General features: G+C 72.5%; 55 protein-coding genes, 2 tRNA genes and 1 riboswitch (2 of these 58 only partly in view). Of the genes, 29 read left to right on the plus strand and 28 right to left on the minus strand.

Going from position 1 to position 55462, the window contains the following annotated elements; translation table 11 throughout:
- Positions 1-703: the 3' portion of a YlbL family protein gene (locus ACFV3E_RS28585; RefSeq protein ID WP_500537258.1), read on the plus strand. 365 nt of this gene lie to the left of the window's left edge; 703 of the gene's 1068 nt are visible here — the last part of the coding sequence; its start codon lies off the left edge, out of view; the stop codon is at positions 701-703.
- A 62-nt stretch (positions 704-765) separates the two neighbouring features.
- Here ACFV3E_RS28585 and ACFV3E_RS28590 read toward each other — a convergent pair whose 3' ends face one another.
- Entirely contained in the window at positions 766-1320 is a 555-nt protein-coding gene (locus tag ACFV3E_RS28590; RefSeq protein WP_500366497.1) for a PPA1309 family protein, read from the minus strand.
- Between the two features lie 146 nt (positions 1321-1466).
- On the opposite strand from ACFV3E_RS28590, the gene ACFV3E_RS28595 reads away from it, so the two are divergent.
- The 5 genes from ACFV3E_RS28595 (at position 1467) to ACFV3E_RS28615 (ending at position 8095) form a co-directional block, all read left to right on the plus strand.
- A complete protein-coding gene (locus ACFV3E_RS28595) occupies positions 1467-4328 on the plus strand; it encodes a UPF0182 family membrane protein (protein WP_500537300.1) in 2862 nt (953 codons plus the stop codon).
- A gap of 39 nt (positions 4329-4367) precedes the next feature.
- Positions 4368-4441: transfer RNA gene (locus ACFV3E_RS28600), tRNA-Met, on the plus strand.
- 200 nt (positions 4442-4641) lie between these two features.
- Positions 4642-6504 (plus strand): tetratricopeptide repeat protein, encoded by a 1863-nt coding sequence (locus ACFV3E_RS28605; RefSeq protein ID WP_500537259.1) that lies wholly within the window; start codon positions 4642-4644, stop codon positions 6502-6504.
- Positions 6505-6555: 51 nt separating this feature from the next.
- A tRNA-Met gene (locus ACFV3E_RS28610) sits at positions 6556-6629 on the plus strand.
- Between the two features lie 206 nt (positions 6630-6835).
- Complete coding sequence (locus ACFV3E_RS28615; protein ID WP_500537260.1) at positions 6836-8095, plus strand: hypothetical protein; 1260 nt, start codon at positions 6836-6838, stop codon at positions 8093-8095.
- On the opposite strand, the gene ACFV3E_RS28620 is transcribed toward ACFV3E_RS28615, so the two are convergent.
- Entirely contained in the window at positions 8065-8475 is a 411-nt protein-coding gene (locus ACFV3E_RS28620) for a Fur family transcriptional regulator (RefSeq protein ID WP_499513853.1), read from the minus strand. The two genes, ACFV3E_RS28615 and ACFV3E_RS28620, sit on opposite strands and share 31 nt — an antisense overlap.
- 156 nt (positions 8476-8631) lie before the next feature.
- Between ACFV3E_RS28620 and ACFV3E_RS28625 the strand changes: the two genes are divergently transcribed.
- On the plus strand, positions 8632-10092 hold the full coding sequence (locus tag ACFV3E_RS28625) for a catalase (protein ID WP_500537262.1): 1461 nt from the start codon (positions 8632-8634) through the stop codon (positions 10090-10092).
- Positions 10093-10169: 77 nt separating this feature from the next.
- Here the strand turns inward: ACFV3E_RS28625 and ACFV3E_RS28630 are convergent, their stop codons facing one another.
- Together ACFV3E_RS28630 and hisN are read right to left on the minus strand one after the other, a co-directional pair.
- A complete protein-coding gene (locus tag ACFV3E_RS28630) occupies positions 10170-10559 on the minus strand; it encodes a CBS domain-containing protein (protein WP_500537263.1) in 390 nt (129 codons plus the stop codon).
- A 142-nt stretch (positions 10560-10701) separates the two neighbouring features.
- Positions 10702-11499, minus strand: coding sequence for an FIG domain-containing protein (gene hisN / locus ACFV3E_RS28635; RefSeq protein ID WP_499513856.1), 798 nt, complete (start codon positions 11497-11499; stop codon positions 10702-10704).
- 161 nt (positions 11500-11660) lie between these two features.
- Between hisN and ACFV3E_RS28640 the strand changes: the two genes are divergently transcribed.
- The gene (locus tag ACFV3E_RS28640) at positions 11661-12287 is read left to right on the plus strand and encodes a TetR/AcrR family transcriptional regulator (protein ID WP_500537264.1); all 627 of its coding nucleotides are present in this window, start codon (positions 11661-11663) and stop codon (positions 12285-12287) included.
- A gap of 40 nt (positions 12288-12327) precedes the next feature.
- Here ACFV3E_RS28640 and ACFV3E_RS28645 read toward each other — a convergent pair whose 3' ends face one another.
- The 4 genes from ACFV3E_RS28645 to ACFV3E_RS28660 all read right to left on the minus strand — a co-directional run bounded on the left by ACFV3E_RS28645 (position 12328) and on the right by ACFV3E_RS28660 (position 15850).
- Entirely contained in the window at positions 12328-12651 is a 324-nt protein-coding gene (locus ACFV3E_RS28645; RefSeq protein ID WP_361798116.1) for a DMT family transporter, read from the minus strand.
- Positions 12652-12716: 65 nt separating this feature from the next.
- Complete coding sequence (rsgA, locus tag ACFV3E_RS28650) at positions 12717-13718, minus strand: ribosome small subunit-dependent GTPase A (RefSeq protein ID WP_500537265.1); 1002 nt, start codon at positions 13716-13718, stop codon at positions 12717-12719.
- 3 nt (positions 13719-13721) lie between these two features.
- Complete coding sequence (aroA, locus tag ACFV3E_RS28655) at positions 13722-15068, minus strand: 3-phosphoshikimate 1-carboxyvinyltransferase (protein WP_500537266.1); 1347 nt, start codon at positions 15066-15068, stop codon at positions 13722-13724.
- Positions 15069-15154: 86 nt separating this feature from the next.
- Positions 15155-15850 (minus strand): M50 family metallopeptidase, encoded by a 696-nt coding sequence (locus tag ACFV3E_RS28660; RefSeq protein ID WP_500327908.1) that lies wholly within the window; start codon positions 15848-15850, stop codon positions 15155-15157.
- Positions 15851-15904: 54 nt separating this feature from the next.
- Here ACFV3E_RS28660 and ACFV3E_RS28665 point away from each other — a divergent pair, with 54 nt between their 5' ends.
- The 10 genes from ACFV3E_RS28665 (at position 15905) to ACFV3E_RS28710 (ending at position 23862) form a co-directional block, all read left to right on the plus strand.
- Positions 15905-16720: an SOS response-associated peptidase gene (locus ACFV3E_RS28665; RefSeq protein WP_500537267.1), complete on the plus strand. Its 816-nt coding sequence runs from the start codon at positions 15905-15907 to the stop codon at positions 16718-16720.
- 38 nt (positions 16721-16758) lie between these two features.
- Entirely contained in the window at positions 16759-17391 is a 633-nt protein-coding gene (locus ACFV3E_RS28670) for an alpha/beta hydrolase family protein (RefSeq protein WP_500537301.1), read from the plus strand.
- Positions 17392-17623: 232 nt separating this feature from the next.
- On the plus strand, positions 17624-18283 hold the full coding sequence (locus ACFV3E_RS28675) for a sigma-70 family RNA polymerase sigma factor (RefSeq protein WP_026251453.1): 660 nt from the start codon (positions 17624-17626) through the stop codon (positions 18281-18283).
- A complete protein-coding gene (gene rsrA, locus ACFV3E_RS28680) occupies positions 18280-18600 on the plus strand; it encodes a mycothiol system anti-sigma-R factor (protein ID WP_500366480.1) in 321 nt (106 codons plus the stop codon). The genes ACFV3E_RS28675 and rsrA overlap by 4 nt, the downstream gene beginning before the upstream one ends.
- Positions 18601-18720: 120 nt before the next feature.
- Positions 18721-20022 carry an HD-GYP domain-containing protein gene (locus ACFV3E_RS28685; protein ID WP_500537302.1) on the plus strand — a complete coding sequence of 434 codons (1302 nt, stop codon included), beginning with the start codon at positions 18721-18723 and terminating at the stop codon, positions 20020-20022.
- Entirely contained in the window at positions 20019-21230 is a 1212-nt protein-coding gene (locus tag ACFV3E_RS28690) for an HD-GYP domain-containing protein (RefSeq protein ID WP_500537268.1), read from the plus strand. The genes ACFV3E_RS28685 and ACFV3E_RS28690 overlap by 4 nt, the downstream gene beginning before the upstream one ends.
- A 232-nt stretch (positions 21231-21462) precedes the next feature.
- Positions 21463-22434 (plus strand): tetratricopeptide repeat protein, encoded by a 972-nt coding sequence (locus ACFV3E_RS28695; protein WP_500366476.1) that lies wholly within the window; start codon positions 21463-21465, stop codon positions 22432-22434.
- 73 nt (positions 22435-22507) lie between these two features.
- Positions 22508-23128 carry a peptide deformylase gene (gene def, locus ACFV3E_RS28700; protein WP_500537269.1) on the plus strand — a complete coding sequence of 207 codons (621 nt, stop codon included), beginning with the start codon at positions 22508-22510 and terminating at the stop codon, positions 23126-23128.
- 120 nt (positions 23129-23248) lie between these two features.
- Complete coding sequence (locus tag ACFV3E_RS28705; protein ID WP_500537270.1) at positions 23249-23605, plus strand: DUF6247 family protein; 357 nt, start codon at positions 23249-23251, stop codon at positions 23603-23605.
- A gap of 62 nt (positions 23606-23667) precedes the next feature.
- Positions 23668-23862 carry a hypothetical protein gene (locus tag ACFV3E_RS28710; protein WP_500537271.1) on the plus strand — a complete coding sequence of 65 codons (195 nt, stop codon included), beginning with the start codon at positions 23668-23670 and terminating at the stop codon, positions 23860-23862.
- Positions 23863-23927: 65 nt separating this feature from the next.
- On the opposite strand, the gene ACFV3E_RS28715 is transcribed toward ACFV3E_RS28710, so the two are convergent.
- Together ACFV3E_RS28715 and ACFV3E_RS28720 are read right to left on the minus strand one after the other, a co-directional pair.
- Positions 23928-24938, minus strand: coding sequence for a ribonucleotide-diphosphate reductase subunit beta (locus tag ACFV3E_RS28715; RefSeq protein WP_500537272.1), 1011 nt, complete (start codon positions 24936-24938; stop codon positions 23928-23930).
- Positions 24938-27322 (minus strand): ribonucleoside-diphosphate reductase subunit alpha, encoded by a 2385-nt coding sequence (locus ACFV3E_RS28720; RefSeq protein ID WP_500537273.1) that lies wholly within the window; start codon positions 27320-27322, stop codon positions 24938-24940. The genes ACFV3E_RS28715 and ACFV3E_RS28720 overlap by 1 nt, the downstream gene beginning before the upstream one ends.
- Positions 27323-27452: 130 nt before the next feature.
- Positions 27453-27612, minus strand: a riboswitch (cobalamin riboswitch).
- Between the two features lie 247 nt (positions 27613-27859).
- Between ACFV3E_RS28720 and ACFV3E_RS28725 the strand changes: the two genes are divergently transcribed.
- Positions 27860-28831, plus strand: a complete 972-nt coding sequence (locus ACFV3E_RS28725; RefSeq protein ID WP_500537274.1) for a GlxA family transcriptional regulator — start codon at positions 27860-27862, stop codon at positions 28829-28831.
- 57 nt (positions 28832-28888) lie between these two features.
- Here ACFV3E_RS28725 and mctP read toward each other — a convergent pair whose 3' ends face one another.
- From mctP to ACFV3E_RS28740, 3 genes are all read right to left on the minus strand, one after another.
- A complete protein-coding gene (gene mctP, locus ACFV3E_RS28730; protein WP_500537275.1) occupies positions 28889-30520 on the minus strand; it encodes a monocarboxylate uptake permease MctP in 1632 nt (543 codons plus the stop codon).
- Positions 30517-30774 carry a DUF3311 domain-containing protein gene (locus ACFV3E_RS28735; protein WP_500537276.1) on the minus strand — a complete coding sequence of 86 codons (258 nt, stop codon included), beginning with the start codon at positions 30772-30774 and terminating at the stop codon, positions 30517-30519. The genes mctP and ACFV3E_RS28735 overlap by 4 nt, the downstream gene beginning before the upstream one ends.
- Positions 30775-30907: 133 nt before the next feature.
- Positions 30908-31687: a GntR family transcriptional regulator gene (locus ACFV3E_RS28740; protein WP_500537303.1), complete on the minus strand. Its 780-nt coding sequence runs from the start codon at positions 31685-31687 to the stop codon at positions 30908-30910.
- A gap of 225 nt (positions 31688-31912) precedes the next feature.
- Here ACFV3E_RS28740 and ACFV3E_RS28745 point away from each other — a divergent pair, with 225 nt between their 5' ends.
- From ACFV3E_RS28745 to ACFV3E_RS28770, 6 genes are all read left to right on the plus strand, one after another.
- Positions 31913-33190, plus strand: a complete 1278-nt coding sequence (locus tag ACFV3E_RS28745) for an extracellular solute-binding protein (RefSeq protein WP_500331103.1) — start codon at positions 31913-31915, stop codon at positions 33188-33190.
- A 98-nt stretch (positions 33191-33288) separates the two neighbouring features.
- Complete coding sequence (locus ACFV3E_RS28750) at positions 33289-34254, plus strand: carbohydrate ABC transporter permease (RefSeq protein WP_499513873.1); 966 nt, start codon at positions 33289-33291, stop codon at positions 34252-34254.
- 5 nt (positions 34255-34259) lie between these two features.
- Positions 34260-35147: a carbohydrate ABC transporter permease gene (locus tag ACFV3E_RS28755; RefSeq protein WP_500537277.1), complete on the plus strand. Its 888-nt coding sequence runs from the start codon at positions 34260-34262 to the stop codon at positions 35145-35147.
- Positions 35144-36667 (plus strand): glycoside hydrolase family 3 protein, encoded by a 1524-nt coding sequence (locus ACFV3E_RS28760; RefSeq protein WP_500537278.1) that lies wholly within the window; start codon positions 35144-35146, stop codon positions 36665-36667. Before ACFV3E_RS28755 ends, ACFV3E_RS28760 begins: the two co-directional genes overlap by 4 nt.
- Positions 36668-36714: 47 nt before the next feature.
- Complete coding sequence (locus ACFV3E_RS28765; RefSeq protein WP_500537279.1) at positions 36715-37785, plus strand: SIS domain-containing protein; 1071 nt, start codon at positions 36715-36717, stop codon at positions 37783-37785.
- A 365-nt stretch (positions 37786-38150) separates the two neighbouring features.
- Entirely contained in the window at positions 38151-39599 is a 1449-nt protein-coding gene (locus tag ACFV3E_RS28770) for a sensor histidine kinase (RefSeq protein ID WP_500331109.1), read from the plus strand.
- Positions 39600-39773: 174 nt separating this feature from the next.
- On the opposite strand, the gene ACFV3E_RS28775 is transcribed toward ACFV3E_RS28770, so the two are convergent.
- Together ACFV3E_RS28775 and ACFV3E_RS28780 are read right to left on the minus strand one after the other, a co-directional pair.
- Positions 39774-40031, minus strand: a complete 258-nt coding sequence (locus ACFV3E_RS28775; protein WP_018563321.1) for a WhiB family transcriptional regulator — start codon at positions 40029-40031, stop codon at positions 39774-39776.
- Positions 40032-40348: 317 nt separating this feature from the next.
- Entirely contained in the window at positions 40349-41317 is a 969-nt protein-coding gene (locus ACFV3E_RS28780) for a diacylglycerol/lipid kinase family protein (RefSeq protein WP_500331110.1), read from the minus strand.
- Between the two features lie 74 nt (positions 41318-41391).
- Between ACFV3E_RS28780 and ACFV3E_RS28785 the strand changes: the two genes are divergently transcribed.
- Entirely contained in the window at positions 41392-41814 is a 423-nt protein-coding gene (locus ACFV3E_RS28785; protein ID WP_500537280.1) for a hypothetical protein, read from the plus strand.
- A gap of 45 nt (positions 41815-41859) precedes the next feature.
- On the opposite strand, the gene ACFV3E_RS28790 is transcribed toward ACFV3E_RS28785, so the two are convergent.
- The 10 genes from ACFV3E_RS28790 to ACFV3E_RS28835 all read right to left on the minus strand — a co-directional run bounded on the left by ACFV3E_RS28790 (position 41860) and on the right by ACFV3E_RS28835 (position 50377).
- Complete coding sequence (locus ACFV3E_RS28790) at positions 41860-42816, minus strand: RNA polymerase sigma factor SigF (RefSeq protein WP_500372658.1); 957 nt, start codon at positions 42814-42816, stop codon at positions 41860-41862.
- 43 nt (positions 42817-42859) lie between these two features.
- Positions 42860-43273: an ATP-binding protein gene (locus ACFV3E_RS28795; RefSeq protein ID WP_319138557.1), complete on the minus strand. Its 414-nt coding sequence runs from the start codon at positions 43271-43273 to the stop codon at positions 42860-42862.
- Positions 43274-43479: 206 nt separating this feature from the next.
- Positions 43480-43989, minus strand: coding sequence for a GNAT family N-acetyltransferase (locus tag ACFV3E_RS28800; protein WP_500537281.1), 510 nt, complete (start codon positions 43987-43989; stop codon positions 43480-43482).
- Between the two features lie 10 nt (positions 43990-43999).
- Complete coding sequence (locus ACFV3E_RS28805) at positions 44000-44890, minus strand: 1-aminocyclopropane-1-carboxylate deaminase/D-cysteine desulfhydrase (protein ID WP_500537282.1); 891 nt, start codon at positions 44888-44890, stop codon at positions 44000-44002.
- A 16-nt stretch (positions 44891-44906) separates the two neighbouring features.
- Complete coding sequence (locus tag ACFV3E_RS28810) at positions 44907-46424, minus strand: ArnT family glycosyltransferase (RefSeq protein ID WP_500537283.1); 1518 nt, start codon at positions 46422-46424, stop codon at positions 44907-44909.
- 33 nt (positions 46425-46457) lie between these two features.
- Positions 46458-46718, minus strand: coding sequence for a hypothetical protein (locus tag ACFV3E_RS28815; RefSeq protein WP_500537284.1), 261 nt, complete (start codon positions 46716-46718; stop codon positions 46458-46460).
- Positions 46719-46993: 275 nt separating this feature from the next.
- Entirely contained in the window at positions 46994-48055 is a 1062-nt protein-coding gene (locus tag ACFV3E_RS28820; protein WP_500537285.1) for an NAD(P)H-dependent flavin oxidoreductase, read from the minus strand.
- On the minus strand, positions 48055-48786 hold the full coding sequence (locus ACFV3E_RS28825) for a CoA-transferase subunit beta (RefSeq protein ID WP_500537286.1): 732 nt from the start codon (positions 48784-48786) through the stop codon (positions 48055-48057). The genes ACFV3E_RS28820 and ACFV3E_RS28825 overlap by 1 nt, the downstream gene beginning before the upstream one ends.
- Complete coding sequence (locus ACFV3E_RS28830; protein ID WP_500537287.1) at positions 48783-49613, minus strand: CoA transferase subunit A; 831 nt, start codon at positions 49611-49613, stop codon at positions 48783-48785. Before ACFV3E_RS28830 ends, ACFV3E_RS28825 begins: the two co-directional genes overlap by 4 nt.
- Entirely contained in the window at positions 49610-50377 is a 768-nt protein-coding gene (locus tag ACFV3E_RS28835; RefSeq protein WP_500537288.1) for an enoyl-CoA hydratase family protein, read from the minus strand. The genes ACFV3E_RS28830 and ACFV3E_RS28835 overlap by 4 nt, the downstream gene beginning before the upstream one ends.
- 54 nt (positions 50378-50431) lie before the next feature.
- On the opposite strand from ACFV3E_RS28835, the gene ACFV3E_RS28840 reads away from it, so the two are divergent.
- Together ACFV3E_RS28840 and ACFV3E_RS28845 are read left to right on the plus strand one after the other, a co-directional pair.
- The gene (locus tag ACFV3E_RS28840) at positions 50432-51217 is read left to right on the plus strand and encodes an SDR family oxidoreductase (protein WP_500537289.1); all 786 of its coding nucleotides are present in this window, start codon (positions 50432-50434) and stop codon (positions 51215-51217) included.
- Positions 51214-52158, plus strand: a complete 945-nt coding sequence (locus ACFV3E_RS28845; RefSeq protein WP_500537304.1) for an SDR family oxidoreductase — start codon at positions 51214-51216, stop codon at positions 52156-52158. Before ACFV3E_RS28840 ends, ACFV3E_RS28845 begins: the two co-directional genes overlap by 4 nt.
- An 84-nt stretch (positions 52159-52242) precedes the next feature.
- Here ACFV3E_RS28845 and ACFV3E_RS28850 read toward each other — a convergent pair whose 3' ends face one another.
- From ACFV3E_RS28850 to ACFV3E_RS28860, 3 genes are read right to left on the minus strand one after another with little or no spacing between them, the layout of a single operon-like run.
- Complete coding sequence (locus tag ACFV3E_RS28850) at positions 52243-53400, minus strand: acetyl-CoA C-acetyltransferase (RefSeq protein ID WP_500537290.1); 1158 nt, start codon at positions 53398-53400, stop codon at positions 52243-52245.
- A 46-nt stretch (positions 53401-53446) separates the two neighbouring features.
- On the minus strand, positions 53447-54115 hold the full coding sequence (locus ACFV3E_RS28855) for a TetR/AcrR family transcriptional regulator (RefSeq protein ID WP_500537291.1): 669 nt from the start codon (positions 54113-54115) through the stop codon (positions 53447-53449).
- 7 nt (positions 54116-54122) lie between these two features.
- Complete coding sequence (locus ACFV3E_RS28860; RefSeq protein ID WP_500537292.1) at positions 54123-54908, minus strand: SDR family oxidoreductase; 786 nt, start codon at positions 54906-54908, stop codon at positions 54123-54125.
- A gap of 47 nt (positions 54909-54955) precedes the next feature.
- Here ACFV3E_RS28860 and ACFV3E_RS28865 point away from each other — a divergent pair, with 47 nt between their 5' ends.
- Positions 54956-55462: the start of an acyl-CoA dehydrogenase family protein gene (locus ACFV3E_RS28865; protein WP_500537293.1), read on the plus strand. It continues 645 nt past the right edge of the window; 507 of the gene's 1152 nt are visible here — the first part of the coding sequence; it begins with the start codon at positions 54956-54958; its stop codon lies off the right edge, out of view.

A 55462-nucleotide genomic window follows, 5' to 3' on the forward strand; every position in this document is an offset into this window, starting at 1 on the left:
GGACAGCGCGAAGGTCGCCGCGCTCGACGAGCTCGGCATACCCGTCGGTTCCCGGGTGATCGTCTCCGCCGTGGTCAAGGGCGCCCCGGCCGAGGGCGAGCTGCACGCCGGAGACGTGATCAAGGCCGTGGACGGCGATCCGGTCAAGGCGGCGGGCGACGTCGCATCGCTCGTCACCAAGCACCAGCCGGGGCAGAAGGTGGTCTTCACCGTCGTGCCCAAGGGCGCCAAGGGCGACGCCACCCAGGACGTGACCATCACCACGGCGAAGTCGGACGACGACGGCGAGGCCCGGGCGGTCGTGGGCATCCAGGCCGGTGTCGAGCACACCTTCCCGTTCAAGATCGACATCAAGCTGGCGGACGTCGGCGGCCCGAGCGCCGGCCTGATGTTCGCGCTGGGCATCGTCGACAAGCTCACCCCGGAGGACCTCACCGGCGGCAAGTTCGTCGCGGGCACCGGCACGATCGACGACGAGGGCAAGGTCGGTCCCATCGGCGGCATAGACATGAAGACCATCGGCGCCCGGCAGAAGGGCGCCGAGTACTTCCTGACCCCCGCCGACAACTGCGCGGAGGCGGCGACCGACACCCCGAGCGGCCTCACCCTGGTCAAGGTGAAGACCATCGACGACGCCCTGGACGCGCTCAAGGACATCCGCGACGGCAAGACGTCGGCCCTGCCCTCCTGCACGACGGGCTGAGCCCGGACGCATCCGCATCCGTACGGCCCGACGGCCCCGGGGAGCCCCCGGGGCCGTCGGCGTCAGTCCTCGAAGGTCGCCGCCAGGGCGTCGGCCAGCCCCGGCACCAGCGCGGAACCGGTCAGCACCTCGGTGGGGGAGTCCTTCTCGCGCAGCCGCACCGCCGACTCCCGGGAGCCGTCCCGCAGCACGCCCACCGTCATGCGGACCTCCTGGCGGTCGGGGTGCCCGGCGACCCAGCGGGCCAGCGCGGCGTCGTCCAGCCCCTTCGGGATGGACTCCTCCGCGGACGGCGGCAGCATCAGCCGCTCCACGGTGAGCGCGCAGCCGCTGACGACGCCGGGCCAGGCGATGGTGGCCAGGAACTCGTCCAGCGCGGCGCCCGGCGGCAGCTCGTCCTGCTCGATCGGGGTCAGCCCCGCGGCTGTCCCGTCGCCGAGGCCGAGTTCCTCGGCCAGTTTGGGCTCCTGTACGCGCAGCGCCGCGGTGTCGACGAGGGCGAAGAGCCGGGCGGGCTGGTCCCAGCCCAGACCGGACGCGTAGTCGTCGATTTCCAGGACGGCACGGGTGAGTGGGTTCGCGGTGAGCGGCGCACCCTCGGACGTGTTGTTGGACATGCTCAATATCCTGCCTGTTCTGTGACCCGCATCCCCAATCGGGAGCCTTGGGGAACTGAGTAAACGCTGAGTAAGTTGCATCAGTGGGCGCCGGTAGGGCGTCCGACGGAGACCGACACTTCGAGGTGCGCACCTTGGTATTCCAGATGCCGGACCGCGGCGGGGGTCCGCACGGGCCGCGGATCAGAGTGGGCCGCCCGTCGCGGCGAGCCCGGACACTGCTCATGACCCTGGGCGTCCTGGCCGTGCTGGCCATGGCCTTCGTCATGTTCTCGGGTTTCTGGACCGACTGGCTCTGGTACCGCTCCGTCCACTATTCCTCGGTCTTCACCACCACCCTGTGGACCAAGATCGGCCTGTTCTTCGTCTTCGGTCTGCTGATGGCCGCCGCCGTCGGCGTCAACGTGTACCTCGCGCACCGGCTCCGGCCGCCGCTCAGCGCGATGTCGATGGAGCAGCAGAGCCTCGACCGCTACCGGATGGGCATCGCCCCCTACAAGAAGTGGGTGCTGCTCACCGTCTGCGCGCTCGTGGGGCTGATCGCCGGAGCCTCGGCCTCCAGCCAGTGGCGCACATGGCTGCTGTGGACGAACTCCACGTCGTTCGGCACCAAGGACCCGCAGTTCCATGTGGACATCTCCTTCTACGCCTTCGACCTGCCCTGGTACCGCTTCCTGCTGAGCTTCGGCTTCGCGGCGGTCGTGCTGTCGCTGCTGGCGGCGGCGCTGGTGCACTACCTGTACGGGGGCCTGCGGCTCACCTCCCCGGGCGGCCGGGCGACGGCGGCGGCGACCGGGCACCTGTCGGTGCTGCTGGGCCTGTTCGTCACCCTGAAGGCGGTCGCGTACTGGCTGGACCGCTACTCGCTGGCGGTGAAGTCCGGCAACCTCAGGTCGGGCGACTGGACGGGCCTGCGCTACGTGGACGCCAACGCCTACCTGCCGGCCAAGACGATCCTGTTCGCCATCGCCATCATCTGCGCGCTCCTGTTCTTCGCCACCTTGTGGCGGCGCACCTGGTCGCTGCCGCTGATCGGCTTCGGCCTGATGGTGCTGTCGGCGATCCTGATCGGCGGCCTGTACCCGGCGATCGTGCAGAAGTTCCAGGTGCAGCCGAACGAGGCCGCCAAGGAGCAGCCGTACATCCAGAAGAACATCGACGCCACGCGTGAGGCGTACGGCATCGACCACGCCGACGTGACGGACTACTCGGGCACGAGCGGCGACGGCAAGGAGAAGCTGCGCAGCGACGCCGACACGGCGGCGTCCATCCGCCTGCTGGACCCGAACGTGGTCTCGCCGACCTACCAGCAGCTGCAGAAGGTGCGCGGCTACTACGCGTTCCCGTCCACGCTCGACGTCGACCGCTACACGATCGACGGCAAGGAGCAGGACACCGTGGTGGGCCTGCGGGAGCTGAACCTCGAGGGCATCCCGCAGCACAGCTGGATCAACGACCACTTCAAGTACACGCACGGCTACGGCATGGTGGCGGCCAAGGGCACCACCACGACCGCCAGCGGCGAGCCGGACTTCACCGAGTACAACCTGCCGACCAAGGGCGACCTCGGGACGTACCAGCAGCGGATCTACTACGGCGAGCAGACCAAGCAGTGGTCGATCGTCGGCGACAAGTCCACGCCGGAGATCGACTACACCGACGACAGCGGCGAGAAGCCGTACACGTACACCGCCAAGAGCGGCGTCGGCCTGAAGAACCCGGTGACCAGGCTCGCCTACGCGGTGTCCTTCGGCGAGCCGCAGATCTTCTACTCCGGCGCCGTCGGCGACGACTCGCAGATCCTGTACAACCGCATGCCCAAGGAGCGGGTCGAGGCGGTCGCGCCCTGGCTGACGATCGACGGCGACTCCTACCCGGCGGTCGTCGACGGCCGGATCGTGTGGATCGTCGACGCCTACACGACGAGCAACGGCTACCCGTACTCGTCGCGCACGACGCTGGGCGACACCACCGCGGACTCGCTGACCGACGGGCAGCGCGCCGTGCTGGCGCAGCAGAACCAGGTCAACTACATCCGCAACTCGGTGAAGGCGACCGTCGACGCGTACAGCGGCAAGGTCACGCTCTACCAGTGGGACACCGAGGACCCGGTGCTGAAGACCTGGATGAAGGCCTTCCCGGACACGGTCAAGCCCAAGACGGCGATCGACGACGCGCTGATGGCGCATCTGCGCTACCCGCAGGACCTGTTCAAGGTGCAGCGCGAGCTGCTGACGCGCTACCACGTCACCAAGGCGTCGACCTTCTACAGCGGCAGTGAGGTGTGGGCGGTGCCCAACGACCCGGCCGCCAGGACCGGCAAGTCGGTGCCGCCGTACTACCTGAGCCTGAAGATGCCCGGCCAGAACGACCAGGCGTTCTCGCTCACCACGACCTTCACGCCGAACAAGCGCGAGAACCTCAGCGCCTTCATGGCGGTCGACGCGGACGCGAAGAGTCCGGAGTACGGCGCGATCAGGGTGCTGAAGCTGCCGTCGAACACCACGGTGTCCGGACCGCAGCAGGTGCAGAGCCAGTTCAACTCCGACCCCGACGTGGCGGAGAAGATCAGGCTGCTCAAGGGCGGTGACTCGGAGGTCGAGTACGGCAACCTGCTGACCGTGCCCCTCGACGGCGGGCTGCTGTACGTCGAGCCGGTCTACGTCCGCGGCGCGGGCACCAACTACCCGCTGCTGAAGAAGGTGCTGGTGAGCTACGGCGGCCAGACCGAGTTCGAGGACACGCTCGCGCAGGCGCTCGACGCGGTCTTCGGCTCGGACGGCGGCACGCCCGAGACGCCACCGGAGACGGGCGGGGGCACCCAGCCGCCGGCCTCCGGCAATCCGACGGTCGCCCAGGCCCTGGAGGACGCCCAGCAGGCGTACGACGCGGGTCAGAAGGCGCTCAAGGAGGGCGACTGGGGCGCGTACGGCCAGGCGCAGAAGGATCTCGCCGACGCGCTGAAGCGGGCCCAGGAGGCCGAGCAGCAGGCGGGCCCGCAGGGCTGACGGGGCCCACCCCGCGTCGTGGTACTGTTGTTCCACCGACGCGGGGTGGAGCAGCTCGGTAGCTCGCTGGGCTCATAACCCAGAGGTCGCAGGTTCAAATCCTGTCCCCGCTACTGTTGGAGAGGGCCCGGAGTCAATAGACTCCGGGCCCTTTCACTTGTAGGGGGGAACTCGTACCGCAGAGGTTTCGGTTGGCATCATGTCGGGAAGTCGACAAAACGCTGTAGTGACCTACGAAGTGACCAACTGGGATCGGCTGAACTCTGCAGGTTTGCCGCATACCAGGTGTACTGCGGGTACGGGTGATGCGACGATGGACCTCATGGGGGATGGTGCAAGGCTGCTGAAGGCTCGTCAGATCCGGGATCCCGGGTCCGCGGGGCGGACGACCGTGCCCGCGGCCGGGGCCGCGCTGGTGCCGGCCGTCGCCGACCTGCTGCCCGGTCCGCGGGTGGGCGGTCTCGACGAGGAGCGCCTCATCGAGTCCGACCTCCCGGACGAGGAGACCCTTGAGGCGCGCGAGGAGGCCGAGCTCGAGGCGCGCCACCGGCGGGCCGCCGAGCACGGCGACATCGGGGCCATGAGCGTCCTGGGCACCCTGCTGCTGCGCCGCGGCGACCTCGAGGGCGCCGAGCCCCATCTGCGAGGCGCCGCCGCCGGAGGGGACCGCCCCGCCGCCAACAACCTGGGCCTGCTGCTGCACCAGCGCGGCTACGCCGACGAGGCCGCCGCCTGGTGGCGCATCGCGGCGGTCGCCGGTTCCGCCGCGGCCGCGCACGCGCTCGGGCGGCACTTCCGCGAGCGCGGCGACGAGCCCGGCGCGGAGTACTGGCTGCGCCAGGCCGCCGAGTCCGGGCACACCCTGGGCGCGTACGCGCTGGCCGACCTCCTGGACCACCGGCGCGACGTCGGCGCCGAGCGCTGGTTCCACGCCGCCGCCGAGCACGGCCACCGCGAGGCCGCCTACCGGCTCGCCGGCATCTGCGCCGAGCGCGGCGAGGAGCGCGAGGCCGAGCAGTGGTACCGGCAGGCCGCCGCCCGCCGGCACCGCAGGGCCGCCCTGCGCCTCGGCACGCTCCTGGAGGAGCGCGGCGAGTTCGAGGAGGCCAAGCGCTGGTACCTGACCGCCGCCCGCGACGGGGAGCCGCGCGCCGCCTGCGCGCTCGGCTTCCTGCTGCGCGACGCCGGTGACGTCGACGGGGCCGCCACCTGGTGGCGGCGTGCCGCCAACGCCGGCGACGGCAACGCCGCCAACGCCCTGGGCGCGCTGCACGCCCAGGAGGGCGAGACCCAGACCGCCGAGCGGTGGTACCGGGCCGCGCTCGAGGCGGGTGACATCAACGGCGCCTTCAACCTCGGTCTGCTCTGCGCCGGTCAGGGCCGCACCGCCCAGGCCGAGCAGTGGTACCGCAAGGCCGCCTACACCGGGCACCGCGAGGCGGCCAACGCGCTCGCGGTGCTCCTGCTGCAGCGCGGTGACGCGGCGGGCGCCGAACCCTGGTTCTCCAAGGCAGCGGAGGCGGGCAGCGTGGACGCCGCCTTCAACCTCGGCATCCTGTACGCCGGGCGCGGTGACGACGCCACCGCGCGGCGCTGGTACGAGCGTGCCGCGGCCAGCGGTCACGGCGAGGCCGCGCTCCAGGTGGCCATCGCCCTGCAGAAGGAGGGCGACGCGCACGGCGCCGAGCGCCACCTGCGCTGCGCGGCGGGCGGCGGCAGCCCGGAGGGCGCCTTCCGGCTCGGCGCGCTGCTGGACGCGCAGGGCACGCAGGAGGCCGAGACCGAGGCCGAGGAGTGGTATGCCCGCGCCGCCGGCCAGGGGCACCGCCGTGCCCAGGTGCGGCTCGGCATGTGCGCCGCCAAGCGCGGGGACGTCGTGGACGCCGCCCACTGGTACCGGGAGGCCGCCGAGGGCGGCAGCCGCAACGGGGCCTTCAACCTCGGGCTGCTCCTCGCCCGCGAGGGCGCGGAGCCGGAGGCCGCCCTGTGGTGGACGCGTGCCGCCGACGCGGGCCACGGACGCGCCGCGCTGCGGCTGGCGCTGCTGGCCGCGCGGCACGGACAGCTCGCGGACGCCCAGGCGTGGTGCGCCCGCGCGGTGGAGTGCGGCCCCGCCGAGGTGGCCGAGCGGGCGGCCCGGCTGACCGACGCCCTGGAGCACGAGCTGTCCGCGTGAGAAGCGATTTGCGCTGCTCAGCGCCGGGAGGGTAGTCTAAAGACACAACGACGCGGGGTGGAGCAGCTCGGTAGCTCGCTGGGCTCATAACCCAGAGGTCGCAGGTTCAAATCCTGTCCCCGCTACTGAAGAGAAGGGCCCGGAAGCCATGGCTTCCGGGCCCTTCTCGTATGCGTTGGGTACAGGCCAGGCATGGTTCGGGCAAAAGGGTGCGGACGATCCTGGGCCCGCCGGCGCCGGCGCGCGATCCTGAGGACAGGCCCTCAGGCGGCGCGAGGAGGCGGGGTTGCTGCGCAGGCGGCGTAAGCGGCGGCCGACGGAACTCAGGGATGTGACGCGGTGGGGTCGCCTGTGCGCGGCCGCCGAGGCGGAGGGCCTGCTGCGCGAGCTGCGGAGCGCCGCCGACGACGAGGAGGCCGCCTACGACCGCGCGGCGGCGCTCAAGGCGCTGGCCGCGGCGCCGCCCCGGCTGTGGCTGCTGCTCGACCGTGCCGCCCGGGTGCAGGGGGGCACGCCACCGGCGCCCGGCGAGAGCGAACCGCTGCGCCTGCTGCTGGCCGCGATGGACCGGGACGGCCGCGTCCGGCAGGCCGCCGTGGAGGAGCTGGCGGTGCACGGCGGGCCGCTGGTGGCCTCCGCCCTGGCGCTGCGGACGGCGGACTGGGTGGACCAGGTCCGCGACCGGGCCCTGGAGGCGCTGCTGCGCCGTACCGCCCCGGACGAGGCCGCCGCGGCCGTACGGCTGCTGCTGAGGCTGCGCGGACGGAGCCGGGCGACGCACACCCCCGAGGCGTACCGCGGGGTGCTGGCGGCGCCCGAGGCCCGGCGGGCGGTGCGTGCGCTGGCCGCCGACACGGACCCGCTGACCCGGCGCTTCGGGGTCGAGCTGGCCCTGGAACTCGGCGAGTTCGTCCGCGGGGACCTGGTGCGCACGGCGCTGCGCGACCCGGACCAGATGTGCCGCAGGATGTGCGCCGAGCGGCTGCTGCAGATGGACCCGGACCAGGCGGGGCGGCTGCTGTGGGCGCGCTCGGCGGCCGTGCGGGAACTGGCGGTCGCGGCGCTGCCGGACGACGTGCCGGCGGCCCGGCTGACCGCGCCGCTGGCCGACCCGGCGCGGATCGTCCGCGCCCAGGCCCGCTGGCGGCTGTACAGCAGGGGAGAGCCCCCGGCGCTGGCGTACCGCAGGCAGCTGCTGCGCTGCGGCCCGCAGAGCCCGCCGCGGCTGGTGGCCGGGCTGGTGACGGGGCTGGGGGAGTGCGGGGACGCCTCGGACGCGCCGCTGCTGCTGCGGCTGGCCCGTGAGGTGCGCACCCCGTGGCCGCCCGTGGTGCGCCGTGCCGCGGTGCGCGCGGCGGGACGGCTCGTCCCGCGGGAGGGGCTGCTGCGGCAGCTGGCGCCGCTGGCCGTGGACCCGGACGCCGGGGTGGCCAGGGAGGCCTTCGAGGCGCTCTCCAAGGTCGCCGGCCAGGTGCCGGTGGAGACGGTGTGGGTGGGCCGCACCCGGCCGGAGCCCGGGGTGCGGAAGGCCGCGGAACGCGTGCGGCGGGCCGCGCAGCGTCAGGCGCAGGCGGGGCACAGGCCCCGGTAGGTGACCTCGACCTGGGAGACGGTGAACCCGAAACGCTCCGCGTCGGGCAGGTCCGCCAGCGGGTTGCCGTGCGGGTGGACGTCGCGGACGGTGCCGCAGCTGGAGCACACCAGGTGCTGGTGCGGGCGGTGGGCGTTGGGGTCGTAGCGCTTGGCGCGGCCGTCGGTGGCGACCTCTATGACCTCGCCGAGCGACACCAGTTCGCCCAGGGTGTTGTAGACGGTCGCGCGGGAGATCTCGGGCAGCCGGGCCGCCGCGCGGGCGTGCACCTCGTCGGCGGTCAGGTGGACGTGGTCGCCGTCCAGGACCTCGGCCACGACGCGCCGCTGCGCGGTCATGCGCCATCCGCGGCCGCGCAGTCGTTCCAGCAGGTCACTCATTCCATTTCACCTATCAGTGGGATGGCAACAGCTTAACAGTGACAGTCCGTATTCCGACCAGGTACGAGTTTGGGGCTCTTCTTGACTTGGACTCTGTCTATCGTAGGATCGCATCCGGCGTAAGCCACGGCACAGCACCAACCCAGGGAGAAGCACGTGACGGTTCAGGAGACCGGCCCGCTGACCACGGAGGCGGGCGCCCCGGTCGCGGACAACCAGAACAGCGAGACCGCGGGCCCCGGGGGACCGGTCCTGGTCCAGGACCAGCAGCTGCTGGAGAAGCTCGCGCACTTCAACCGGGAGCGGATCCCGGAGCGCGTGGTGCACGCCCGCGGGGCGGGCGCCTACGGCACGTTCACGGTGACCGCGGACGTGACGAGGTACACGCGGGCGGCGTTCCTGTCCGAGGTCGGCAAGCAGACCGGGACCTTCCTGCGGTTCTCCACCGTGGCCGGCAACCTGGGTGCGGCGGACGCGGTGCGTGACCCGCGCGGCTGGGCGCTGAAGTTCTACACCGAGGAGGGCAATTACGACCTCGTCGGCAACAACACCCCGGTGTTCTTCATCAAGGACGCCATCAAGTTCCCCGACTTCATCCACACCCAGAAGCGCGACCCGTACACCGGCTCCCAGGAGGCGGACAACGTCTGGGACTTCTGGGGGCTGTCGCCGGAGTCGACGCACCAGGTGACGTGGCTGTTCGGTGACCGCGGCATCCCGGCGAGCTACCGCCACATGAACGGCTACGGCTCGCACACCTACCAGTGGAACAACGAGGCCGGCGAGGTCTTCTGGGTCAAGTACCACTTCAAGACCGACCAGGGCATCCAGAACCTCACCCAGCAGGAGGCCAACCGGCTCGCCGGTGAGGACCCGGACTCCCACCAGCGCGACCTGCGCGAGGCGATCGAGCGCGGCGAGTTCCCGAGCTGGACCGTGCAGGTGCAGATCATGCCCGCGGCCGAGGCGGCGGCCTACCGCTTCAACCCGTTCGACCTCACCAAGGTGTGGCCGCACGAGGACTACCCGCCGATCGAGATCGGCAGGCTGGAGCTCAACCGCAACCCGCAGAACATCTTCGCCGAGGTCGAGCAGTCGATCTTCTCCCCGGCGCACTTCGTGCCCGGCATCGGCCCGTCCCCGGACAAGATGCTGCAGGGCCGGTTGTTCGCCTACGGCGACGCCCACCGCTACCGCGTCGGCATCAACGCCGACCACCTGCCGGTGAACCGCCCGCACGCGACCCAGGCGCGCACCCACGGCCGCGACGGGGCGCTCTACGACGGCCGCCACGGCGGGGCCAGGAACTACGAGCCGAACAGCTTCGGCGGCCCGGCGCAGACCGGCCGTCCCCTGTGGTCGGCCACCGCGGCCGCCGGGTCCACCGGCAACCACCAGGCGCCCTCGCACGCCGAGGACGACGACTTCGTGCAGGCCGGCAACCTCTACCGGCTGATGTCGCAGGAGGAGCAGGAGCGCCTGGTCGCCAACCTCTCCGGATTCATCGCCAAGGTCTCGCGCGACGACATCGCCGAGCGCGCGATCGGCAACTTCCGCCGTGCCGACGAGGACTTCGGCAAGCGGCTGGAGGCCGCCGTCCAGGCCCTGCGCGGCTGACCGGCGTCCGCCCCATAGGCCCGGAGGGGGCCGGGTGCGTCCAGGCACCCGGCCCCCTCCGATCCATCTCCCGGCCGTCAGCCGGCCAGGGCGCGTGCGGGCTGCCAGCAGCGCACGATGTCGCGTACGGAGACCATGCCGACCGGGTTGCGGTCGTCCAGCACCACCAGGTGCCGGAAGCCGCCGCGTACCATCGCGGCGGCCGCCTCTTCGAGGGTCCACTGGGGCGCGGCGAAGACCACGTCGGTGGTGGTGTGGGCGGCGGCGAGTTCGCGGTCGGGGTCGAGCCCCGCACCGATGGCGTTGAGGATGTCGCGCTCGGTCAGGATGCCGAGACCGCAGGTGTCGGGATCGAGTACCACCGCCGCGCCCACCCGTCGGGCGGACATCAGCCGGGCGGCCTGGCGGAGGGTGTGGGCGGGACCGACCGTGAGAACGACCGTGCTCATGGCGTCGCGTACGAGCATGGGATACCCCTCGGGCTGCGTCGTGGCCGTCTTGAGAATCGTTTCACAAATGCACAAGCTCACGCATTCTCATGTTCACATGCGCCGCGGTCCGCAGCAAGGGGCGCGCGGAGGGTGATCGGTAGTGTGAGGGAGCGGTCGGTTACGGGCGGTTCAGGAAGTCGAGCATGTCCTCGTGCAGCAGCCCGTTGGACGCCGCCGCGTTCCCGCCGTACGGTCCCGCGGTCCCGTCCAGGCTGGTGAAGCGCCCTCCGGCCTCGCGCACGATCACCTCGTTCGCCGCCATGTCCCACAGGCTCAGTTCGGGCTCGGCGCAGATGTCCACGGCGCCCTCGGCGACCATCATGTAGGGCCAGAAGTCACCGTAGGCGCGCGTCCGCCAGCAGGACCGGGTCAGGTCGAGGAAGCCGTCCAGGCGGCCCTGCTCCTCCCAGCCGCTCAGCGAGGAGTACGCGAAGGAGGCGTCCGCCAGCCGGCTCACCTGCGACACCCGCAGCCGCGTGGCCGAGGACAGGCTGCGCCCGGTGTACGCCCCGCCGCCCTTCACCGCCCACCAGCGGCGCCCCAGGGCGGGCGCGGACACCATGCCGACCACGCCCTCGTCGCCCCGCTCCCCGCGCACCATGAGCGCGATCAGGGTGGCCCACACGGGCACCCCGCGGACGTAGTTCTTGGTGCCGTCGATCGGGTCGACGATCCAGCGCCGCGGACCGCTGCCCTCCGTGCCGTACTCCTCGCCGAGCACGGCGTCGCGCGGCCTGGCCCGCCCGAGCTGACTGCGGATCAGTTCCTCGGCGCGCTTGTCCGCCTCGCTGACCGGCGTCATGTCGGGCTTGGTCTCGACCTTGAGGTCCAGGGACTTGAAGCGCTCCATGGTGGCGGCGTCGGCGGCGTCGGCAAGGATGTGCGCGAGGCGCAGATCGTCGTTGAAGTCGGGCATGGAGCGAACAGTATCGATCGCGGCAGGTCGAGGTCACGCAGGGTACGCGGGGAGGGTTGACACGGACCGACGGCCCGTCAATTCTGGCCCACAGCCCCCTGAGGCCGCTCGGTACCGGTGGAGACCGCTCGAGACCCGCTTGAGACCGCTTGGAGGCGATCGTGCCGACAGCGCGTGAATCACTCCTGGACGCGGCGCTGTCCGCACTGGGCGACCGCTCGTGGGCGACGATCAGGATGGTCGACGTCGCGGCCACGGCCGGGGTGTCGCGGCAGACCCTCTACAACGAGTTCGGCACCAAGGAGGGGCTCGCGAGAGCCCTGGCGCGGCGGGAGGCGGAGGCGTTCCTGGCGGGCGTGGAGCGTGCCCTGGACGCCGCCGGGCGGCAGGGCGCCGACGCCGGCGACTGCTTCGCCGCCGCGACCGCCTGGACCCTGCACAGTGCCCGCCGCAGCCCGCTGGTGCGCGCGTTGCTCACCGGCTGCCGAGGGGACCGGGTCCCCGCGGCGGCCGTCGTGCCGGTGCCCGTGCCGCGGCTGCCGGGCCGGCGGCAGCGGGGGGACGACGCCCCGCTCGCCCCGGCCGAACTCCTCGACGGCTTCCGGGCGCGCGCCGCGACCGTGCTGGGGCGGCGCTTCCCCAGACTCGACCGGGCCGAGGCCGACTGGGCCTGCGAGACCGCGGTGCGCGTCACCGTCTCCTACGTCGTCGCGCCCGCGGCCTCCGACGAGGAGGCGTGCCGGCGGGTCGCCCGGCTGGTCCGGGGACTGCTCCAGCGCGGCTGGTGACGGGCGCGGCCCGGCCCCCGGCGCGGACCGGCCGGGGCGGTCAATGGGTGGAGCCGGAGAGCTGGAGCCCGATGACGCCCAGCACGACCAGGCTGATGGAGATCAGCTTCAGGGTCGAGACGACGTCGCCGAGGAAGGCCATGCCGTAGATCGCGGTCCCGGAGGCCCCGATGCCCGTCCACACCGCGTACGCGGCCCCGACGTCCAGCTTCTTCAGGGCGAGCGTGAGCAGGCCGAAGCTGCCGAGCGCGAAGGCGCAGAAGGCGATGGTCGGCCACAGGCGGGTGAACCCGTGGGAGAGCTTGAGGCAGACCGCGAAGCCGGTTTCGAGGAGTCCAGCGACCACCACGAGGAGCCAGGCCATCGAACGCCCTCCCGTTTCCGTCTGTCGATGAGCGATCATCACACAGCATGCCCGGAAATGGCGTCTCAGTCCCCTTCCTTGCGCTCACGCGTCGCGAGCAGCCGCCGCAGCGAGAACAACCGGGCGGGTTCCGCGTGCCCGTCGGCGACCCAGGCGTCCAGCGCGCAGTCGGGTTCGTCGTGGCTGCAGGCCCGCGGACAGTCCTCCGTGCCCGGCTCCAGATCGGGGAAGGCGTGGATGACCCGGGACGGATCGACGTGGTGGAGGCCGAAGGAGCGCACCCCCGGGGTGTCGATGACCCAGCCCTCCGCGCCGCTGAGCGGCAGCGCGAGCGCCGAGGTGGTGGTGTGCCTGCCCCGTCCGGTGACCGCGTTGACGAGGCCGGTCGCGCGCTGACGCTCCACCAGGGCGTTGACCAGGGTGGTCTTCCCGACGCCGCTGTGGCCGACGAAGGCGGTGATCCGGCCCTTGAGGTGCTCGCGGACGGCCGCCGTCGCGTCGGCGTCGAAGTTCTCGTGGCTGGTGACGACGTAGGGGACGCCCAGGGGCGCGTACGTCTCCAGCAGCGGTTCCGCCGAGGCGAGATCGGACTTGGTGAGCACCAGCAGCGGCTCGAGCCCGGCGTCGTACGCCGCCACCAGGCAGCGGTCGATGAGCCGGGGGCGCGGCTCGGGGTCGGCGAGGGCGGTGACGATGGCGAGCCGGTCGGCGTTGGCGACGACGACCCGCTCGTACGGATCGGTGTCGTCGGCGGTGCGGCGCAGCACCGAGGTGCGCTCCTCGACGCGCACGATGCGCGCGAGTGTGTCCTTGTCGCCGGTCAGGTCGCCGACGATGCCGACCCGGTCGCCGACCGCGATGCCCTTGCGGCCCAGCTCACGGGCCTTCATCGCGGTGATCGTCCGGTCCTCGACGAGGCAGGTGATGCGGCCGCGGTCGATGGTGAGGACGAAGCCCTCCTCGGCGTCCTCGTGCTTGGGCCGGATGCTGGTGCGGGGACGGTTCCCCTTGCGGTTCGGGCGGACCCGGACGTCGTCCTCGTCGGTGTGCTTGCCGTAGCGCCGCATGGTTCAGGCCCGCACCGGGGACGCGGAGGCCGCCGGTGCCGTGCCCAGCATGGCCGTCCACATCTCGGGGAAGTCGGGGAGGGTCTTGCCGGTGGTCGCGACGTTCTCGACCCGGACGCCGTCGACGGCGAGGCCCAGCACGGCGCCCGCGGTGGCCAGCCGGTGGTCCTCGTAGGTGTGGAAGACGCCGCCGCGCAGCGGCCGCGGCCGGATGCGCAGTCCGTCCTCGGTCTCGGTGACGTCGCCGCCGAGCTCGTTGATCTCCTTGCTCAGCGCGGCCAGCCGGTCGGTCTCGTGCAGCCGCAGGTGACCCACGCCGCGCAGCACGGACTCGGAGTCGGCGAGCGCGGCGACCGCCGCGATGCCGGGCGTGAGTTCGCCGACGTCCGACAGGTCGGCGTCGATGCCGTGGATCCGGCCGGAGCCGGTGAAGACCAGGCCCGTGTCCGTCAGCTCGCACGAACCGCCCATCCGGGTGAACAGCTCGCGCAGCGCGTCACCGGGCTGGGTGGTGCGCCGCGGCCAGTCGGGGATGACCACACGGCCGCCGGTGACCAGCGCGGCGGCGAGGAAGGGCTGGGCGTTGGAGAGGTCCGGCTCGACGGTGAGGTCGACGCCGAGCAGCGCGCCGGCGTCGACCCGCCACACGTCGGGCTCGCCGCCGTTCTCCGGGGTGTCGACCTTGGCTCCGGCGCGCCGCAGCATCTCCACGGTCATCTTGATGTGCGGCAGCGACGGCAGCGTCGGGCCGGTGTGCCGCACCTCGACGCCCTGGTTGAAGCGGGGGCCGGACAGCAGCAGGGCGCTGACGAACTGGGAGGACGAGGACGCGTCGACCGACACCGGGCCGCCGTCCAGCGCCCCGCCGCCGTGCACGGTCAGCGGCAGCGCGCCGCGGCCCTCGTCGTCGATGCGGGCGCCCAGCGTGCGCAGCGCGTCGATGACCCCGTTCAGCGGGCGCTCGTGGCTGCGCGGGTCGCCGTCGAAGTGCACCGGTCCGTCGGCGAGCGCGGCGACCGGCGGCAGGAACCGCATCACCGTGCCGGCGTTGCCGACGTCGACGGAGGCCGGCCCGTGCAGCCCCGCCGGGATGACCCGCCAGGCCTCGCCGCCGTAGGGATTGACCACCTCGTCGATCTGGACGCCCATGGTGCGCAGCGCGTCGGCCATCAGCACGGTGTCGCGGCTGCGCAACGGGCGGCGCAGCCAGCCCGGCTCGGAGGCGAGCGCCGCGAGCACCAGGGCGCGGTTGGTGACCGACTTGGATCCGGGCACGGTGACCGTCGCGTGGACGGGGGCGGACGCGAGCGGCGCGGGCCACAGGGCGGTGTGCGCGGGGTTACCGGTCATGGCCCCCAGCGTAGTGGCTCAAGGAGAAGGCGAATCGCTCACAAAGCGGACGAAACCTGAAGGAAACAGATACCCGCTCGCAAGGCCTACAGACCCACCAGCCAGCGGCCGCCGCCGAACAGCGACAGCAGCGCCACCGCGTAGAACAACAGCATCCACAGCGCCGCCGGGGTGTGCGTCAGCCGGGCCAGCTGGTCCGCGTCCGATCCGGGCGCCGCACCACCGCGCCGCTTGCGCTGGAGCTCCAGGACCGGACGTACGCCCCCGAACAGCAGGAACCACACCACCAGGTAGGCGAAGGCCGCCTGGACCCCGGGCTCGGTCAGCCAGGACACCAGCAGGAAGAGGCCGCCGGTCACGAAGACGGTCAGCACCCCGTACGCGTTCCTGATCATCACCAGCATCACCAGCAGCAGGGCCGTCGCCCCCCACAGCAGTGCCGTGATGTGCCCTGCCGCGAGCAGCAGGGCCCCGCCGAGACCCAGCAGGGACGGCGCGGTGTAGCCGGCCGCCGCGGTGAGGATCATGCCGAGGCCGTACGGCTTGCCGCGGGAGACGGTCAGGCCCGAGGTGTCCGAGTGCAGCCGGATGCCCTGCAGACGGCGTCCGGACAGCAGGGCGACCAGGCCGTGACCGCCTTCGTGGGCGATCGTGATCGCGTTGCGGGACAGCCGCCACAGGACGTGCGGCAGCACCGCGGCCAGGGCGACGGCCGCCGTGGCGCCGACCAACCAGGGGGAGGGCGCGGGCTGGGTGCCGAAGATGGAGTCGAAGAGCTGCACGGTTCCGCACCATACGACGCCCGGCTGTGTCCGCGCCGTGGCAATCTGGCACTCATGTGCGGTCGATATGCAGCCAGCCGGAGGCCCGAGGATCTCGTCGGGCTCTTCGACGTGCGGAAATGGGATCCCACCGAGGCGCTGGACCCCAATTGGAACGTCGCGCCGACCGACAGCACCTACGCGGTGCTGGAGCGGCCCGACAAGGAGACCGGCGAGATCGTGCGCCAGCTGCGCACCCTGCGCTGGGGGCTGGTGCCCAGCTGGGCCAAGACGCCCGACGTCGGCGTGAAGATGATCAACGCGCGGGCCGAGACCGTGCACGAGAAGTCCTCCTACCGGCGCCCCTTCGCCTCGCGCCGCTGCCTGCTGCCCGCCGACGGCTACTTCGAGTGGGTCACCGGCAAGGACGAGCGGCAGCTGGAGGAGGAGGGGAGGAAGAAGCGGCCCCGCAAGCAGCCGTACTTCGTCACCCCCGTCGACGGCTCGGTCTTCGCGATGGCCGGGCTGTACGAGTTCTGGCGCGACCGCACCCTGCCCGACGAGCACCCGCGCGCGTGGTGGACCACCTGCACCGTCATCACCACCGAGGCCGAGACCGAGCCCTTCGCCGACGCCCTCGAGCGCCCCGGCGGCCCGCGCTCCCTGGCCGAGATCCACCCGCGCATGCCGCTGTGGATCACCCCCGAGCACTGGGACGACTGGCTCGACCCCGCGCGCACCGACGTCGCTGACCTGCGCGGCCTGCTCGTGCCGCCGCGGCCCGGCCTGCTGCGCGCGTACCCCGTGCGCACCGAGGTGAGCAACGTCCGCAACAACGGGCCGGAGCTGGTCGAGCCGATCGAGGCGCCCGAGGAGGCGACGCTGTTCTGATCGCCCGCGGTGCCAGACTGGCCGCTGTGAGCGAGATCATGGAGACCGTGCCGACGCCCGTGGGGGACGCCCGCGTCACCTGGCACCGGGCCCGCCGGCCGCGCGCCGTCGTGGCGCTGGGCCACGGTGCGGGAGGCGGTGTCGAGGCCCGTGACCTGCAGGCCCTGGCCGCTGCCCTGCCGCCGCGCGGCTGGACGGTCGCGCTGGTGGAGCAGCCCTGGCGGGTGGCCGGCAAGAAGCTGGCGCCCGCGCCGAAGACCCTGGACACCGCGTGGACGGCGCTGTGGCCCGCACTGAGCCGGCCCGGCCTGCCGGTCGTCTCCGGCGGCCGCAGCGCGGGCGCCCGGGTGGCCTGCCGTACGGCGGTGGAGCTCGGCGCGGTCGCGGTGCTGGCGCTGTCCTTCCCGCTGCACCCGCCGGGCAGGCCGGAGAAGTCCCGGGCCGGCGAGCTGACCGGCGCCGGGGTGCCGGTCCTGGCCCTGCAGGGCGGGCGCGACCCCTTCGGCCGCCCCGACGAGTTCCCGGAGGGGTACGAGCCGGTCGAGGTGCCGTACGGCGACCACGGGTTCGCCGTGCCGAAGTCCGCGGACCTCACCCAGGAGGCAGCACTCAGCGTCATCACGGACGCGGTGCTGGGCTGGCTGGAGGAACTGCCCCCGCTTCGGGAATGAGCGGTGCGCGGCCCGTGTTGTGCGAGGCGTCCACGCGAAAGAACGTACGCACAGTGAGGAAGGCAGCCGGATGGTCAGAGCCGAGTGCCGCGCCCGTGCCGAGGCGCCCTACCTGTCGTGGCCGGAGTGGCCGGCGATGGGCGGGGCGGACAGGAACAGCGCGCCGATCCCGCCCGGGATATCCTCCGATGGCGTGGGGTCCGCTTACGGCCCCGTGACCGTCATGGAGGAGGTGGGTCCGGTCAGCGGCAACGACGACAGCCCGTCCGAGGTGCCTGAGGTGCAGGTGACTCCGGAGTCCGACGTCGAGCGCAGTGCGCGCTTCGAGCGGGACGCCCTGGAGTACCTGGACCAGATGTACTCGGCGGCGCTGCGCATGACCCGCAACCCGGCCGATGCCGAGGACCTGGTGCAGGAGACGTACGCGAAGGCGTACGCGTCGTTCCACCAGTTCCGTGAGGGCACCAACCTGAAGGCGTGGCTGTACCGCATCCTCACCAACAGCTTCATCAACTCCTACCGCAAGAAGCAGCGCGAGCCCCAGCGCAGCGGCACGGAGGAGATCGAGGACTGGCAGCTGGCCCGCGCAGAGTCGCACATGTCGACGGGTCTGCGCTCCGCCGAGTCCCAGGCCCTGGACCACCTTCCGGACTCGGATGTGAAGCAGGCGCTGCAGGCGATCCCGGAGGAATTCCGGATCGCGGTCTATCTCGCGGACGTCGAGGGCTTTGCCTACAAGGAGATCGCCGACATCATGGGAACCCCCATCGGTACGGTGATGTCCCGTCTGCACCGGGGGCGGCGGCAGCTGCGTTCGTTGCTGGAGGACTACGCGCGGGAGCGCGGGCTCGTCCCGGCGGGCGCGGGAGATGAGAAGGGCTCGGGCACATGAGCTGCGGCAACCCGCATGAGACGGACTGCTCCGAGGTACTCGAACACCTTTACGAGTACCTGGACAACGAGATGTCCGACGACGCCTGCGCCAAGTTCAAGCAGCACTTCGACGAGTGCCACCCTTGCTTGGAGAAGTACGGCCTCGAGCAGGCCGTCAAGAAGCTGGTCAAGCGCTGCTGCGGGCACGACGACGTGCCCACGGACCTGCGGTCCAAGGTGCTCACGCGGATCGAGCTGATCCGCGCGGGCGAGGTGGCGCCGGTGCCGGAGCCCGCGGACGGCGGCAGCGCGCCGACCGGTTTCCCGGCCGGCTGACGCAGCCCGTACAGGCAAGTCACCCGGGATCACCCGAAGGCGGGAATCGCGGCCGCTCGCGCACCGCGCGACGGCCGCGCCCCTAGCCTCGGTGGGGTGCGTGCGAAGCGGACGGTCCGGATGCTCCCCGCGGCGGCGCGGGTGTACATCCCGCTCGTCGTGGTGTCGGCGTGCGGCGCCCTCGTCACCGGCCCCCACGAGGGCACTCCCTGGGCGACCGCGGCCGTGCTGGCCGTGGTCTACGCGGCAGGGGAACGGACGGGGGCTTCCCTGCCCCCGGTGCTCTTCGCGGCCGCGCTCCTGCTTCCCCCGGGCGCGGCCGCACTCGTCGCCGTCCCCGGTGGCCTCCTCGCGCCGGTCCGGGGCGAGCCGGGCCCGGTGCGCCGGGTGTGGCACGCCGCGCAGCTCGCCCTGGCGACGGCGGCCGCGGCCCAGGTCCGGGACGCCTTCGGGGAAGGCGACTTCGCGCGGTTGCCGGGACTGCTGGTGCCCGCGCTGGCGGCCGTCCTCGCCTTCTGCCTCTACTCCGCCGCCCTCACCGCCGGCGTGCTGATCACCGCCGAGCGCACCGCCCCGTCCGTGGCCCTGCGGGAGGCCCTGCTCGAACCGCTCGCCCCGCACCTCACCTACGGCCTGGTGGGGCTCATGGCCGCGGTGCTCTGGCAGGGCCCGTACGGGGCGGTGGCCGCGGTCCTCGCCCTGCTGCCGACGCACATCGCGCGCTGGGTCGTCGGCCAGGCGCGCCGCGAGCGGGCCGCGCACCAGGCGACGGTGCGGGCGCTGGTGCAGGCCGTGGAGATCAAGGACCGCTACACCCGGGGCCACAGCGAGCGCGTCGGCCGGGCGTCGGCACTGATCGCCCGCGAGATCGGACTGCCGCCCGAGCGGGTGGAGGCCCTGCGGCTGGCCGGCATCCTGCACGACATCGGCAAGCTCGGGGTGCCCACCCGGGTCCTGCGCAAGGACAGCCCGCTCACCCCCGAGGAGCGGCGGATCATCGAGCTGCACCCCGGCTACGGCCACGAGATGGTGCGCGGCATCGCCTTCCTCGACGACGCCCGCACCGCGATCCTCCACCACCACGAACGCCTCGACGGATCGGGCTACCCGTACGGCCTGGCCGGCGAGGCCATCCCGTCCTCGGCGCGGCTGGTGGCCGTGGCGGACGCCTTCGACGCGATGACCTCCACGCGGGCCTACCAGGCCACCCGCGGGGTCGACGATGCCCTGGGGGAGCTGCGCCGCTGCGCCGGCAGCCACTTCGACCCCCTCATGGTGCAGGCCCTGATCCGCGCCGTCCGGCGGGACGGCTGGAACCCGGCGGTCACCGCCGACGAGCCGGAGCCCTTCGCCCCCGCGCAGACCCGGCGCCGTGCCCGCCACGAGGCCCCGCCCGGCCGTACCCCCGAGCCGCGCCCGTGAGCGCCTCCGGACGCCGCGGAGGCGGCGACCACCGGCGCCGTCGCAGACGCACGCCGTTCGTCGTGCTCGCCGTCCACGGGGTCGCGCTCGCCGTGGGCGGCGCCGCCCTGGTCTGGACGGCGTCGCACGGCGTCGCCGATCCCGCGGCGGCCGCCGCGTTCGGGGCGCTGGTGGTCGTCGGCGAGGCCTTCCGGATCCCGGAGCCCGAGGGACGGGAGGCCGCCCCCGTCGCCTTCGCAGGGGCCCTGGCGTACGCGCTGCTCGCGGCCGAGGCGGTGGCGGTGGTGGTGGCCGTCTCCGCCGCCGCGGTGATCGCCGGGCAGTTGAGGGGCGCGCCACGGGACGCGGCGGCACGGCGCGTGCTGACGGTGGCGTTCGCCGCGGCGACCGGGCAGCCGCTCTACGGCGGCAGCGGCGGCCATCCGGGCTACGCCGTCCTCCTGCTGGCCAGCACGATCCTGTGCGACGCCGTGCTGGCCGCCGTGCTGGGCGCCGCCCGCACCGGGCATCCCTTCGCCTCCGTCCTCCGCGACGAACTGGCCGTCCTGCCGGGCGTCGGCTCCGCCGTGTGCGCCGGCGGGGTCGTGCTGGCGCAGGCCGAGCAGGCGGCCGGGCTGTGGGCGCTGCCCGTGTGCGGGGTGCCGCTGCTGCTGACCCAGACGGCCTTCCGGCGGCACGCGGCGATCCGGGCCACCCACCGGGAGACCATCGCCTCGCTGGCCCGGGCCACCGAGGTCGCCGGCTACACCCCGGTGGGGCACGCCCGCCGGGTCAGCGAGCTCAGCCACGCCATGGGGCGGGAACTCGGCCTGGGCGGACGGTCGCTGGCGGCCCTGGAACACGCCGCGCTGATGCACGACATCGGCCAGCTCTCCCTCGTCGACCCCGTGCCCGGCGGTGCCACCTCGTCCCTCGATCAGGTGGAACGCCGCCGCATCGCCCTGCTCGGCGCGGAGGTCGTACGCCGGACGGGTGCCCCGGAGGAGGTCGCGCGGATCGTGGAGGGACAGGCCGATCCGTACCGGGAGCAACCGCTCGCGGGACGCATCGTGCGTACGGCCAACGCCTACGAGGACCTGGCCGCAGGCGGCACCGCCGTGGGCCGGGGGCTGCAGGCGCTGGAGCGGTTACGCCTCGATACCGCGCACGAATACGACCCTCGCGTGGTCGAGGCGCTGACCAGGGTCGTTGCCCGGGCCGGGCAGTGAACCCACCGGTAATGAGCGGGCGCACCAAGGGGCATGGTTGGATGCCCGCAGGGGCGCAGAGCGCTCAAGAGGCGCACCATGGCGGCGATGCTGCCAAACCGACGCGCCCGGCCGTGTGTGACAGGCCCTGCCGATGGCAAGGAGGACTGATGAGCACCGCTGAGCACGGGACGTGGGGGGACGGACGGGGCACCGTGGGGCACCAGCGAAAGCGAACGGCAGGCGGGACACCTTGAGGATCTTCGGCAGGGCACGGCACCGGCCCTCCGCCACGTGGCGGCAGGCGACCGACCGGGCGTTCACGTTGATCAGCGACGGACGGTACGAGGACGCCGGCGCGCTGCTGATCCGTGCGGCCGACCTGGAGCCCTGGCGTTCGGAGTCCTGGTACAACCTCGCGCTGCTGCACAAGTTCCGGCACGACTGGGAGCAGGCCCGCACCACCGGCCTGCGGGCCGTCGCCCTGCTGGACCGCGCGCCCGGCGCCCCCGACTGGTGGAACGTCGGCATCGCCGCCACCGCCCTGCAGGACTGGCCGCTCGCCCGCCGCGCCTGGCAGGCGTACGGGCTGCGGCCCGACGTGTCCGGGACCGGCCCCGTCGAGATGGAGCTGGGCAGCTCGGCGGTGCGGCTCTCCCCGGAGGGCGAGGCCGAGGTGGTCTGGGGCCGCCGGATCGACCCGGCCCGCATCGAGGTGCTGAGCATCCCGCTGCCGTCCTCCGGCCGCCGCTGGGGCGAGGTCGTGCTCCACGACGGCGTCCCGCACGGCGAGCGGCGTACCGCCGGCGGCGCCACGTACCCCGTCTTCGACGAGATCGAGCTGTGGGCGCCCTCGCCGGTGCCGACCTGGCTGGTCCTGCTGGAGGCGGCGACCGAGTCGGACCGCGACGCCCTGGAGCAGCTCGCCGCGGACGCCGGGTACGCCGCCGAGGACTGGTCGTCCTCCGTACGGCTGCTCTGCCGCACCTGCTCCGAGAGCCGCATGCCGACCGACGACGGCTCCGACGCCTCCCGCGACCCGCACGACCAGGGCGAACCCGGCCACCCGGGCCACCTCAGCCACCGCACCCCCGGCGCCCTGTGGGCCCCCGAGCGCGAGTGCGGCATCGCCGCCCCGGTCGGCCTGGTGCGCGGCCTGCTGGACAGCTGGGTCGCCGACAGTCCGGACACCCGGGACTGGCGCGATCTCGAAGAGGTCTGCTGACACCTTCGCGGGCACGTACCCTTGATGGGCTATTGAGCTTTGGCGAAGGCCCCAGGAAGGCGTACGACGGACCATGTCGCAGCAGGAGACCGAGCAGACCGCATTCACCGACGACGTGACGGACGCGGAGGAGCGTGAGGCCGCCCACCGTGAGCGCGGCACCGCCCGCCCCATCACGGTCGTCGGCAACCCGGTGCTGCACCAGCCGTGCAAGACGGTCACGTCCTTCGACGACGAGCTGGCCACGCTGATCGACGACATGTTCGCCAGCCAGCACGCCGCCGAGGGCGTCGGCCTCGCCGCCAACCAGATCGGCGTGCCCCTGCGGGTCTTCGTATACGACTGCCCGGACGACGACGGCGTCCGCCACGTCGGCCACGTGGTCAACCCCGTCGTCGACGACCTCCCCGCCGAGCGCCGCGTCCTCGACGACGGCAACGAGGGCTGCCTGTCCGTGCCGGGCGCATACGCCGAGCTGCCGCGCCCCGACTACGCGGTCTGCCGTGGTCAGGACCTGCACGGCAACGACGTCGTCATCGAGGGCAAGGGCTTCTTCGCCCGCTGCCTGCAGCACGAGACCGACCACCTCAACGGGTACCTCTACATCGACCGGCTCTCCAAGCGGGACCGCAAGGACGCGCTGAAGCAGATGGCGGAGCTGACGCCGAAGTACGAGACCGTCCCGAACGACTGAGCGCCCGCCCGGCACCGCGGACCGGCGTCGCCCGGTCTGCGGTGGGCGGGTGAGAGACGAGCGTCGAGGTACGGCCGGAGTGGCTAGGCTGAGCTGCGGTACCCGGAGGAGGACCGCACCATGACCACTCAGCCCGAGCACCACGGGGTAGAGCTCATCGCACGGCCGGCGAGGACGCCCGACGCACTTCGCGCGGCGCTCGCGCAGGTGGCCCCTCACCGCCTTGCGGAGATGGAGCAGCAGAAGAACGAGGCGATCGCCCTCTCCGTCGACTCGGGCTCGATCGAGCCGCTGCGCGGATTCCTCACCGCGTGGGCCGTCCATGTCGAGATCGCCCGCGATCTCGACACCGCGGGACGTCTGCGCTCGGCGGAGCACACGGCCCAGACCCTCGACAGGGACGATCCCGCGTGGAAGGCGGCGATGGCCGAGATCCGGGCGATCTTCGACCAGGCCCGCGCGGCGGTGGGTGAGTGAGCTGGGCCTGGGAGTAGGGGCCCGGTGAGGAGTACGTGGTCGGAGGAGAGAACCCCGCTCCCGTGACACTGCTCGCGCAAGTGGAGGAGCGGGCCGGGGAACTGGTTCGCGCCGCCGAGGCCCGGTACCTCGACGGGCCCGCTTTCCAAGGCGTTGGGGAGGGGACGAAGACGGCAGCCGTGACGGACGGCCTTTTCCTCTACCTCGTCGTTCCCCGGCACGAGCGGGTCTACATCCTCCAGGTCACCGCGTTCTGATCGCCCGACGAACGGGCGGGGTTGCGGGCGGCGGCGACTGCCCGCAACCCCGCCCCGTCGCCGGATCAGAAGTCGTCGTCGAAGGAGACCGAGCCCTCGACCGCCACCTGGTACGCGGAGGCGCGGCGCTCGAAGAAGTTGGTCAGCTCCTGGACGTTCTGCAGCTCCATGAAGGAGAACGGGTTCTCCGAGCCGTAGCGGGCCGGCAGGCCGAGGCGGACCAGGCGCTGGTCGGCGACGCACTGCAGGTACGCGCGCATGGAGTCGGTGTTCATGCCGGGCAGTCCCTCGCCGCACAGGTCGCGGGCGAACTGGAGCTCCGCCTCGACGGCCTCCTCCAGCATCGCGGTGACCTGCTTGCCCATCTCCTCGTCGAAGAGCTCGGGCTCCTCCGCGCGGACGGTGTCGACCACGTGGAACGCGAAGTCCATGTGCATCGACTCGTCGCGGAACACCCAGTTGGTGCCGGTGGCGAGCCCGTGCAGCAGCCCGCGCGAGCGGAACCAGTAGACGTACGCGAAGGCGCCGTAGAAGAACAGGCCCTCGATGCAGGCCGCGAAGCAGATCAGGTTGAGGAGGAAGCGGCGGCGGTCCTCCTTGGTCTCCAGGCGGTCGATGGACTCCACCGAGTCCATCCAGCGGAAGCAGAACTGCGCCTTCTCGCGGATGGAGGGGATGTTCTCCACGGCCGCGAACGCGGCCGTGCGCTCCTCGGGATCGGGCAGGTAGGTGTCGAGCAGCGTCAGGTAGAACTGGACGTGCACGGCCTCCTCGAAGAGCTGCCGCGACAGGTACAGCCGCGCCTCGGGGGAGTTGATGTGCTTGTACAGGGTCAGCACGAGGTTGTTGGCCACGATCGAGTCGCCGGTGGCGAAGAAGGCCACCAGCCGGCCGATCATGTGCTGCTCGCCGGGGGAGAGCTTGGCGAGGTCGGCGACGTCGGAGTGGAGGTCGACCTCCTCCACGGTCCAGGTGTTCTTGATGGCGTCGCGGTAGCGCTCGTAGAAGTCCGGGTAGCGCATCGGACGCAGGGTCAGCTCGAAGCCCGGGTCGAGCAGTCTCTTGGTGGAGCTCATTACTGGCAGGCCTCGCAGGACTCGGGGTTCTCAAGGGAGCAGGCGATCGCGTCGGCGTCGGGCGTCGTCTGCTGGAGCGGGATGGGGGCGGCCGCGCGGGCGGACTGCGCGATGCGGGTGGCCGGGCGGGAGCGCAGGTAGTACGTCGTCTTCAGGCCCTGCTTCCAGGCGTACGCGTACATCGAGCTGAGCTTGCCGATGGTGGGCGCGGCCATGAAGAGGTTGAGCGACTGGCTCTGGTCGAGGTACGGGGTGCGGGCCGCGGCCATGTCGATCAGGGCGCGCTGCGGGAGCTCCCAGGCGGTGCGGTACAGCTCGCGGACGTCCGCGGGGATCCAGTTGAAGCCCTCGACGGAGCCGTTGGACTCGCGCAGCGCGTCGCGGGTCTGCGCGTCCCAGACGCCGAGCTTCTTCAGGTCGGCGATCAGGTAGGAGTTGACCTGCAGGAACTCACCGCTGAGCGTCTCGCGCTTGAAGAGGTTGGAGACCTGCGGCTCGATGCACTCGTACACGCCCGCGATCGAGGCGATCGTGGCGGTCGGGGCGATGGCCAGCAGCAGCGAGTTGCGCATGCCGGTGGCGGCGACGCGGGCGCGCAGCGCCTCCCAGCGCTCGGGCCAGTTCTCCTCGGTGTCGTAGTGGTCCGGGTGCAGCACACCGCGGGCGGCGCGGGTCTGCGACCAGGCCGGGTGCGGGCCGTGGCGCTCGGCCAGTTCGCAGGAGGCCTCGTACGCGGCGAGCATGATGCGCTCGGCGATCTTCGTGGAGAGCGCCTTGGCCTCGGCGGAGTCGAAGGGCAGCCGCAGCTTGAAGAACACGTCCTGCAGGCCCATCGCGCCCAGGCCCACCGGGCGCCAGCGCTCGTTGGAGGAGGCGGCCTCGCGGGTCGGGTAGAAGTTGATGTCCACCACGCGGTCGAGGAAGGTCACGGCGGTGCGGACGGTGGCGTCCAGCCGCTCCCAGTCGATGACTTCCTCCCCGGCGCCGCCGTCTTTGCCGACGAAGGCGCCGAGGTTGACCGAGCCGAGGTTGCAGACCGCGGTCTCGCCGTCGTCGGTGACCTCCAGGATCTCCGTGCAGAGGTTGGAGGAGTGGATCACGCGGCCGGGCTCGGCGGTCTGGTTGGCGGTGCGGTTGGACGCGTCCTTGAAGGTCATCCAGCCGTTGCCGGTCTGCGCGAGGGTGCGCATCATGCGGCCGTACAGCTCGCGCGCGGGGAGGGTCTTGCGGGCCAGGCCCGCGGCCTCGGCCTTGCGGTAGGCGGCGTCGAACTCCTCGCCCCACAGGTCGACCAGCTCGGGCACGTCGGCGGGGGAGAACAGCGACCAGGTGCCGTCGGTGTCGACGCGGCGCATGAACTCGTCCGGGATCCAGTGCGCCAGGTTGAGGTTGTGGGTGCGGCGCGCCTCCTCACCGGTGTTGTCGCGCAGCTCCAGGAACTCCTCGATGTCCGCGTGCCAGGTCTCCAGGTAGACGCAGGCCGCGCCCTTGCGGCGGCCGCCCTGGTTCACGGCGGCGACGGAGGCGTCGAGGGTGCGCAGGAACGGGACGATGCCGTTGGAGTGGCCGTTGGTGCCGCGGATCAGCGAACCGCGGGAGCGGATACGGGAGTAGGACAGGCCGATGCCGCCGGCGTGCTTCGACAGCCGGGCGACCTGGTGGTAACGGCCGTAGATCGAGTCCAGCTCGTCCAGCGGGGAGTCCAGCAGGTAGCACGAGGACATCTGCGGGTGCCGGGTACCGGAGTTGAAGAGCGTGGGGGAGCTGGGCAGGTAGTCCAGCCGGCTCATCAGGCCGTAGAGCGCGGCGACCTCGTCCACCGAGCGGCCGGTGCGGTCCTCGGCCAGGCCGCAGGCGACGCGGAGCATGAAGTGCTGCGGGGTCTCGATGACCTGGCGGGTGATCGGGTGGCGCAGCAGGTAGCGGCTGTGCAGGGTGCGCAGGCCGAAGTAGCCGAAGCGGTCGTCCGCGCCGTCGGCGAGCGCGCCGTCGACCAGCGCGTCCAGCCGCGCGGCGTGCTCGGCGACGAAGGCGGCGGTGCCGTCGGCGATCAGGCCCTCGCGGTGGCCCACCGCGATGGACGTGGAGAACGACACGGCGCCCTCGCCCGCGGCCTCGTCGGCGACGGCGAGGGTGAGCAGGCGGGCGGCGAGCCGCGAGTACTGCGGGTCCTCCGCGATCAGCCCGGCGGCGGCCTCGGTGGCCAGCGCCCGCAGTTCCGCCTCGTCCGCCGTGGCGCTGCGGCCGCGCAGCGCGGCGGCGGCGACCCGGCCGGGGTCGGTGTCGGGGAGGTCTGCGGTCAGTTCCGTCAGGACGCGCAGCAGATCGGCTCCGGTTGAGGCAGGTTCCGCTGCGGTGGCGGGTGCGGCGGGCGCGATGGTCACGTGTGCTCTCTCCCTCGTACGGCGGCGACGCGGAGGAGCGACGGGGCGCACGCAGGGCAGGCCAGGGCATGCCGCGGCGCGTCCGCCGGCCCAACCCGCGAGGCCCGGACACTTCACCGTCCGGACGGCGCGCCGGACGGTGCCGTCGGCAGGTACTCGGACTCGCGGGCACGCCTTCAGGCGTCCGCACACCGTTGCGGGGCAGTCCCGGATTCCCACCGGCTTCCCCTGCGGCGACAGCGGAGTTGAGCATACATCTAGTGGCGCCTGCCCGTGACACCACCAGATGTTGTGTCGGTGCGGTTACACAGTGACGGACTCACCGGCGCCAGTCGTGGCCGTCGCGGGAGTCGTGGACGTGCCCGGTCAGGGCGGCGAGCGCCAGGGCCAGGAAGAAGACCAGTGCGGTGACGGTGGCGAGGAAGGTTTCCATGCCTTCGACTGTGCTCCTCGCGCGACCCTGCCGGGAGTGGCAGGACCGACGTGCTACCTCGAAATCCTGCCACCCCGGCGCGGCCGCTCTGCCATCCTGGACGCATGCTTCAGAACGTGGCCGTGGTCCTGCTCGACGGTGTCCATCCCTTCGAACTGGGGGTGGTCTGCGAGGTGTTCGGAATCGACAGGTCGGACGACGGCCTGCCGGCCTACGACTTCGCCGTGGCGTCCGCGGAGGGCCCGACGCTGACGTCGCCCGCCGGGTTCACCATCGGCACCCGGCACGGGCTGGAACGGCTGGCGGAGGCCGACCTGGTCGCGGTGCCCGCCGGGGACTCCTACGTGCGCCGGGAGTACCCGCCGGAGCTGCTGGAGGCGCTGAACCGCGCCGTCGGGCGCGGGGCGCGGGTGCTCAGCGTCTGCTCGGGGGTCTTCGTGCTGGCCGCCGCCGGCCTGCTGGACGGGCGCCGCTGCGCCGCCCACTGGCGGCACGCGGAGGAACTGGCGCGGCGTTACCCACGGGTGCGGGTCGAGCCCGACGTGCTGTACGTGGACGAGGACCCGGTGATCACCTCGGCCGGCACCGCCGCCGGGATCGACGCCTGCCTGCACCTGGTCCGCAAGGAGCAGGGCAGCGACGTGGCCAACGCCATCGCCCGGCGCATGGTGGTGCCCCCGCACCGCGAGGGCGGCCAGGCGCAGTACGTCGACCGCCCGCTGCCGCGCACGCGCTGCGACACCGTGGGCGAGGTCCTGGCGTGGATGGAGCGCCACCTGGACCGCGAGGTCACCGTCGACGAACTGGCCGCCCGGGCGCACATGTCGCCGCGCACCTTCGCGCGCCGCTTCCAGCAGGAGACCGGCACGACGCCGTACCGCTGGCTGCTGGGCCAGCGGGTGCTGCTGGCCCGGGAGTTGCTGGAGGGCACCGACGAGACGGTGGACGCCGTCGCCGTGCGCGCCGGCTTCGGCAACGCGGCGACCCTGCGGCATCACTTCGCCCGCTGGGTGGGCACCACCCCGCAGGCGTACCGCCGCACCTTCCGCTGCCCGGAGCCGGCCCGTACGGCATGACGACGGGCCGCCGCCCCGTCCCAGGGCGGCGGCCCGTGATCGTGGCCGGAGCGGCGGTCAGTGACCGGCGCCCACCGGCAGGTCCCGCTGCACGCCCGGCTCGCCGGCGTCGGCGGTGAAATCGCTCTTGCTGGTCTCGTCCACGCCCTCGGGGGCCTTGAGGGCCTTGAGGACGAAGGTGAGGACGACGGTGACCGCCAGGTTGAGCACGAAGGCGGTCAGGCCGATGTAGCCGATCTGCCCGATGACCGGGATGGTGTCGGAGGAGCCGCCGAAGTGCTTCTGGGCGGGGCTGGCGACGCCGTAGGCGACCCAGGTGCCGTAGACCATGCCGACGGCCCAGCCGGCCAGCAGCGCCCAGCGGTGGAACCAGCGGGTGAACAGGCCGCCGACCAGGGCGGGGAAGGTCTGCAGGATCCAGATGCCGCCCAGCAGCTGGAAGTTGATCGCGACCGTCTTGTCCATGGTGAGGACGAAGACCAGGGCGCCGACCTTGACCAGCAGCGAGACGATCTTGGAGACCTGGGTCTCCTGCGCGGGGGTGGCGTCGGGTTTGAGGAAGTCCTTGTAGATGTTGCGGGTGAACAGGTTGGCCGCGGCGATGGACATGATCGCCGCGGGCACCAGCGCGCCGATGCCGATCGCGGCGAAGGCCACGCCCGCGAACCAGGACGGGAACATGTTCTCGAACAGCTGGGGGATCGCCAGCTGGCCGTTGTAGCCCTTGACCCCGGCCCCGACACCGCTGGCCAGCGCCATGAAGCCGAGCATCGCCAGCAGGCCCAGCATCAGCGAGTACAGCGGCAGGACGGTGGTGTTGCGGCGGATGACGTCACGGCTGCGGCTGGAGAGCACGGCGGTGATGGAGTGCGGGTACATGAACAGCGCGAGCGCCGAACCCAGCGCCAGCGTCCCGTACGCCCATTGGGCGGTGTCGCCCGGCGCCAGGGATCCGCGCGGCTTGCCGGTGGCGGGGTTGACCTGTGCGTAGGCGTCGCCGGCCTTGGCGAAGATGTCGTCGAAGCCGCCCAGCTTGATCGGGATGTAGATGATCGCCACCGCGATGACGATGTAGATCAGCGTGTCCTTCACGAACGCGATCAGCGCCGGCGCCCGCAGGCCGGAGGAGTACGTGTACGCGGCCAGGACACCGAAGGCGATCAGCAGCGGCAGGTCCTTGACGAACCAGTTGGACGACTCGCCGCCGCCCACGCCCATCACGTCCAGCACGGCCTGGATGCCCACCAGCTGCAGCGCGATGTACGGCATCGTGGCCAGGATGCCGGTGACCGCCACCGCCAGCGACAGGCCCTTGGAACCGAAGCGCCCGCGCACGAAGTCGGAGGTGGTGACGTAGCCGTGCTTGTGCGACACCGACCACAGCCGCGGCAGGAAGGTGAAGATCAGCGGGTAGACCAGGATCGTGTACGGCACGGCGAAGAAGCCGGACGCACCCGCCGCGTAGACCGCCGCCGGCACCGCCACGAAGGTGTAGGCCGTGTACAGGTCACCGCCGAGCAGGAACCAGGTGATCCAGCCGCCGAAGCTGCGGCCGCCCAGGCCCCACTCGTCCAGGTGCAGCGAGTTCTCCGCCCTGCGCCAGCGTGCGGCCAGGAAGCCCAGGACCGTCACGACCAGGAAGAAGAAGATGAAGACGCCGAGCGCGACGCCGTTGACCCCGTCCTTCACTTCGATCCCTCCTTCCGTGCCCGCTCCTCACGACGGACCAGCACGTACGCGGCGTACGTCAGTCCGGAGGACAGGAACACCCACAGCATCTGGTACCAGTAGAAGAACGGGATGCCGATGAACTCCGGCGTCAGCTTCGCGTACGAGCCGACCCAGAGCATGGCGACGAAGGGGATGACGAGGCAGACACCGGCGATCACGCGTGTGGGGGTGACCACCGGTGGCCGCCCGGAGGTTCCGGATGGTTCGGACATTGCTACGGCTCCGTCCTGATCTCTTACTCCTGTGTAATGCGCAGGCAATCTAGAGTCAGGACGGGAGGCACGTCACTACCTGCCCGCATTGCGGTATGGAAACGATCTACAAGACCCGGGAACCGCGCGGGAGTCAGGGTCGTTGCAGGCGGGCCACGAACTTGTAGCGGTCGCCGCGGTAGACCGAGCGCACCCACTCCACCGGCTCGCCGCCGGTGTCGATCGAGTGCCGGGACAGCAGGAGCATGGGCAGCCCGACGTCCGTGCCCAGCAGGCCCGCCTCGCGCGGGCTGGCGAGCGAGGTCTCGATGGTCTCCTCCGCCTCGGCGAGCCGGACGTCGTAGACCTCGGCGAGCGCGGTGTAGAGCGAGGTGTACTTCGCCAGGCTGCGGCGCAGCGCGGGGAAGCGCTTGGCCGACAGGTGGGTGGTCTCGATGGCCATCGGCTCGCCGTTCGCCAGGCGCAGGCGCTCGATGCGCAGCACGCGGCCGCCGGTCTTCATGTCCAGCAGTTCGGCCAGCCGGTCGTCGGCGGTGATGTAGCCGATGTCGAGCAGCTGTGAGGTCGGCTCCAGGCCCTGGGCCCGCATGTCCTCGGTGTACGAGGTCAGTTGCAGCGCCTGGGAGACCTTGGGCTTGGCGACGAAGGTGCCCTTGCCCTGGATGCGCTCCAGGCGGCCCTCGACCACCAGTTCCTGCAGCGCCTGCCGCACGGTGGTGCGCGAGGTGTCGAACTCGGCGGCCAGGGTGCGCTCGGGAGGCACCGGGGAGCCGGGGGGCATCGTCTGGGTCAGTTCGAGCAGATGGCGCTTCAGGCCGTAGTACTTGGGCACCCGCGCGGTCCGTCCGGCCGCGGTCCCGGGCGCCTCCGCGGTCTCCGTCACCGCTGTGCCGGCCTCGCCGTCCGTCTCCATCGCTTCTGCTCCCGAGTGCTGTCGTGCTGCCGTCACCGGCTCCTCCGTCATTCGCGGCTCACATCGTGGCACGGGCCGGGCTCATATCGCGTTACGAGCCCAGATGTCGGTCCGGTAACGGACGCGTCCGGTGCTCTTATACACCCTTGACACCCCTAAAGGTCTAGGCCAAGCTTCGGGCACTGGTCTACACCACTTGGTACTCACTGCCCTGGGGAGGGTGTTGTGAAGCGCAAGCTGATCGCGGCGATCGGTGTCGCCGTCATGGTCGCCGGCGTTGCGGCCTGCGGTTCGGACGACAAGGGCTCCGACAAGGCCTCGGCGCCGAAGGAGATCACCGTCTGGCTGACGGTCGACGCACAGAAGAACTGGCCCGAGCTGGTCAAGCAGGCGGACGACGCCTTCACGGCCGAGCACAAGGGCGTGAAGATCCACCACGAGTACTACGAGTGGACCGCCAAGAACCAGAAGCTCGACGCCGTCCTCGCCACCAAGAAGGTGCCGGACGTGGTCGAGATGGGCAACACCGAGACCCTCGGCTACCTGGTCAAGGGCGCGTTCGCGCCCATCGACAAGAGCAAGTTCGAGAACTCCGGCGACTGGCTGGACGCCCTCGAGGGCTCCGTGACGTACAACGGCAAGACCTACGGCGTGCCTTACTACGCCGGTGCCCGCGTCGGCACCTGGCGCAAGGACGTCGCCAAGGCGGCCGGCGTCACCAAGGCCCCCACCACCTGGGCCGAGCTGACCGACGCGCTCGACAAGATCCAGAAGAAGAACGGCGACAAGTTCTCCGCCTGGTACCAGCCCAGCCGCGACTGGTACACCGCGCTGGCCTTCGTCAAGGACGCCGGCGGCGACGTCGCCAAGGAGGACGGCGGCAAGTGGACCGCCACCCTCTCCGACCCCAAGTCCATCGAGGGCCTGAAGACCTGGAAGGGCGTCCTCGACGCGTACTTCCACGGCGACAAGAACAAGGACGAGTCCGACCGTTACATCGTCTACGGCCAGGGCAAGTCCGCGCTCATCTACGGCGCCAGCTGGGAGGGCGGCGCCGCCGCCGACCCGAAGACCGACAAGACCGGCAAGCTGAAGGACAACCTGGAGACCTTCGCGCTGCCCGGCCCCAACGGCGAACTGCTGCCGAACTTCATCGGCGGCTCCGACCTGGTCATCCCGGCCAAGTCCGCCGCGCAGGACCTCGCCGCCGACTGGATCAACGGCTTCACGAACAGCGCCGCCCAGAAGGTCCTCATCTCCAAGGGCAACCTGCCCAACGCCAAGTCGCTGCTCGCCCCGCTGAAGGACGACCCGGCGACGGCCGCCTCCGCCCGGGCCAACGAGAACACCTGGTTCGTCCCGACCGCCCCGGGCTGGCTGCAGGTCGAGAAGAAGCAGATCCTGCAGAACATGCTCAACGACATCGCGGTCGGCAAGGCGTCCATCGAGGACGCGACCAAGTCCGCGGACGAGCAGATCAACGCGGTGATCAACGCCGGCTGACCGGCACACGGGCAACACAGTGATCGACGCCGGCCGGCCGCCCCAGGGCGGCCGGCCCCGGCGCGACGCCAGGGACTGGAGTAGCCGAGGAGCACATGATGAGTGCCGTTGACACACCGTTGGACAAGGTGCCGCGCCCGCGGCCGGCGGGACCGGGCCGCAGGCCACGCCGCTTCGGCGGAGCCGCGCTCCCGTGGACGCTGCTCGCGCCGACCATCGGCGTCCTGCTGCTGGTCCTCGGCTATCCGCTGGTCCGGCTGGTCACCCTCTCCTTCAAGCAGTACGGGCAGGCCGAGCTCTGGCAGGGGCTGCCCGGCGACTGGCAGGGAGTCGCCAACTACACCCACGTCCTGGGGGACTCGGTCTTCTGGGGCGTCGTCCTGCGCACGCTGCTCTTCACCCTCGCGGCGGTGCTGCTCACACTCGTCGTCGGCATGGGGGTGGCGCTGCTGATGCAGCGGGTCTCGCCCTGGGTCAAGGCGCTGATCAACATCGTGCTGGTGGCGAGCTGGGCGATGCCCGTGGTCGTCGCCATCACCATCTTCAAGTGGATGTTCGACAGCGACTACGGCGTCCTCAACTGGCTGCTCAGCCGGCTGCCCGGGGTGGACCTCAGCGGCCACAACTGGTTCACCGACACCAAGCAGGGCTTCCTGGTCATCACCCTCATGGTGGTGTGGGGCGCCATTCCCTTCGTCGCCATCACCCTGCACGCCGGCCTCACCCAGGTGCCCAAGGAACTGGAGGAGGCCGCCCGCATGGACGGCGCCGGGCCGGTCAAGGTCTTCCGGCACGTCACCCTGCCGGTGCTCAAGCCGATCATCGTCATGCTGACGACGCTGTCGGTCATCTGGGACATGGGCGTCTTCCCGCAGGTCTTCCTCATGCGCGACGGCCACCCCGAGCCCGCGTACCAGGTCCTCACCACCTACTCCTACGACCAGGCCTTCGTCGCCAACGACTACGACGCGGGCGCGGCCATCGCCGTCATCACCGTGCTGCTCCTCCTCGGGGTGATGGCCGTCTACATGCGCCAGATGCTGAAGATCGGAGAGGTGGAGTGACGGCCATGCTCGACACGGCTCCCGCCGAGAGGGTGCCGGCCGCCGCTCCGGCGGCGCGCGCCGCGCGGCGGCCCCGGCGCAAGGGGCGGACGGTCTACAACCTGCTCGGCCTGCTGGTCGTGGTGGTCTCCGGCTTCCCGGTCTACTGGATGATCAACACGGCGTTCAAGCCCGCCAAGGACGCCATCGACCCCGACCCCAAGCTCTTCCCGACCAGCCTGTCCTTCCAGAACTTCTCCGACGCCCTCGACGTCGGCGACTTCTGGGGATCGGTCGGCCGCAGCCTGATCGTCTCCGGCTCCACCGTCGGCCTCGGCCTGGTCATCGGGCTGCTGGCGGCGCTGGCCATCTCCCGTTTCGTGTTCCGCGGCCGCAAGGCGGTGATCGTCGCGATCCTCGCCGTGCAGATGGTGCCGCTGGTGGCGATGATCATCCCGGTCTTCCTGCTGCTCAACCAGATCGACCAGATCGACAAGCTCTCCGGACTCGTCATCACGTACCTGACCTTCGTGCTCCCCTTCACGGTGTGGACGCTGCGCGGATTCATCGTCAACATCCCCAAGGAGCTGGAGGAGTCGGCGATGGTCGACGGCTGCACGCGCATGGGCGCGTTCTTCCGGATCATCCTGCCGCTGCTCGCCCCGGGCCTCGTCGCCACCTCCATCTACGCGCTGATCCAGGCCTGGAACGAGTACCTGTACGCGATGCTCATCATGAGCCAGGAGCACCAGACGGCGACGGTGTGGCTCGGCAACTTCGTCACCTCGCGGGGTACGGACTACGCGCCGATGATGGCCGGTTCGACCATGATGGGCGTGCCCGTGGTGATCTTCTTCCTGATCGTGCAGCGCAGGGTCGCCGCCGGACTGACCGCCGGGGCGGTGAAGGGATGACCGAGACCTTGAGCCAGATCCACGACGGCACCGCGGACTCGGGCGACCTCGTCCGCGACGCCCTCACCGTCCTGCAGCCGGGCTTCCACGGCACCACCGCACCCGAGTGGCTGCTGCGCAGGCTCGCCGAGGGACTGGGCTCCGTCGCCCTGTTCGCCCGCAACATCGAGTCGCCCGGGCAACTGGCCGCGCTCACCGCGCAGCTGCGCGCGGTACGGCCCGACGTCCTGATCGCCGCCGACGAGGAGGGCGGTGACGTGACCCGGCTGGAGGCCCGCAGCGGTTCCTCGTTCCCCGGCAACCTCGCCCTCGGTGCCGTCGACGACACCGCCCTGACCCGCGACGTCGCTGCCGCACTCGGCCGCCGGTTGGCCGAGTGCGGGGTCAACCTCAACTGGGCGCCGTCCGCGGACGTCAACTCCGACCCCCGCAACCCGGTCATCGGCGTGCGCTCCTTCGGCTCCGATCCGCTGCTGGTCGCCCGGCACACCGCCGCGTACGTCGAGGGCCTGCAGTCCGCCGGGGTCGCCGCCTGCACCAAGCACTTCCCCGGCCACGGCGACACCTCCGTCGACTCCCACCACGCCCTGCCCCGGGTGGACGTCGACCCGGACACCCTGCACGCCCGTGAACTCGCCCCGTTCCGGGCCGCCCTGGCCGCCGGCAGCAAGGCCGTGATGAGCGCGCACATCCTCGTGCCCGCCCTCGACCCGGACCGCCCGGCCACCCTCAGCCCCGCCGTGCTCACCGGACTGCTCCGCGACGAACTGGGCTATGACGGCCTGATCGTCACCGACGGCATCGAGATGCGCGCCATCGCCGACGCGTACGGCATCGAGCGCGGCACCGTCCTGGCGCTGGCCGCCGGCGCCGACGCCATCTGCGTGGGCGGCGGCCTGGCCGAGGAGGAGACGGTGGTCGCCCTGCGCGACGCCATCGTCGCCGCCGTGCGCGACGGCGACCTGCCCCGGGAGCGGCTCGCCGACGCCGCCGGACGGGTGCGGAGCCTGGCCGCCTGGGCCGCCGAGTGCTCCGCGGCGCCGGCGAGCGCGGCACCGGACCCCGGGATCGGCCTGGTCGCGGCCCGCCGCGCCCTGCGCGTGACCCGTACCGACGCGTACCTGCCGGTCGCCGAGGCGCCGTACGTCGCGGCCTTCACCCCGGTCGCCAACATCGCCGTCGGCGACGAGACCCCGTGGGGCGTCGCCGCCGAGCTCGACCGGGTCTTCCCGGGCACGGTGACCGGGAGCTTTCGCGAAGGTGACGCGCTGACCGCACATGTGCTGCGGTCGGCGGGGACTCGTAGGATCGTCGCAGTGGTGCGTGACGTGCACCGCCACCTCTGGATGGCCGAGGCGCTGGGCGCGCTGCTCGCCGCCCGTCCGGACACGGTGGTGGTGGAGATGGGCGTTCCCCAGGCGGCACCGTCCGGCGCGCTGCACATCGCGACCCACGGCGCCGCCCGCGTGTGCGGGCGGGCGGCCGCGGAGGTCATCGCGGGCAAGGAGGCCGGCGACTGAGGTCCGCCGCGGCACATCCGTTCCGGATCCACCTGGAGGCCCCGAGAATGTCCGCCCCGTCGCCGACCGAGCAGCAGCCGACGCCCGGCCGGATCATGTCCGGCGAGATGGCCGAGCAGCCCGCGGTGCTGCGCCGCATCCTCGAGGAGGGCGCCCCGCGGATCCGGCGGACCGCCGAGCTGCTCGCCGCGCGCGGACCGCGTTTCGTCCTGCTCACCGCGCGCGGCACCTCCGACAACGCGGCCCTGTACGCCAAGTACCTGGTGGAGGTGGTCCTCGGCAAGCCCGCGGGGCTGACGTCGATGTCGACCACCACGGCCTACGGCGCGCGCCCGGACCTGACGGACTGCCTGGTCGTCACGGTCAGCCAGTCCGGCGGCTCACCGGACCTGGTGGCCTCGACCCGGGCCGCCCGCGAGGCCGGCGCGATCACCCTGGCGGTCACCAACAACGCCGACTCGCCGCTGGCCGAGGTCTCCGAGTTCCACATCGACGTCCTGGCCGGCCCGGAGAAGGCGCTGCCGGCGACCAAGACGTACACCGCCGAGCTGCTCGCGCTCTACCTGTTCGTCGAGGGGCTGCGGGGCGGCGACGGCAACGCCGCCAAGGTCCTGCCGGAACTCGCGGAGCAGATCCTCGCCCGCCAGGACGAGGTCAGGGCGCTCGCCGCGCGCTACCGCTTCGCCGAGCGCCTGGTGCTCACCTCGCGCGGCTACGGCTACCCGACCGCGAAGGAAGCCGCGCTGAAGCTGATGGAGACCAGCTACATCCCGGCCCTGTCCTTCTCCGGCGCCGACCTGCTGCACGGCCCGCTGGCCATGGTCGACAACGTCTCCCCGGTCATCGCGATCGTCACCGAGGGCAAGGGCGGCGAGGCGCTCCAGCCGGTGCTGGACCGGCTCCGCGGCCGTGGGGCCGATCTGGTGGTCATCGGCAACCAGGCGTCGGTCGACGCCGCCTCCGCCGGCTTCGTCCTCCCCACCGAGGGCGTCGCCGAGGAGGTGCAGCCGATCCTGGAGATCCTCCCGCTGCAGATGCTGGCCTACGAGATCACCATCGCCCGCGGCCAGGACCCCGACGCGCCGCGCGCGCTGGCGAAGGTGACCGAGACGCGCTGAGCCGGAAGGCGGGCCGGAAGGGCCCTGACACCACTTCGGGCCGCGGCGCCGGGACGGGACCCTCAACCCGCCCAGCACCGCAGCCCGGAGCTGCCGTCGGCCCGTGGCGCGCGGGATGTGCGGTTCCCGCGGCCCGTGAGGGCCGACCATGAGGCCTGGCGCAGTCAGGGCAGAGAGCGCCGGGGCCTCGCTCCACCCTTCTGTGCGGGAAGGATGGAAGTTCGGTTGTACGTCAATTCTGGACTAGACCACTAACGCCTGTCCACAGGGTGACGCAGTCAGATCATAGGTCGTCGGAGACCTTTGTGGGGACTGGATGACGGCGCCTGCCATGAGCGCGGGATACGCTCATTTGCGTGCCCTCCATGAACGATCTCGTACGCCAGCACACGGACCTCGACGATTCCGATCTCGAGTGGCTCCACCTGCTGGTATCGGAGTGGCAACTGCTCTCCGACCTCTCCTTCGCGGACCTCGTGCTGTGGGTCCCGACCAGTGACGGGACCCGCTACGTCTCCGTCGCCCAGATGCGGCCGAACACCGGCCCGACCTCGTACCAGGACGACATGGTCGGCCACCTGGTGCCGCGCGGCCGCCGCCCGATGCTGGACGCCGCACTCGACGAGGGCCGGATCGTCCGGGAGGGTGACCCGGAGTGGCGCGAGGAGGTCCCGGTCCGGGTCGAGTCCATCCCGGTGCGCCGTGCGGGCCGGGTCCTCGGGGTCATCGCCCGCAACACCAACCTGCTCACCGTGCGGACCCCCAGCCGGCTGGAGCTCACCTATCTGCAGAGCGCGTCCGACCTGGCGCAGATGATCGCGGCGGGCAGCTTCCCGTTCCCCTCCGAGCAGGTCGACATGGACGCCTCACCGCGTGTCGGCGACGGCCTGATCCGGCTCGACGCCGAGGGCGTCGTCCAGTACGCCAGCCCCAACGCGCTCTCCGCCTACCACCGGCTCGGCCTGGCCGCCGACCTCGTCGGCCACCACCTGGGCTCGGTCTCCGCCGAACTGGCCCCCTCGCGGACCAAGAGCCACGAGGCGCTGGTGACCGTCGCCGGCGGCAAGGCGCCGCGGGAGACCGAGATCGAGGGCAACGGCGGCGTCATCCAGCTGAGGGCGATCCCGCTGAGCCCCAAGGGCACGCACAACGGCTCCCTGGTGCTGCTGCGGGACGTGACCGAGCTGCGCCGCCGGGAGCGCGAGCTGATGACCAAGGACGCCACCATCCGGGAGATCCACCACCGGGTGAAGAACAACCTGCAGACGGTCGCGGCGCTGCTGCGGCTGCAGGCCCGGCGGATGGACTCCGACAAGGGCCGGGAGGCGCTGGAGGAGGCGGTGCGGCGGGTCGGCTCGATCGCGATCGTGCACGAGACGCTGTCGCAGAACCTCGATGAGTGCGTGGAGTTCGACGAGATCGCCGACCGCGTGCTGGCGATGGTCGCCGAGATCTCCCCGGGCAGGGTCACCGCGCGCCGCAGCGGGCGGTTCGGCATCCTGACGGCCGAGGTGGCCACCCCGCTGTCGATGGTCCTCACCGAACTGCTGCAGAACGCCCTGGAGCACGGGTTCGGGCCGGGCGAGCAGGGCACCGTCGAGGTGGCCGCCGAGCGGCACGGGCAGAAGCTGGGCATCGCGGTACGGGACGACGGGCGCGGCCTGCCCGCGGAGTTCGACCCGCAGCGGGCCGGCAACCTCGGGCTGCAGATCGTACGGACCCTGGTGGTGGGGGAGTTGGGCGGAAGCTTCGACATGGTCCCGGCCGAGGAGCGCGGGACGAAGGTCGTCCTGGAACTGCCGCTGGAGGGCTGAAACCCGTCGAGGTCCTGCGAGTCCGGTGGGTCCGGTGGGTCGGCAGACTTCGCAGGACCGGGCTCCGGGAACGCCGAAGCCCCGGCTGCTCGGGGAGCGGCCGGGGCTCTTCGCGTCGCGATGCTGCGCGGTTCGGAGGTGCTGCGCGCTGCGGCTCGGGGGTAAGCGAGTGCGTCAGGCGCTGGCGTTGCGGGCGCGGTTGCGGGCGGCGCGGCGCTTCATTGCGCGACGCTCGTCCTCGCTGAGGCCACCCCACACGCCGGCGTCCTGGCCGGTCTCCAGCGCCCACTGCAGGCACTGCTCCATCACGGGGCAGCGGCGGCAGACGGCCTTGGCTTCCTCGATCTGCAGCAGCGCAGGACCGGTGTTGCCGATGGGGAAGAAGAGCTCGGGGTCTTCCTCGCGGCAAACGGCGTTGTGACGCCAGTCCATGGCTGCTCCATCTCCTTGTGTTGCATGTAAGTTGCTTGTGAATGTGAACGCTTTCACGAATCCTCAGACACGACACGGGACATCGCCCAGTCTCCTGGTGCGGTCCCGCGGGGGTGTGGTGAGGATTCCGGCTGCCGAGGACGCCCGATGAGCGGCTGTCCCGATCGCCAGGAAGAGCCTCGCAAACCTGGGCTGCGGATACAACCCCTTCCGAAAAGTTTTTTTTGAATCCTCGGTGTCGGCTCCGTCACAGCCGTACTTCCATGGGGTGCAGGGCAGCCTAAACGTTCGAGTGAAAGGACTTTATGTCCTTCTGCTTACACAATCACACGCAGTGCACGGCGTACGCCTGTGAAGGTTGCGCTCATTCGCAGTCCCAGGTGGTCTCCGTCCACCTGGAACGGCAGTGGCGCCTGCGAATGCAAGGTGAAGTCCGTCAGATCGTGCAGGGAGGTCGCGTGCTTGCCCTGCGGCCCGCGCTCCGGGGTCGAACGGAGCAGCTGGGTGGCGTAGCGGGTGACCGCCGCGCTGGTCAGCCGGGAGAGTCCCAGCACGTCGAGGGCGGTGTCGAAGGACGCGCGCGGCGAGGCGTAGATCGGCCGGTTGCCCAGGTAGGTCCACGGCGCGGTGTTGCACACGAGGGCCAGCACGAGGTCGGTCACCGGGTCCTCGCCCGGCCGGTCCAGGGTGATCGCGCCGGCGCGCCGGTTCGGCTCGGTGAGGAACTGGCGCACGACCTGGCGTATGTAGAGCGCGTGGGTGGAGCGCTTGCCGTGCTCGCGCTGCTGTTCCACCCGTCCCACGACACCAGCGTCGAATCCCAGCCCGGCGCAGAAGGTGAACCAGCGCGCCGGCACCCCTTCGTCCTCCGTGCCCGGGGTGCCGCTCACCAGGCCCAGGCCGACCGTGCGGGAGCTGCGCTCGCGCAGCGCGTCCAGCAGCGCGCCGGTCGCCTCGACGGCGTCGTTGGGCAGCCCCAGGGCGCGCGCGAACACGTTCGTGGACCCGCCGGGCACCACCGCGAGCTTCGGCAGGCCGTCGGGGTCGGGGCCGTTGTGCAGCAGACCGTTGACCACCTCGTTGACCGTGCCGTCCCCGCCCAGGGCGACGACCAGCTCGATCTCCCCGCCCTCCGCGGCCTGCCGCGCGAGGTCGCGGGCGTGGCCGCGGTACTCGGTCGCGGCGACCTCCAGCTTCAGGTCGCTGGCGAGCGCGTGCGCGAGTACGTCACGCGTCCGGGCGCTGGTGGTGGTGGCGGCTGGGTTGACCACGAGAAGGGCGCGCATGCCCGCCAGGGTACCTACCGGGCGGTACCGGGCCGCACCCCTGGTGGCCCGGATACGGCGGCTACCCTGCTGGGGTGAGTGGCAACGAGAAGCCCGTGCAGCCGGGCCGTACGCGCCGCCTCGCGGCGGCGGCCGCGGTCGCGGCACTGGAAGGCGCCGCCCTGGCGGCCTGGGGGATCGCGATGCTGGCCCTGGGGATCCTCGGCGACCCCGACAGCCCGCGCCAGGCGGAGGCCGGAGGCGTGACCGTCCTCGCCCTGGCGGCCATGCCGCTGGCGGCCGCGTACGGGCTCTGGCACGCGCGCCGCTGGAGCCGCGGCCCCGCGCTGATCATCCAGCTCGTCGCGCTCCCCGTCGCCTGGAGCATGGTGCAGGCGGGCGGCGTCATGATCGCCGCCGGTGCCGCGCTCGGCGTGGCCGCCGTCGCCGAGCTGGTGCTCCTCGTCCATCCCGCGGCCACCGACGCCCTCGGGATCGGGCGTACGGCGGAGCAGTGAGCCGCGGCGCCCGGGGGCGCCGCCGTCACCTCAGCCGTACCGTCGTCACTCCTCGACCAGGAGCTTGTCGCGCAGCTGGGCCAGCGTCCGGGCCAGCAGCCGGGAGACGTGCATCTGGGAGATGCCGACCTCCTGGGCGATCTGCGACTGGGTCATGTTCCCGAAGAAGCGCAGCAGCAGGATCTTCTTCTCGCGCGGCGGCAGCTGCTCCAGCAGCGGCTTGAGCGACTCCCGGTACTCCACGCCCTCCAGCGCGTCGTCCTCGGCGCCGAGGGTGTCGGCGACGGCCGGGGACTCGTCGTCGGTGTCGGGCACGTCCAGGGAGAGCGTGCTGTACGCGTTGGCGGATTCGAGGCCCTCCAGGACCTCCTCCTCCGTGATCTTCAGGTGCTCGGCCAGCTCGTGCACCGTCGGGGCCCGCCCGTGCTGCTGCGAGAGCTCGCCGGTCGCCGTCGTGAGGGCGAGCCGCAGCTCCTGCAGTCGGCGCGGGACACGCACCGCCCAGCCCTTGTCGCGGAAGTGCCGCTTGATCTCGCCGACGACGGTGGGGGTCGCGTAGGTGGAGAACTCCACCCCGCGGTCCACGTCGAAGCGGTCCACGGACTTGATCAGCCCGATCGTGGCGACCTGGGTGAGGTCGTCGAGCGGCTCGCCCCGGTTGCGGAAGCGCCGGGCGAGGTGCTCGACCAGCGGCAGGTGCATGCGGACCAGGCGGTTGCGCAGCTCGGCGCGCTCCGGGGAGCCCGGGGGGAGCTTGCTGAGCTCCACGAAGAGCGCCCGGGCCCCGGCCCGGTCGTGGGTCTCGTGGTGCCCGTGCTGCTCCTGCCCGTGGTCCTGCTCCTGCTGCTCCTGCTGCTCCTGCGCCATGCGATCCGCCCGATCCGCCTGATCCGTCTGCCCGGCCGCGTCACTGCTCCCGAGGCCGGACACGGGCCCGGTACCGGGATGCGGCCGCGCCTCGTGGCGCCGCGCCGCAGGGGCGGGTACGGGGCGGCCCCGCACCCCCGGCGTGCTGCCTTCCAGATCGTTCACGGCGATTCCCCCGTTACAGCTGTCCCGGTCCGGCACCGCGCTTCTTGTGCAGGGCGATGCTCACGGTCTTGTCGTCGGCCACGCTGGAGTCCACCTCGCCGGCCAGCGCGGACAGCACGGTCCAGGCGAAGGTGTCGCGCTCCGGGGCGCGGCCGTCAGTGGTGGGCGCCGACACGGTCACCCACAGGGCGTCCCCGACCAGGCGGAAGACGCAGCTCAGCACGGACCCCGGGACGGCCTGCTGGAGCAGGATGGCGCACGCCTCGTCCACGGCGATGCGCAGGTCTTCGATCTCGTCGAGGGTGAAGTCCAAGCGGGCCGCAAGTCCTGCCGTCGCCGTACGCAGCACCGACAGGTAGGCCCCCGCCGCGGGCAGCCGGACCTCGACGAAGTCCTTCGACCCGGGCTCGCCTGCGATCTGGGACACCCTCACCTCCAAGGTGGCACACGCACTGCCCACATCGGCATTGCACTGGATCTGATTCGGTTCGCCAGCGACGCTATCGCGATCCGTACCCCGGTGTCGCCCGGACGGAGCACGGTCGCCGCCATGAATGAGCCCTGACCCGGCACCCCGTGGCTGTCACCCATAGTAGGCGCACGAGCACGCAACGTCGCTAGTGGTCTGCGGTGTCAAATCGAAAGAGATGTCGCTTTGTTGATACGTGCCTGCTCAGCGAGGGCACGAAGGGGGTCGCCGGTCAGTCGTTGCACCGTCCATTCGTCCTGGGGACGGGCGCCCATCGCACGATAGAAGGCGAGGGACGGCTCGTTCCAGTCCAGCACGGACCATTCGAAGCGCTCGTAGCCCCGTTCCACGCATATGGCGGCGAGTCCGGCGAGCAGGGCCTTGCCGTGGCCGCCGCCGCGCGCAGGGGGGCGCACGTACAGGTCCTCCAGGTAGACGCCGTGGGTCCCGGTCCAGGTGGAGAAGTTCCGGAACCACAGCGCGAAGCCCACGGGCGTGCCCAGGGCGTCGTCCTCGGCCAGGAGCGCGAAGACGGCCGGATCCGGGCCGAAGAGCGCGTCGTGGAGCTGCTGCGTGGTGGCCCGCGCGCTGTCCGGCTCCCGCTCGTACTCCGCGAGTTCGCGGATCATCGCGTGGATCTCCGGGACGTCGGCAGGTGTCGCGGCTCGGATCATGCCAGCAAGGCTAACCGGTCGGCCGCCCGGTCACGACGGCCGCGACCGTCGTGCCGGGCGCGAAGGCACCCTCCTGCGCCAGCGAGAACAGGCCGTGGAGCATCTTCGCGACGTAGACGGAGTCCGGGACGAAGCCGTGCCGCGCGCCGAAGTCCGCCGCGAACGCGTGGAGCTCGGGCGAGGTCCGGGCGTAGCCGCCGTGGTGGAAGCGGTCGTCCAGCAGCCAGGACCCGCGCGGCCCGCCGAAGGCCGCCTCCTGGAGCCGGCGTATCTCCACGGCCAGGAACCCGCCGCCCTTGAGGACCGGGAACCCGATGACCCGCTGCCCCGGATCCAGTCCGGCCGCCAGGCCCGCCAGGGTGCCGCCCGTCCCGCAGGCCACGCCCACGACGTCCGCCCTGCCGCGCAGCTCCTCGCCGAGCGCCACGCAGCCCCGCGCGGCGAGCGCGTTGCTGCCGCCCTCGGGGACGACGTAGGCGGGCCCCAGACGGTCCAGGAGGGCCGCCAGGACCTCCGGCTCGTCCTTGCGGCGGTAGGTGCCCCGGTCGACGAAGTGCAGCCGCATGCCGTCGGCGGCGGCCCGCGCGAGGGAGGGGTTGAGCGGGCGCCCGGCCAGCTCGTCGCCGCGGACGACGCCCGTGGTGGCGATGCCGAGCAGCCGGCCCGCGGCGGCGGTGGCGCGCAGGTGGTTGGAGTAGGCGCCGCCGAAGGTCAGCAGGCCGCGGTGGCCGCCGTCGAGGGCGGCCCGCAGGTTCAGGTGGAGCTTGCGCCACTTGTTCCCCGGCAGATCGGGGTGGATCAGGTCGTCCCGCTTGACGAGCATCCGGACGCCGCGCCCGGCCAGACGCTCGTCGTCGCGCAGCTCGGCCAGCGGGGAGGGCAGGCGGACGTCCGGGATCACCCGTCCATTGTGTCCGTCACCTGGGCGAGAGGTGGACGCGGTAGCCCTGGTGGTAGTTCAGGTCCGGCAGCGGGTGTGAGGGCCAGTCACGCGCGTACGCGGGCGGCTGCCCGCCCCGCGGGGTGAGGACGGCGACGGGCTGGGTGCGGGCCAGGCGCAGGATGCCGGCCGGGGTCAGGTTCTCGTTGTTCCCCGCGGTCTGGCCGGAGGCGCAGCGCGCCTGGTAGCCGACGGGCGTCGCCATCGGCCCCGTCACCAGGCACGGCGGGCGCACCCCCAGCCGGTTCAGTTCCGCGGCCATACGGGCGTAGTCGCCGTTGCCGATGGTCGAGCTGCGCACCGCGCGGTGGAGCACGATCTGCTGGGTGACGAGCTGCGCGAGCACGACGGCGACCACGGCGCCGGTGACGGCCGGGCGCAGCGCCGGCCGTACCCGCGCGGGGAGCAGGAGGAGGCACTGGGCCGCGGGCAGGGCGAGCAGGGCGTACGCCGGGAGCAGGAAGCGCGGTGCGGCGTAGTCGATGAGCACCAGGTAGGGCAGCGCCAGGGACAGGCCGCACACCGCCGGCAGGAACCGCGCTCCGGGCGCCTGCCCCTCGCGCCGCGGCGCGAGGGCGACCCCGGCCGCCACCAGGGCGGGCAGGGCGAACCACCACACGGCGTCACCCTTGTGCTGCCAGACGGCGTCGCAGGGGCGGCACAGCGTGTGCGACGCGTCCAGGGTGCTGAGCTGGTCGGCGAAGGCCAGGTGCCAGCCGAGGCCGCCCTCGATGGCGTTCGCGCGGTCCATCCGGGCCAGGATGCCGCCGTAACTGGTGAACGCCTCGACGACCCACTGGGCGCCGCCCAGCAGCACCCCGGCCGCGATGACCGCGAGCAGCACCGGCCGGCGCCGGCCGCGCACGAAGAGCGCGGCGACGCCCAGTGGCAGGGCCAGCCAGGCGGCGTCGTGCGGGCGCAGCAGGGTCAGCGCGGCGAACGCCACCGCCAGGCCGGCGAGCGCGCCCCGGCCGGTGTGGCCCGGCGCCGCCGCGTGCAGGTAGCAGCCCACCGCGATCAGGGCCACCAGCGCGACCCAGAGGTTGGGCATCGCCTGGGGGCCGTACAGCAGGGTCACCCACAGCCCGGTGAAGAGCAGCCCGGCCAGCGCCACCACCCGGGTGCCGAGCAGCGGCCGCCACAGCCACAGGGCCAGGAACAGGGCCGCGCCCGACAGGACCGCCAGATAGACGCGGAGCGCGAGGGTCGACGCGGTCAGCAGCGCGATCGGCGCGACGAGGACCGGCACGCCACGGGAGCGGGGCGCGCTGAAGAAGGCCGAGGGGATGTCCGGGGAGACCTGGCTGACGTAGACCGACTCGTCCCAGCCGAGGCCCATGCCGGGCACGACGACCAGGAGGAGCTGGACCACGGTGAAGAGCGCCGCCAGGGAGGCGAGCAGAAGGACCTCGGAGTGCGGGCGGCTGCGCGGCGGTGCGGCGTGGCGCGCGCGGGGCCGGGCATCCGGTGACGTCAGCTCATGCGTCGTCGCCATAGTGCGTCATGGCAACAGCCGTGACGCACGTGATCAAGGCGGCGCGCCGCTCCCCGGGGGCGGCTCGACCGGTGGGGTGAGGGTCGCCGGGCCCGTTCGCCCGGGTGGCGCCGCCGGCGGGGACGACAGGAGACGCGGCGCCTCCGCCGGTCCGTGTGCGGCCGCGTCCGGGTCCTGGCCACGGGTGATGGTGACCTCGTAGCCCGGCATCTGCGGCGGGAGGATCTCCAGGATCGGCTGCACCTGCTCGGCGACGCCCTCGGTGGGGAGGACGGGGTCTCGCAGCAGCAGCACGAGCGGGCGCCGACGCCGTCGCGGAGCCGGTGCCGGCCGGCGGCTCCCGCCGCGATCATGACGCCACCCGTCTGCACCATGGTCCAGGTCACGGGGAGCGCGACGGGGGAGGCCGCAGGAGTGCTGCCGGGCCGGTCGCCGTCGGCGGCCGGAAACAGCACGGGGGCCTGCACGCCGGGGACGCGTGGCCGCCCGTGAGGGAGGCGTCAGCGGTCCGCGGGTACGCCCTTGCCGCGGTGTGGCCGGGCGGCCGCGAGGGGGCCCGCCACAGGCTCTCAGGCGGGCGTGGCGAGGGAGGCCAGCCGGGCGAGGGCGTCCTCGGCGTCGGCCATGACGCGCGCGACGAGTTCCGCGCAGGAGGGCAGGTCGCCGATCACGCCCGCGACCTGCCCGGCGGCCATCACACCCAGGTCCGGCCGGCCGTCGACCATCGCGGACTTCAGCATCATCGGCGTGCCGGCGGCAAGCAGGGTCTGACTCCAGGTCAGCTTTCTGCCGTGCCGCATCGCCAGGCCGTCGCGGACCATGGCGCGCGGGCCCATCCCCGAGACACGGCGGAAGGCCGCCGCGTGCCGCAGGGCCCGCAGTAGGGCGGCCGCCCTCCCAGAGCGCTCCAGGGCGGCCACCAGGTCGGTGCGGAGCATGCGGTGCGGCAGCCCGTCGACGCGGTCGGTGACGACGACGTCCCGCACGGACGCGGCCAGGTAGCGGGCTTTGACCGCGTCGGGCACCGGGCTGTCGGAGGTGAGCAGGAAGCGGGTGCCCATACCGACGCCCGCCGCGCCGTACGCGAGGGCGGCCGCCAGGCCGCGGCCGTCGAAGAAGCCGCCCGCCGCGATCACGGGGATGCCGACGGCGTCCACGACCTGGGGCAGCAGCACCGTGGTGGCGACGTTCCCGGTGTGGCCGCCGCCCTCGGCGCCCTGCACCATCACGGCGTCCGCGCCCCAGGCGGCGACCTTCTCGGCGTGCCGCCGCGCGCCGACGGAGGGGATGACGACCACCCCCGCGTCCTTGAGGCGGCCGATGAACTCACGGGTGGGGGCCAGCGCGAAGGAGGCGACGCGGACGTCCTCCTCGACAATGATGCGCACCCTTTCCGCGGCGTCGCCCGCGTCCGCCCGCAGGTTGACCCCGAACGGCGTCCCCTCGGTGCGCTCCCGTACCTCCCGCACCGCCTGGCGCAGCCGCTCCGGGCTCATGGTGGCCGAGGCGAGGATGCCGAGCGCGCCGGCGTTCGCCGTCGCCGACACCAGGCGGGGACCGGCGACCCAGCCCATGCCGGTCTGCACCAGGGGGTGGCGGACCCCGACGAGCCGGGTCAGCGCGGTCTCCATCAGACCCGCACCTCCCGCTCCCGCAGCCCCTCGGGGTCGAGGACGGTACGGATCAGCCGCAGCTCCTCGGCGCCGGGCGGGCGGGTGCGCGGCGGGTCCGCGGGGACCGGCAGCGGGAAGCCGGTGGCCTCCTTGAGGGCGGCCGGGCTCACCCCGGGGTGCAGGGAACGGACGCGCATGGTGCGTTCTGCGGTCTCGAAGTCGAAGACGCCGAGGTCGCTGACGACCCGCCGGATGTCGTGGAACCGGGTGGCCGACGGGCCGGCGGCGGCCGCCCTGTCGTGGCCGACGCCGCACACCATGTCGACGCGGTCGACGAAGACGCGGGGCGAGTGCCGCGGCACCCAGTAGCTGGTCGGGTTGTTGAGCGTGTTGACGGGCGCGCCCCGCACCCCCAGCAGCTGCCGGGCGGGACGCCGCCAGTCGCCGATGCACGAGATGTTCTGGTTGCCGTACCGGTCGAGCTGGCTCGCGCCCATCATGACGTGCCGCCGCCCGCCGGTGACCAGGGCCAGGTGCTGCCGGTAGGGCAGCCAGCCCTCCACCTCGCCCTCCACGTCCAGGAGGAGGGCCTCACCGTCGGTGAGCAGGAGACCGGGTGCGAAGGTCAGCCGGGCCAGCCGCGCGCCCAGGGAGGGGATCAGCCCCATGGGGGCGGCCAGCACCTCACCGTCGTCACGCCACGCCTCGGCGCAGGCGACGACGGCGTATTCGGCGCGGGTGGGGTTCACGGCCGCTCCTTCCCCGTGCCCGACACCAGGCGTTCCGCGAAGGCCGTCCAGGCGGCGGGATCGGCGGCGGCCCGGGCGTACTCCCGCTGGAAGGCCTCGTCGCGCTCGTAGTCCGGGACGCAGGAGGTGAAGTGCGCCCCGTGCGGGGCCTCGACGACCCCGGTGACGAACTGCCTCTTCACCAGGAGGGACTGGGGGCCGGCCGCCTTGAGCAGGTCGGCGGTGTCCACGACGCGTTCGCACGACACATAGGCGGCGTCCGCCGCCTCGCAGAACAGGTCGTCGAAGTACGGGTCCGGGCCCAGGTACTGGCCGTTGCCGCGGGCGTCGGCGCGGTTGAGGTGGACCAGGGCGGCGTCCAGGTGCAGCGCGGGGACGGCGACCAGCTCCTCCCCGTCGTCGTACGGCGAGGTGACCGTCCGCAGCCAGGGGTTGACCCGCATCACGTCGGAGCCGAGCCCGGCGCGCACCGGCAGGAAGGGCAGCCGGTGGGCGGCCGCGGTCAGGCCCCACATCATCATGGCCTCGTCCAGCTCGGTGAGTTCCAGGGCGCCGCGTTGCCGGGCGGCGCGGAAGTGCGGTTCGAGCGGGATCGAGTCCAGGGTGACGAAGGCGGTGACCAGCCTGCGGATCCGGCCCGCCGCGGCCAGCAGGCCGACGTCCGGGCCCCCGAAGGAGACGACCGTCAGGTCCGTGACGCCGGACCGCAGGACGGCTGTCACCAGGGCCATCGGCTTGCGGCGGGAGCCCCAGCCGCCGATGCCGACGGTCATCCCGGAGCGGAGCCCGGCCGCCACCTCGTCCGCGGTCATGAGCTTGTCGATCATCGTCGCCCCCCGGACCCGGACCCGGAACCGGACACGAAGGCGTCGCGGTGCCGGTCCGCGACGCCACTGAGGTTGGCCTCGAAGGTGAAGCCCTGTTCGAAGCGGTAGCTGCGGCGGACGTCGACGGGGTCGATGCCGTTGATGGCGGCCTTGGCGAGGCGGAGCAGCTCGCCGTCCTTGGCCGCGATCTCGCGGGCGAGGGCGAGGGCCGCGGCGTCGAGTTCCCCGCGCGGCACGACCTGCCAGACCGAGCCGTGGCGGTGGAGTTCGGCGGCGGTGACGGTGCGGGAGGTGAAGTAGAGCGTGCGCATCAAGTGCTGGGGGACCAGCCGCGCGAGGTGGGTGGCCGCGCCCAGGGCGCCGCGGTCCAGCTCGGGCAGGCCGAAGGAGGCGTCCTCGGCGGCGACGACGGCGTCCGCGTTGCCGACCAGGCCGATGCCACCGCCCAGGCAGTGCCCCTGCACGGCGGCGACGACCGGCACCTCGCACTCGTAGACGGCGGCGAACGCCTCGTAGCAGCCGCGGTTGGCGCCGATCAGGGCCGTGTGGCCCGCGGTGCGCTGCATCTCCTTCAGGTCGACGCCCGCGTTGAAGCCGCGGCCCTTGGCGCGCAGGACGACGCAGCGGGTGCCCGGGTCGCGGCCGGCGGCGCGCAGGGCGTCCGCCAGCTCGTACCAGCCGCGTACGGGAAGGGCGTTGACCGGCGGGTGGTCGACGGTGACGGCGGCGACGCCGGGTTCGGGGTGCGCGGTGGAGACAGTCATCCGTGGATCAGCTACCTTTCCACCAAACGTTTGTTAGGGGAAAGGTACTCCGGCGTGAGCATGACTGTCGATCTGTCGGACCGGGTCGCCGTCGTCACCGGCGGCACGCGCGGGGTCGGCGCCGGCATCGCCCGCGCGTTCGCCGAGGCCGGCGCCCGCGTCGTGGTCTGCGCCCGCCGCCCGCCGTCCGGGCCGGCCCCCGGCGGGGCCGACTTCCGGGCGGTGGACCTGCGCGACCCGGCCGCCGCGGCCGAGGTCCTCGGCGCGGTGGCGGAGACCTACGGGCGCATCGACGTCCTGGTCAACAACGCGGGCGGGACGCCCTACCGGCTGCTCGGCGAGGCGGGACCCGAACGGCACGCGCGGGTCGTCGAGCTCAATCTGCTGGCGCCGCTCAACGCCTCGCTCGCCGTCCAGCAGGTGATGGCCCGTCAGCGAGAGGGTGGCGCGGTCGTGATGATCGGCAGCGTCAGTGGCGGCCGTCCCTCACCGGGAACGGCGGCCTATGGCGCGGCCAAGGCGGGCCTGGAGAGCCTGGCGCGCTCCATGGCCGTCGAATGGGCCCCGCTGATCCGCGTGAACACCCTGGTGCTCGGCATGGTCCGCACCGAGTCGTCGCACCTGCACTACGGGGACGAGGACGGTGTCGCCGCCGTGGAGCGCACGGTGCCGCTCGGGCGGCTCGCGGAGCCGGCGGAGGTGGGGGACGCCTGCGTCTTCCTCGCCTCCGAGAGGGCCCGTTACATCAGCGGCGCCAGCCTGCACCTGCACGGCGGCGGCGAGGCCCCGGTGTTCCTCGCCGCGGCCCGGGACGGAAGGGGAGCGGGATGGGCGGGATGACCGTGGAGGGCGGCGCCACGGCGGGGATCTGCGCCGGGCGCGTGGTCGCCGTCACCGGTGCGGGGCGCGGGCTGGGCCGGGCGCACGCCCTGGCGTTCGCCGCCGAGGGCGCCCGGGTCGTGGTCAACGACCTCGGCGGCGGGCCGGACGGCGCCGGGAGTTCGGCCGCGCCCGCCCACGACGTGGCCGCCGAGATCCGCGTCCGGGGCGGCGAGGCCGTCGTGCACGACGGCGACATCGCCACCCCGCAGGGGGCGGCGTCCCTCGTCGCCACCGCCCTGGAGGCGTTCGGGCGGCTGGACACCCTGGTCAACAACGCGGGTTTCCTGCGTGACCGGATGCTCGTCAACCTGGACGAGGACGACTGGAACGCCGTCCTGAGGGTCCATCTCACCGGCCACTTCCTTCCGCTGCGGTACGCCGCCGCGCACTGGCGGGCCGAGACCCGCGCCGGCCGCACCCCTGACGCGCGGATCGTCACCACCACGTCCGGCGCCGGGCTGCTGGGCAGCGTCGGGCAGGGCAACTACGCGGCCGCCAAGGCGGGCGTCGTCGGCCTGACCCTGGTGGCCGCCGCCGAACTGGCGCGGTACGGGGTACGGGTCAACGCCGTCGCCCCGGCGGCCCGGACCCGGATGACCGAGGCGGTCTTCGCCGAGGCCATGGCCGTGCCCGGGGCAGGTGCCTTCGACGCCATGGCGCCGGGGAACGTCTCGCCGCTCGTCGTCTGGCTCGGGTCGGCCGCCTCGGCCGGCGTCACGGGGCGGGTCTTCGAGGCCGAGGGCGGCCGCATCACGGTCATGGAGGGCTGGCGGCCGGGGCCCACCGCCGACCGGGGCGCCCGGTGGACGCCCGCGGAGGCGGGGGAGGCCGCCGTGAAGCTGCTCGCGGTCGCGGAGCGCCCCGGGCGGGTGTACGGGGCGCGGGCGGAGGGGGAGTGACGCGGGGGCGGTGACACGGGCCCCCGCGTCGCGGTGTGGTCGCGCCGACGCCGGGCTCGGCTTCCCGGTCGTCCGGGCGGTGGGTCAGAGCCGTTCGATGATCGTCACGTTGGCCTGGCCGCCGCCCTCGCACATCGTCTGCAGTCCGAAGCGCCCGCCGGTGCGCTCCAGTTCGTGCAGGAGGGTGGTCATCAGCTTCACCCCGGTGGCGCCGAGCGGGTGGCCCAGCGCGATCGCGCCGCCGTTGACGTTGACCCGGCCGGGGTCGGCGCCGGTCTCCTTGAGCCAGGCCAGGACGACGGGGGCGAAGGCCTCGTTGATCTCGACCAGGTCGATGTCGTCGATGGTCATCCCGGTCTTCTTCAGGGCGTGCGCGGTCGCCGGGATGGGCGCGGAGAGCATGCGGATGGGGTCCTCGCCGCGCACCGAGAGGTGGTGGACCCGCGCCCGCGGGGTGAGCCCGTGCTCGCGGACCGCGCGCTCGGAGGCGATGAGCATGGCGGCGGCCCCGTCCGAGACCTGGGAGGACAGGGCCGCGGTCAGCCGCCCGCCCTCCACCAGGGGTTTGAGGCCGGCCATCTTCTCCGCAGTGGTGTCGCGGCGCGGGCCCTCGTCGGCGGTCACACCGGCGAAGGGGGCGAGTTCGCGGTCGAAGCGGCCCCCGTCGATCGCGGCGACCGCCCGCCGGTGGGAGCGCAGCGCGAACTCCTCCATGGCCTCACGGGTGATGCCCCACTTCGCGGCGATGAGCTCCGCGCCGTGGAACTGGCTCACCGGGGTGCTCCCGTAGCGGGCGCGCCAGCCCTCGGAGCCGGAGAACGGGCCCGCGGTCATGCCGAGCGGTTCGACGGCCCGGTGGTTGGCGTAGCCGATGGGGATGGCCGACATGTTCTGGACGCCGCCCGCCACCACGAGGTCCTGGGTGCCGGACAGCACGCCCTGGGCGGCGAAGTGGACGGCCTGCTGGGAGGAGCCGCACTGGCGGTCGACGGTCACGCCGGGGACCTCCTCGGGCAGCCCGGCCGCCAGCCAGCTGGTGCGGGCGATGTCGCCCGCCTGCGGGCCGACCTGGTCGAGGCAGCCGAAGACGACGTCCTCGACCGCGGCCGGGTCGACCCCGCAGCGTTCCACCAGCGCCTTCAGCACGTGGGCGCCGAGGTCGGCGGGGTGGACCGCGGACAGCCCGCCGCCGCGCCGGCCGACCGGGGTGCGGACCGCTTCGACGATGTAGGCCTCGGCCATGACTGCTCCTCCGTGGGGACCGGGTGGTGGACCGGGTGCGGCTGCGTCATTCCCGGACGGTGACGCCGTCCAGCACCATGGACAGGTACTGCCGGGCGATCTCCTCGGGGCTGTGCTGCCCGCCCGGCCGGTACCAGGACGCCGCGACCCAGACGGTGTCGCGGATGAAGCGGTACGCCAGCCGCAGGTCGAGGTCGGCGCGGAACACCCCGGCGGCGGCGCCGCGTTCCAGCGTCCCGAGCCAGAGCCGTTCGAACCTGCGCTGCGAGTCGCCGAGATAGGCGAAGCGCGGCTGGGAGGACGCCAGCTGCCGGGCCTCCCGCTGGTAGATCGCGACGGCGTCCAGGTGCCGGTCGATCTCCCGGAAGGACTCGGTGACCAGGGCCTCGACGGTCTCCCGTGGGCCGAGGCCGGCGGCGAGCACGTCCTCGTACCCGGCCCACAGCTCGTCCAGGAAGGCCGAGAGGATCTCGTCCAGCATCGACTCCTTGGAGTCGAAGTGGTAGTAGAGGCTGCCCGCGAGCATCCCCGCCTCGTCGGCGATCCGCCGGACGGTGGTGGCGTTGTAGCCCTGCGCGGCGAACACCCTGGCGGCGATGGCGAGGAGTTCGGCGCGGCGCCCGTCGGAGGGGGCCGCGGCCCCCGCGGGGCTCTTGGCGGTCCTCGGCGTGGTTCTCGGCGTGGTCTTCGCAGTGGTCTTCGGCACGGGGATCATTCTCGCTTCACGCGTGCTGGCTGCTCACCGGGACGACCTCCCCGGTCATGTACGAGGAGTAGCCGGAGGCGAGGAAGACGATCACGTTGGCGACCTCCCAGGGTTCCGCGGGGCGGCCGAAGGCCTCGCGCGCGGTCAGTTCCGCCAGCAGGCCGGGGGTGGTGACCTTCACCAGGTGCGGGTGCATGGCGAGGCTGGGGGAGACGGCGTTGACCCGCACCCCGTACGTCGCCGCCTCCACCGCCGCGCAGCGGGTGAGCGCCATGACCCCGGCCTTGGCCGCGGCATAGTGAGCCTGCCCGGCCTGGGCGCGCCAGCCGGCGACGGAGGCGTTGTTGACGATGACGCCGCCGGCCCCGGAGGCCTTCATCCGGCGCAGTGCGGCGCGGGTGCAGCGGAAGGTGCCGGTCAAGGTGGCGTCGAGGACCTTCGCCCACTGCCCGTCGGTCATCTCGGTCAGTTCGGCGGTGCCGCCGAGGCCGGCGTTGTTGACCACGACGTCCAGCCGCCCGTGCCGGCGCTCCGCGAGGTCGAGCAGCGCCGCGACCTGGGTCTCGTCCGTGACGTCGCAGGGGAGCGCGGCGACCCGGTCCGGCCCGAACTCGTCCGCCAGGGCGGCCGCGCACTCCTTCAGCCGCCGCTGGTGGACGTCGCCGATCACCACCCGGGCGCCCTCCTCCAGGAGGCGCCGGGCCGTCGCGCCGCCGATGCCGGCGCCCGCCGCTGCGGTGACGACCGCGGTGCGGTCCGCCAGCAGCGCGTGGCCCGGCTGGTACGGGGGTGGTGGAGTCACGCCACCGACGTTAATCTACCAAACACTTGTTAGGGAAGGGGGAGCGGGTGGATCTCGACTTCACCGCGGAGGAACGGTCCTTCCGGCGCCAGGCCCGGGACTGGCTCGCCGCGCACGTCCCCGCCGTCCCGCTGCCCTCCCTGGAGACGGCCGAGGGCTTCGCCGCCCACCGCGCCTGGGAGCGCCGGCTGGCCGCCGGCCGCTGGTCGGTCGTCTCCTGGCCTGCCGCCTACGGAGGGCGGGACGCGACGCTCCTCCAGTGGCTGGTCTTCGAGGAGGAGTACCACGCCGCCGGGGCGCCCGGCCGGGTCGGCCAGAACGGGATCAGCCTGCTCGGGCCCACCCTCCTGGAGCACGGCAGCCAGGAGCAGCGCGACCGCGTCCTGCCGCCCATGGCGCGCGGCGAGGTGATCTGGGCGCAGGCCTGGTCCGAACCGGAGGCGGGTTCCGACCTGGCGTCGCTGCGCTCCACGGCCACCCGCACCGAGGGCGGCTGGCTGCTGCGCGGCCAGAAGACCTGGTCCTCCCGCGCCGCCTTCGCCGACCGCGCGTTC

This window comes from Streptomyces sp. NPDC059718 (genome assembly GCF_042733315.1).
Taxonomy (GTDB): Bacteria; Actinomycetota; Actinomycetes; order Streptomycetales; family Streptomycetaceae; genus Actinacidiphila.

Coding starts and splice junctions, on each gene's coding strand:
- ACFV3E_RS28590 (WP_500366497.1), bottom strand. CDS start 1,320: ATGTCCAACAACACGTCCGAGGGTGCGCCGCTCACCGCGAACCCACTC.
- ACFV3E_RS28595 (WP_500537300.1), top strand. CDS start 1,467: ATGCCGGACCGCGGCGGGGGTCCGCACGGGCCGCGGATCAGAGTGGGC.
- ACFV3E_RS28605 (WP_500537259.1), top strand. CDS start 4,642: ATGGACCTCATGGGGGATGGTGCAAGGCTGCTGAAGGCTCGTCAGATC.
- ACFV3E_RS28620 (WP_499513853.1), bottom strand. CDS start 8,475: ATGAGTGACCTGCTGGAACGACTGCGCGGCCGCGGATGGCGCATGACC.
- ACFV3E_RS28630 (WP_500537263.1), bottom strand. CDS start 10,559: ATGCTCGTACGCGACGCCATGAGCACGGTCGTTCTCACGGTCGGTCCC.
- hisN (WP_499513856.1), bottom strand. CDS start 11,499: ATGCCCGACTTCAACGACGATCTGCGCCTCGCGCACATCCTTGCCGAC.
- ACFV3E_RS28645 (WP_361798116.1), bottom strand. CDS start 12,651: ATGGCCTGGCTCCTCGTGGTGGTCGCTGGACTCCTCGAAACCGGCTTC.
- rsgA (WP_500537265.1), bottom strand. CDS start 13,718: ATGCGGCGCTACGGCAAGCACACCGACGAGGACGACGTCCGGGTCCGC.
- aroA (WP_500537266.1), bottom strand. CDS start 15,068: ATGACCGGTAACCCCGCGCACACCGCCCTGTGGCCCGCGCCGCTCGCG.
- ACFV3E_RS28665 (WP_500537267.1), top strand. CDS start 15,905: ATGTGCGGTCGATATGCAGCCAGCCGGAGGCCCGAGGATCTCGTCGGG.
- ACFV3E_RS28670 (WP_500537301.1), top strand. CDS start 16,759: ATGGAGACCGTGCCGACGCCCGTGGGGGACGCCCGCGTCACCTGGCAC.
- rsrA (WP_500366480.1), top strand. CDS start 18,280: ATGAGCTGCGGCAACCCGCATGAGACGGACTGCTCCGAGGTACTCGAA.
- ACFV3E_RS28685 (WP_500537302.1), top strand. CDS start 18,721: ATGCTCCCCGCGGCGGCGCGGGTGTACATCCCGCTCGTCGTGGTGTCG.
- def (WP_500537269.1), top strand. CDS start 22,508: ATGTCGCAGCAGGAGACCGAGCAGACCGCATTCACCGACGACGTGACG.
- ACFV3E_RS28705 (WP_500537270.1), top strand. CDS start 23,249: ATGACCACTCAGCCCGAGCACCACGGGGTAGAGCTCATCGCACGGCCG.
- ACFV3E_RS28715 (WP_500537272.1), bottom strand. CDS start 24,938: ATGAGCTCCACCAAGAGACTGCTCGACCCGGGCTTCGAGCTGACCCTG.
- ACFV3E_RS28725 (WP_500537274.1), top strand. CDS start 27,860: ATGCTTCAGAACGTGGCCGTGGTCCTGCTCGACGGTGTCCATCCCTTC.
- ACFV3E_RS28735 (WP_500537276.1), bottom strand. CDS start 30,774: ATGTCCGAACCATCCGGAACCTCCGGGCGGCCACCGGTGGTCACCCCC.
- ACFV3E_RS28740 (WP_500537303.1), bottom strand. CDS start 31,687: ATGGAGACGGACGGCGAGGCCGGCACAGCGGTGACGGAGACCGCGGAG.
- ACFV3E_RS28750 (WP_499513873.1), top strand. CDS start 33,289: ATGAGTGCCGTTGACACACCGTTGGACAAGGTGCCGCGCCCGCGGCCG.
- ACFV3E_RS28755 (WP_500537277.1), top strand. CDS start 34,260: ATGCTCGACACGGCTCCCGCCGAGAGGGTGCCGGCCGCCGCTCCGGCG.
- ACFV3E_RS28760 (WP_500537278.1), top strand. CDS start 35,144: ATGACCGAGACCTTGAGCCAGATCCACGACGGCACCGCGGACTCGGGC.
- ACFV3E_RS28765 (WP_500537279.1), top strand. CDS start 36,715: ATGTCCGCCCCGTCGCCGACCGAGCAGCAGCCGACGCCCGGCCGGATC.
- ACFV3E_RS28770 (WP_500331109.1), top strand. CDS start 38,151: ATGAACGATCTCGTACGCCAGCACACGGACCTCGACGATTCCGATCTC.
- ACFV3E_RS28775 (WP_018563321.1), bottom strand. CDS start 40,031: ATGGACTGGCGTCACAACGCCGTTTGCCGCGAGGAAGACCCCGAGCTC.
- ACFV3E_RS28780 (WP_500331110.1), bottom strand. CDS start 41,317: ATGCGCGCCCTTCTCGTGGTCAACCCAGCCGCCACCACCACCAGCGCC.
- ACFV3E_RS28800 (WP_500537281.1), bottom strand. CDS start 43,989: ATGATCCGAGCCGCGACACCTGCCGACGTCCCGGAGATCCACGCGATG.
- ACFV3E_RS28810 (WP_500537283.1), bottom strand. CDS start 46,424: ATGGCGACGACGCATGAGCTGACGTCACCGGATGCCCGGCCCCGCGCG.
- ACFV3E_RS28820 (WP_500537285.1), bottom strand. CDS start 48,055: ATGGAGACCGCGCTGACCCGGCTCGTCGGGGTCCGCCACCCCCTGGTG.
- ACFV3E_RS28830 (WP_500537287.1), bottom strand. CDS start 49,613: ATGATCGACAAGCTCATGACCGCGGACGAGGTGGCGGCCGGGCTCCGC.
- ACFV3E_RS28835 (WP_500537288.1), bottom strand. CDS start 50,377: ATGACTGTCTCCACCGCGCACCCCGAACCCGGCGTCGCCGCCGTCACC.
- ACFV3E_RS28845 (WP_500537304.1), top strand. CDS start 51,214: ATGACCGTGGAGGGCGGCGCCACGGCGGGGATCTGCGCCGGGCGCGTG.
- ACFV3E_RS28850 (WP_500537290.1), bottom strand. CDS start 53,400: ATGGCCGAGGCCTACATCGTCGAAGCGGTCCGCACCCCGGTCGGCCGG.
- ACFV3E_RS28855 (WP_500537291.1), bottom strand. CDS start 54,115: ATGATCCCCGTGCCGAAGACCACTGCGAAGACCACGCCGAGAACCACG.